The organism is Microbispora sp. NPDC046933, assembly GCF_040644635.1.
Taxonomy (GTDB): Bacteria; Actinomycetota; Actinomycetes; order Streptosporangiales; family Streptosporangiaceae; genus Microbispora.
The window spans coordinates 1-55,265 of sequence record NZ_JBEYWW010000021.1 but is presented as its reverse complement, the minus strand read 5'-3'; the positions used below and the strand labels follow the sequence as shown (position 1 = coordinate 55,265).

The 55,265-nt window shown below is 70.5% G+C and carries 53 protein-coding genes and 3 pseudogenes (1 of these 56 running past the window's edge); 27 read left to right on the top strand and 29 right to left on the bottom strand.

Annotation, left to right across the window (positions count from 1 at the left end):
- From gvpJ to ABZ857_RS26345, 3 genes are all read right to left on the bottom strand, one after another.
- On the bottom strand, positions 1-203 hold the 5' portion of the coding sequence (gene gvpJ, locus ABZ857_RS26355) for a gas vesicle protein GvpJ (protein ID WP_357047228.1). It extends 211 nt beyond the left edge of the window; the window shows 203 of its 414 coding nt (coding positions 1-203); the start codon lies at positions 201-203; its stop codon lies beyond the left edge, outside the window.
- Positions 204-344: 141 nt separating this feature from the next.
- Positions 345-1,757, bottom strand: a complete 1,413-nt coding sequence (locus ABZ857_RS26350) for an SRPBCC family protein (RefSeq protein ID WP_357047226.1) — start codon at positions 1,755-1,757, stop codon at positions 345-347.
- A gap of 6 nt (positions 1,758-1,763) precedes the next feature.
- Entirely contained in the window at positions 1,764-2,333 is a 570-nt protein-coding gene (locus tag ABZ857_RS26345; protein WP_357047224.1) for a hypothetical protein, read from the bottom strand.
- A gap of 334 nt (positions 2,334-2,667) precedes the next feature.
- Between ABZ857_RS26345 and ABZ857_RS26340 the strand changes: the two genes are divergently transcribed.
- Genes ABZ857_RS26340 through ABZ857_RS26315 form a run of 6 tightly spaced genes read left to right on the top strand, consistent with a single transcriptional unit; the run spans position 2,668 to position 5,283 of the window.
- Complete coding sequence (locus ABZ857_RS26340; protein WP_357047222.1) at positions 2,668-3,144, top strand: Asp23/Gls24 family envelope stress response protein; 477 nt, start codon at positions 2,668-2,670, stop codon at positions 3,142-3,144.
- The gene (locus ABZ857_RS26335) at positions 3,141-3,566 is read left to right on the top strand and encodes a hypothetical protein (protein WP_357047220.1); all 426 of its coding nucleotides are present in this window, start codon (positions 3,141-3,143) and stop codon (positions 3,564-3,566) included. Before ABZ857_RS26340 ends, ABZ857_RS26335 begins: the two co-directional genes overlap by 4 nt.
- Before the next feature lie 2 nt (positions 3,567-3,568).
- The gene (locus ABZ857_RS26330; RefSeq protein WP_357047218.1) at positions 3,569-3,754 is read left to right on the top strand and encodes a hypothetical protein; all 186 of its coding nucleotides are present in this window, start codon (positions 3,569-3,571) and stop codon (positions 3,752-3,754) included.
- Positions 3,751-4,110 carry an Asp23/Gls24 family envelope stress response protein gene (locus tag ABZ857_RS26325; protein WP_357047216.1) on the top strand — a complete coding sequence of 120 codons (360 nt, stop codon included), beginning with the start codon at positions 3,751-3,753 and terminating at the stop codon, positions 4,108-4,110. The genes ABZ857_RS26330 and ABZ857_RS26325 overlap by 4 nt, the downstream gene beginning before the upstream one ends.
- Positions 4,085-4,690 (top strand): DUF6286 domain-containing protein, encoded by a 606-nt coding sequence (locus ABZ857_RS26320; protein ID WP_357047214.1) that lies wholly within the window; start codon positions 4,085-4,087, stop codon positions 4,688-4,690. The genes ABZ857_RS26325 and ABZ857_RS26320 overlap by 26 nt, the downstream gene beginning before the upstream one ends.
- A 17-nt stretch (positions 4,691-4,707) precedes the next feature.
- Positions 4,708-5,283, top strand: coding sequence for an alkaline shock response membrane anchor protein AmaP (locus ABZ857_RS26315; RefSeq protein ID WP_357047212.1), 576 nt, complete (start codon positions 4,708-4,710; stop codon positions 5,281-5,283).
- 51 nt (positions 5,284-5,334) lie between these two features.
- Here the strand turns inward: ABZ857_RS26315 and ABZ857_RS26310 are convergent, their stop codons facing one another.
- Positions 5,335-6,156, bottom strand: a complete 822-nt coding sequence (locus ABZ857_RS26310) for a hypothetical protein (protein WP_357047210.1) — start codon at positions 6,154-6,156, stop codon at positions 5,335-5,337.
- A 67-nt stretch (positions 6,157-6,223) separates the two neighbouring features.
- Complete coding sequence (locus ABZ857_RS26305; RefSeq protein WP_357047208.1) at positions 6,224-6,586, bottom strand: DUF488 family protein; 363 nt, start codon at positions 6,584-6,586, stop codon at positions 6,224-6,226.
- Positions 6,587-6,771: 185 nt separating this feature from the next.
- On the opposite strand from ABZ857_RS26305, the gene ABZ857_RS26300 reads away from it, so the two are divergent.
- On the top strand, positions 6,772-7,902 hold the full coding sequence (locus ABZ857_RS26300; RefSeq protein WP_357047206.1) for a cellulose binding domain-containing protein: 1,131 nt from the start codon (positions 6,772-6,774) through the stop codon (positions 7,900-7,902).
- A gap of 68 nt (positions 7,903-7,970) precedes the next feature.
- On the opposite strand, the gene ABZ857_RS26295 is transcribed toward ABZ857_RS26300, so the two are convergent.
- Positions 7,971-12,227 carry a discoidin domain-containing protein gene (locus ABZ857_RS26295; RefSeq protein ID WP_357047506.1) on the bottom strand — a complete coding sequence of 1,419 codons (4,257 nt, stop codon included), beginning with the start codon at positions 12,225-12,227 and terminating at the stop codon, positions 7,971-7,973.
- Between the two features lie 479 nt (positions 12,228-12,706).
- Between ABZ857_RS26295 and ABZ857_RS26290 the strand changes: the two genes are divergently transcribed.
- Complete coding sequence (locus ABZ857_RS26290) at positions 12,707-13,654, top strand: GerMN domain-containing protein (protein ID WP_357047204.1); 948 nt, start codon at positions 12,707-12,709, stop codon at positions 13,652-13,654.
- 13 nt (positions 13,655-13,667) lie between these two features.
- Here the strand turns inward: ABZ857_RS26290 and ABZ857_RS26285 are convergent.
- Together ABZ857_RS26285 and ABZ857_RS26280 are read right to left on the bottom strand one after the other, a co-directional pair.
- Positions 13,668-13,808 (bottom strand): annotated as a pseudogene (locus tag ABZ857_RS26285) (RNA-guided endonuclease TnpB family protein); the annotation flags it as partial.
- A gap of 283 nt (positions 13,809-14,091) precedes the next feature.
- Positions 14,092-14,193, bottom strand: a pseudogene (locus tag ABZ857_RS26280) (hypothetical protein); the annotation flags it as partial.
- A gap of 562 nt (positions 14,194-14,755) precedes the next feature.
- Here ABZ857_RS26280 and ABZ857_RS26275 point away from each other — a divergent pair.
- Positions 14,756-15,811, top strand: a complete 1,056-nt coding sequence (locus tag ABZ857_RS26275; RefSeq protein WP_357047202.1) for an endo-1,4-beta-xylanase — start codon at positions 14,756-14,758, stop codon at positions 15,809-15,811.
- A gap of 142 nt (positions 15,812-15,953) precedes the next feature.
- Here the strand turns inward: ABZ857_RS26275 and ABZ857_RS26270 are convergent, their stop codons facing one another.
- Positions 15,954-17,180, bottom strand: coding sequence for an XRE family transcriptional regulator (locus ABZ857_RS26270; protein WP_357047200.1), 1,227 nt, complete (start codon positions 17,178-17,180; stop codon positions 15,954-15,956).
- 424 nt (positions 17,181-17,604) lie between these two features.
- On the opposite strand from ABZ857_RS26270, the gene ABZ857_RS26265 reads away from it, so the two are divergent.
- Complete coding sequence (locus tag ABZ857_RS26265) at positions 17,605-17,739, top strand: hypothetical protein (RefSeq protein ID WP_357047198.1); 135 nt, start codon at positions 17,605-17,607, stop codon at positions 17,737-17,739.
- Between the two features lie 237 nt (positions 17,740-17,976).
- Positions 17,977-18,543, top strand: coding sequence for a hypothetical protein (locus tag ABZ857_RS26260; protein ID WP_357047196.1), 567 nt, complete (start codon positions 17,977-17,979; stop codon positions 18,541-18,543).
- Positions 18,544-18,548: 5 nt separating this feature from the next.
- Here ABZ857_RS26260 and ABZ857_RS26255 read toward each other — a convergent pair whose 3' ends face one another.
- From ABZ857_RS26255 to ABZ857_RS26245, 3 genes are read right to left on the bottom strand one after another with little or no spacing between them, the layout of a single operon-like run.
- Entirely contained in the window at positions 18,549-18,821 is a 273-nt protein-coding gene (locus tag ABZ857_RS26255; protein WP_357047194.1) for a hypothetical protein, read from the bottom strand.
- A complete protein-coding gene (locus tag ABZ857_RS26250) occupies positions 18,811-20,508 on the bottom strand; it encodes a hypothetical protein (protein ID WP_357047192.1) in 1,698 nt (565 codons plus the stop codon). Before ABZ857_RS26250 ends, ABZ857_RS26255 begins: the two co-directional genes overlap by 11 nt.
- Before the next feature lie 34 nt (positions 20,509-20,542).
- Positions 20,543-20,851, bottom strand: a complete 309-nt coding sequence (locus ABZ857_RS26245) for a hypothetical protein (protein ID WP_357047190.1) — start codon at positions 20,849-20,851, stop codon at positions 20,543-20,545.
- 378 nt (positions 20,852-21,229) lie between these two features.
- On the opposite strand from ABZ857_RS26245, the gene ABZ857_RS26240 reads away from it, so the two are divergent.
- Positions 21,230-21,598 (top strand): group 1 truncated hemoglobin, encoded by a 369-nt coding sequence (locus ABZ857_RS26240; RefSeq protein WP_357047188.1) that lies wholly within the window; start codon positions 21,230-21,232, stop codon positions 21,596-21,598.
- Positions 21,599-21,735: 137 nt separating this feature from the next.
- Here ABZ857_RS26240 and ABZ857_RS26235 read toward each other — a convergent pair whose 3' ends face one another.
- Both ABZ857_RS26235 and ABZ857_RS26230 read right to left on the bottom strand, forming a co-directional pair.
- Positions 21,736-22,926 carry an XRE family transcriptional regulator gene (locus tag ABZ857_RS26235; protein WP_357047186.1) on the bottom strand — a complete coding sequence of 397 codons (1,191 nt, stop codon included), beginning with the start codon at positions 22,924-22,926 and terminating at the stop codon, positions 21,736-21,738.
- Complete coding sequence (locus ABZ857_RS26230) at positions 22,913-23,746, bottom strand: hypothetical protein (RefSeq protein WP_357047184.1); 834 nt, start codon at positions 23,744-23,746, stop codon at positions 22,913-22,915. Before ABZ857_RS26230 ends, ABZ857_RS26235 begins: the two co-directional genes overlap by 14 nt.
- Before the next feature lie 168 nt (positions 23,747-23,914).
- On the opposite strand from ABZ857_RS26230, the gene ABZ857_RS26225 reads away from it, so the two are divergent.
- The 5 genes from ABZ857_RS26225 (at position 23,915) to ABZ857_RS26205 (ending at position 27,513) form a co-directional block, all read left to right on the top strand.
- Positions 23,915-24,844: a DUF72 domain-containing protein gene (locus ABZ857_RS26225; protein WP_357047182.1), complete on the top strand. Its 930-nt coding sequence runs from the start codon at positions 23,915-23,917 to the stop codon at positions 24,842-24,844.
- Positions 24,844-25,032: a DNA-binding protein gene (locus ABZ857_RS26220; RefSeq protein ID WP_357047180.1), complete on the top strand. Its 189-nt coding sequence runs from the start codon at positions 24,844-24,846 to the stop codon at positions 25,030-25,032. Before ABZ857_RS26225 ends, ABZ857_RS26220 begins: the two co-directional genes overlap by 1 nt.
- A 501-nt stretch (positions 25,033-25,533) precedes the next feature.
- Positions 25,534-26,667, top strand: coding sequence for an acyltransferase family protein (locus tag ABZ857_RS26215; protein WP_357047178.1), 1,134 nt, complete (start codon positions 25,534-25,536; stop codon positions 26,665-26,667).
- A gap of 424 nt (positions 26,668-27,091) precedes the next feature.
- A complete protein-coding gene (locus ABZ857_RS26210; protein WP_357047176.1) occupies positions 27,092-27,238 on the top strand; it encodes a hypothetical protein in 147 nt (48 codons plus the stop codon).
- Between the two features lie 110 nt (positions 27,239-27,348).
- Positions 27,349-27,513: a hypothetical protein gene (locus tag ABZ857_RS26205; protein WP_357047174.1), complete on the top strand. Its 165-nt coding sequence runs from the start codon at positions 27,349-27,351 to the stop codon at positions 27,511-27,513.
- Between the two features lie 101 nt (positions 27,514-27,614).
- Here the strand turns inward: ABZ857_RS26205 and ABZ857_RS26200 are convergent, their stop codons facing one another.
- The 8 genes from ABZ857_RS26200 to ABZ857_RS26165 all read right to left on the bottom strand — a co-directional run bounded on the left by ABZ857_RS26200 (position 27,615) and on the right by ABZ857_RS26165 (position 34,568).
- Positions 27,615-28,511, bottom strand: a complete 897-nt coding sequence (locus tag ABZ857_RS26200) for an aldo/keto reductase (protein WP_357047172.1) — start codon at positions 28,509-28,511, stop codon at positions 27,615-27,617.
- 16 nt (positions 28,512-28,527) lie between these two features.
- Positions 28,528-29,208, bottom strand: coding sequence for a TetR/AcrR family transcriptional regulator (locus ABZ857_RS26195; protein WP_357047170.1), 681 nt, complete (start codon positions 29,206-29,208; stop codon positions 28,528-28,530).
- Positions 29,209-29,275: 67 nt separating this feature from the next.
- On the bottom strand, positions 29,276-29,719 hold the full coding sequence (locus ABZ857_RS26190) for an SRPBCC family protein (protein ID WP_357047168.1): 444 nt from the start codon (positions 29,717-29,719) through the stop codon (positions 29,276-29,278).
- A 23-nt stretch (positions 29,720-29,742) separates the two neighbouring features.
- On the bottom strand, positions 29,743-31,086 hold the full coding sequence (locus ABZ857_RS26185; RefSeq protein WP_357047166.1) for a carotenoid oxygenase family protein: 1,344 nt from the start codon (positions 31,084-31,086) through the stop codon (positions 29,743-29,745).
- Positions 31,083-32,444, bottom strand: a complete 1,362-nt coding sequence (locus tag ABZ857_RS26180; protein WP_357047165.1) for an MFS transporter — start codon at positions 32,442-32,444, stop codon at positions 31,083-31,085. The genes ABZ857_RS26185 and ABZ857_RS26180 overlap by 4 nt, the downstream gene beginning before the upstream one ends.
- Positions 32,445-32,785: 341 nt before the next feature.
- Entirely contained in the window at positions 32,786-33,325 is a 540-nt protein-coding gene (locus ABZ857_RS26175) for a hypothetical protein (protein WP_357047163.1), read from the bottom strand.
- A gap of 233 nt (positions 33,326-33,558) precedes the next feature.
- Positions 33,559-33,858 (bottom strand): Sec-independent protein translocase subunit TatA, encoded by a 300-nt coding sequence (gene tatA, locus ABZ857_RS26170; protein ID WP_357047162.1) that lies wholly within the window; start codon positions 33,856-33,858, stop codon positions 33,559-33,561.
- An 80-nt stretch (positions 33,859-33,938) separates the two neighbouring features.
- Positions 33,939-34,568 carry a hypothetical protein gene (locus ABZ857_RS26165; RefSeq protein ID WP_357047160.1) on the bottom strand — a complete coding sequence of 210 codons (630 nt, stop codon included), beginning with the start codon at positions 34,566-34,568 and terminating at the stop codon, positions 33,939-33,941.
- Between the two features lie 320 nt (positions 34,569-34,888).
- On the opposite strand from ABZ857_RS26165, the gene ABZ857_RS26160 reads away from it, so the two are divergent.
- The 5 genes from ABZ857_RS26160 (at position 34,889) to ABZ857_RS26140 (ending at position 41,468) form a co-directional block, all read left to right on the top strand.
- Positions 34,889-36,922 carry a sensor histidine kinase gene (locus tag ABZ857_RS26160; protein ID WP_357047158.1) on the top strand — a complete coding sequence of 678 codons (2,034 nt, stop codon included), beginning with the start codon at positions 34,889-34,891 and terminating at the stop codon, positions 36,920-36,922.
- Positions 36,919-37,599 carry a response regulator transcription factor gene (locus tag ABZ857_RS26155; protein WP_357047156.1) on the top strand — a complete coding sequence of 227 codons (681 nt, stop codon included), beginning with the start codon at positions 36,919-36,921 and terminating at the stop codon, positions 37,597-37,599. Before ABZ857_RS26160 ends, ABZ857_RS26155 begins: the two co-directional genes overlap by 4 nt.
- A gap of 459 nt (positions 37,600-38,058) precedes the next feature.
- Positions 38,059-38,952 carry a class I SAM-dependent methyltransferase gene (locus ABZ857_RS26150; RefSeq protein ID WP_357047154.1) on the top strand — a complete coding sequence of 298 codons (894 nt, stop codon included), beginning with the start codon at positions 38,059-38,061 and terminating at the stop codon, positions 38,950-38,952.
- A gap of 73 nt (positions 38,953-39,025) precedes the next feature.
- The gene (locus ABZ857_RS26145; protein ID WP_357047152.1) at positions 39,026-39,271 is read left to right on the top strand and encodes a hypothetical protein; all 246 of its coding nucleotides are present in this window, start codon (positions 39,026-39,028) and stop codon (positions 39,269-39,271) included.
- A gap of 448 nt (positions 39,272-39,719) precedes the next feature.
- Positions 39,720-41,468 carry a cellulose binding domain-containing protein gene (locus tag ABZ857_RS26140; protein ID WP_357047150.1) on the top strand — a complete coding sequence of 583 codons (1,749 nt, stop codon included), beginning with the start codon at positions 39,720-39,722 and terminating at the stop codon, positions 41,466-41,468.
- A gap of 176 nt (positions 41,469-41,644) precedes the next feature.
- Here the strand turns inward: ABZ857_RS26140 and ABZ857_RS26135 are convergent, their stop codons facing one another.
- A complete protein-coding gene (locus ABZ857_RS26135) occupies positions 41,645-41,824 on the bottom strand; it encodes a hypothetical protein (protein WP_357047148.1) in 180 nt (59 codons plus the stop codon).
- Between the two features lie 80 nt (positions 41,825-41,904).
- Here ABZ857_RS26135 and ABZ857_RS26130 point away from each other — a divergent pair, with 80 nt between their 5' ends.
- Positions 41,905-42,390 carry a MarR family transcriptional regulator gene (locus ABZ857_RS26130; RefSeq protein ID WP_357047146.1) on the top strand — a complete coding sequence of 162 codons (486 nt, stop codon included), beginning with the start codon at positions 41,905-41,907 and terminating at the stop codon, positions 42,388-42,390.
- Between the two features lie 360 nt (positions 42,391-42,750).
- Here ABZ857_RS26130 and ABZ857_RS26125 read toward each other — a convergent pair whose 3' ends face one another.
- Complete coding sequence (locus ABZ857_RS26125) at positions 42,751-43,629, bottom strand: polysaccharide deacetylase (protein ID WP_357047144.1); 879 nt, start codon at positions 43,627-43,629, stop codon at positions 42,751-42,753.
- Between the two features lie 34 nt (positions 43,630-43,663).
- Positions 43,664-43,918, bottom strand: a pseudogene (locus ABZ857_RS26120) (hypothetical protein); the annotation flags it as partial.
- 59 nt (positions 43,919-43,977) lie between these two features.
- On the opposite strand from ABZ857_RS26120, the gene ABZ857_RS26115 reads away from it, so the two are divergent.
- From ABZ857_RS26115 to ABZ857_RS26105, 3 genes are all read left to right on the top strand, one after another.
- A complete protein-coding gene (locus ABZ857_RS26115) occupies positions 43,978-44,256 on the top strand; it encodes a hypothetical protein (protein WP_357047142.1) in 279 nt (92 codons plus the stop codon).
- 249 nt (positions 44,257-44,505) lie between these two features.
- Entirely contained in the window at positions 44,506-46,335 is a 1,830-nt protein-coding gene (locus ABZ857_RS26110) for an ABC transporter ATP-binding protein (protein WP_357047140.1), read from the top strand.
- A gap of 151 nt (positions 46,336-46,486) precedes the next feature.
- A complete protein-coding gene (locus tag ABZ857_RS26105) occupies positions 46,487-46,951 on the top strand; it encodes a hypothetical protein (protein WP_357047139.1) in 465 nt (154 codons plus the stop codon).
- A 68-nt stretch (positions 46,952-47,019) separates the two neighbouring features.
- Here ABZ857_RS26105 and ABZ857_RS26100 read toward each other — a convergent pair whose 3' ends face one another.
- The 4 genes from ABZ857_RS26100 to ABZ857_RS26085 all read right to left on the bottom strand — a co-directional run bounded on the left by ABZ857_RS26100 (position 47,020) and on the right by ABZ857_RS26085 (position 52,321).
- Complete coding sequence (locus ABZ857_RS26100; protein WP_357047137.1) at positions 47,020-48,279, bottom strand: alpha/beta fold hydrolase; 1,260 nt, start codon at positions 48,277-48,279, stop codon at positions 47,020-47,022.
- A gap of 76 nt (positions 48,280-48,355) precedes the next feature.
- Entirely contained in the window at positions 48,356-49,009 is a 654-nt protein-coding gene (locus ABZ857_RS26095; protein WP_357047135.1) for a response regulator transcription factor, read from the bottom strand.
- Positions 49,006-50,994, bottom strand: a complete 1,989-nt coding sequence (locus tag ABZ857_RS26090) for a histidine kinase (RefSeq protein ID WP_357047133.1) — start codon at positions 50,992-50,994, stop codon at positions 49,006-49,008. The genes ABZ857_RS26095 and ABZ857_RS26090 overlap by 4 nt, the downstream gene beginning before the upstream one ends.
- Before the next feature lie 238 nt (positions 50,995-51,232).
- Positions 51,233-52,321, bottom strand: a complete 1,089-nt coding sequence (locus ABZ857_RS26085) for a cellulose binding domain-containing protein (RefSeq protein ID WP_357047131.1) — start codon at positions 52,319-52,321, stop codon at positions 51,233-51,235.
- 1,386 nt (positions 52,322-53,707) lie between these two features.
- On the opposite strand from ABZ857_RS26085, the gene ABZ857_RS26080 reads away from it, so the two are divergent.
- Positions 53,708-55,265, top strand: a 1,558-nt coding sequence (locus tag ABZ857_RS26080) for a non-reducing end alpha-L-arabinofuranosidase family hydrolase (RefSeq protein WP_357047129.1), incomplete at its 3' end; no start/stop codon positions are given.

The following is a 55,265-nucleotide window of genomic DNA, read 5'->3' as shown; positions in this document are numbered from 1 at the left end:
GCGAATCGGAGATAGGTGTCGACGCTCGCGACGACGACACGCACGTCGATGGTCAGAATCTCGATGCCGACCAGTGAGACCCGTACGTAGGCGTCGATCACGAGGCCCTTGTCCAGGATCGTGTCAATGACGTCGGCCAGGCCCGATCCCGACGACCGGCCCGGCAATCCGCCGCCACCCGCCGGTGGAACGGCTACCGTCATACGCTTCCCCTCCTCGGTTCCCTGTCGTGGTGTTTCCGATCCCTCGCCCCGCCCGCCGTCGTCGCGGCGTACGGGCGGCCGCTCCACTGGTTGCCTGCAATTGCGTGCCTGCTATTGCGGGGCCGGCTGTTGCGGGGCTGGCTATTGCGGGGGACGGCGGCGCCGGACGAGGGGACGGCGGCGCACCGGCTGCTCCTCCCCTGCGTGGGCCTCGCCCGTCTCCTCGGGCTCCTCGCCCCTGCGGCCCTGCTCGCCCCTCCGAAGTGGCTGTTCGCCTTCGCCCCGCTCGGCCTCCGCCCCACGCCGCCGGACCGGCGCCCGCGTGCCACGCCCCTCGGGTTCGGCCGCGCGCCTCCCGGCGACCGGCGGCCCGGCCCGCCCGCCCGGCGCGGCGCCCGCGTAGGCGGGCCTGCGCGCCCGCTCGGGCTCCTCTTCCTCTTCCTCTTCCTCTTCCTCCTCGTACGGCTCCTCCTCTTCGGCTCCCTCTTCTGCAGCGCCCTCTTCTTCGGGGGCCTCTTCTTCGGGGGCCTCCTCCTCGAACTCCTCGGCTTCCTCGCGCTCCTCGCGCAGCGCCGTCTCGTGGTCCTTGACGACCTCGCTGTCGCGGATCTCGCCCCGCCAGCCCTCGATCTCGTCGGGACGCAGCAGGGCGTTGGTCATGACGTGCCGTTTGAAGTGCTTGAACTCCAGCCGGACCCGGCGGCCCTGGGCCCGCCACAGGTTGCCGACACGCTCGAAGAAGCCCTGCGGGTGATACTCGACGACGAGCAGGACCCGGGTCAGTTCGGGAGTGATCTCGTGGAAGGTCACCGAGCCGTCCGGGAAGCCCTTCGGTCCCTGCGACCGCCAGATGATCCTGCTGTCGGGGACCTGCTCGACGATCGTCGACTCCCACGTGCGGTGAGACCAGAAGACCTGCGCCTTCCACCCGAGCTTCTCGTCGGACTTCTGCTCGACGGTCTCGACCTTCTTCATGAAGCTCGGGAAGTCCTCGAACTGCGTCCACTGGTTGTAGACCAGGCGGATCGGCGCGCCGATGTCGAGCGACTCGACGATGTTGGTGACCTTGAGCTTCTTGCCCTTGCCGGCCTTGCCCCCGCCGCCGCCTCTGCCGAACAGGCCCTTGATCTTCTCCTTGCCGTACGCCATGAGGGCCGCGCGTACGGGGTGGCCGCCCCCGCCGTCCTCGGTGAGAGCGTGGGTGAGAGCGCCGAGCAGGCCGCCTCCGCCCGTCGCGCCGAGCCGGTCGGCCGCCGCCCTGAGCAGTTCCCGGGCGTCCCGCCCGCGGGTGAGACCGCCGAGCAGCCCGCCGAGGGCCTCCCGTCCGCCGCCCTCTTTCCCGGTGAGCGCGGTGAACAGCCCGGAGCCGCCGTGCTCCACGTAGTCCGTGAGACGGCCGGCCAGACCGTCTATCCTCTCGGCGACCCGGGACAACGCGCGCTCGGCCACGGCCGTGGCGAGGTTCTGGAACTCCTGCCCGAGCCGTTGGGTGGGCAACGCCCCCTCCTCCGGCGGCCGAGTGCCCTGAACTCGTTCCCGCGTCTGTTCGGTCATCGGGTCTCACCTCCTCCGCAGCACGGGACGGGTGGGACGGATCCGGGGCCGGCGCCGCTCCTCGGGTTCGGGCTCCTCTGCCTCCTCCTCGTACGGCTCCTCCTCGTACTCCTCTTCCTCTTCGTAGGCCTCTTCTGGCTCGCGCTCGGGCTCGCGCTGCGGCGGGCGGCGGCGGGGCACCCGGCGGCGGCCCTCCTCCGGACGCTCCTTCTCCTTCTGCTCTTCCTCTTCCTCCTCCGCGGCCCGGCTCCGGCCCTTGGGCTGCCGGAGCGCCTCGGCGCGTTCGTGCAGCTTGTCGCTCAGGTTGTCGATCTGGCGGCTGGTGGCGCGCATGGCCGCCGCCTTCCCGATGTCCAGCAGGTCGCCGCGCACGCGTTCGGTGATCTTGCCGAGGTCGGGGGCGGCGCCGCCCAGGATCTTGGGGACCTGTTCGAGGAGGGCGCCGGCGGCTCCCTCTCCCTTGAGGCGGGCGGCGAGGATGGCCAGCGCGAGCACCAGCGCCAGGCGCAGCTTGTGGTGCCGGCCGAGGTAGTAGCCCGCGATGACAGCCAGGGCCACCTTCAGTCCGTCTTTCATGATTGCGCCTCCTACTGGCCGCCCCCGAAGCGCCGTTCCGAACAGCCGCCGGTCTCGCCGTCCGGCGCTGCGATCCGACTGAACGGTATGAATGCCCTAGACGGGCACATAAAAACTTGATCTCGTACATACCGGGCAGTTTTGGTCGGACTTGATCCCCGCCTTAGGGCTGTCCGTCCTGACCCTCGCCGGGCTCGCCGCTCTTGGTGTGCCGGAGGGGGTCCGATGACCCAACCTCGCCCCACCTCGGATGATTACTGTGGGCAAACCGGGTATCACGGGCGTGTATCGACGGTAAGCGGTATGTACCGCGCGCTCGAAGCGGGGGAGTCACATGACCGAGACCAGAACGTCGACCGCGACCGTCGAGCAGGCACCCGGGCGGTCCCTCGGGACGCAGGGCGGCTCCAGCCTGGTCACGGAGCGGGGCCGCACCACGATCGCCGACGAGGTGGTCGCGAAGATCGCCGGCATGGCGGCTCGCGAGATCGACGGAGTCCACGACTTCGGCACCGGCACGGCCCGCGCGTTCGGCGCGATCAGGGGGGCGCTCGGCGGGGAGGACGGCGTCACCCGGGGCATGTCGGTCGAGGTCGGCGAGCGGCAGGCCGCCGTGGACATCCACCTCATCGTCGAGTACGGCGTCGCGATCCCCGACCTCGCGCAGGCGGTGCGGAGTCACGTGATCCGCGCGGTGGAGCGCATGTGCGGGCTGGAGGTCACCGAGGTCAACATCGCGGTCGACGACGTCCACCTGCCGAGGCAGCAGGAGCCACAGGCACCCGCGGACGGGGAGCCGCGGGTCCAATGAGCGCCGTTCCGGAGAGTGCGGGGGCGGAACGCGGGCACCGGCGGGTCCCGGTGCCCGAGCACGCAGGGCACGGCTCCCCGGAAGGCCCGCCGCCACAGCGGCACGCGGGAGCGGGGCGGGAGGGCGAGGAACGTGCGGTCTCCGCCCGCCGGATCGCGGACCGCGTGCTGTCGTGTCCCGACGTCGCCGACCTGTCGCGGGGGCCGTTCGGCGTGGTCGCGACGCACCTGCCCGGTGGTCTCGTCCCCGGCGTCGCCGTACGGGACGACGCCATCGAGGTCGACATCGTCGCCCGGTACGGCAGGCCCTTCCCGGAGATCGCCGACCTGGTGCGCGACGCGATCGGCGACCTGGCGGCCGGCCGCAGGGTGGACGTGACGATCGCCGACGTGGTCACAGACGACGGCGGAAGGAAGGAATGATCATGGAAGGCTATCCGCTCTGGGGTCTCGCGGGGCTGCTGTTCGGCACGGTGCTGGGGGTGGTCGGTGCCTTCGGCGGTCTCGCCGCGTTCATCATCGTCCTGGTCCTCGGCATCGTCGGGTTCCTCGTCGGCCTGGTGCTCGAAGGCGGCGTACACCTGCCGCAGATGCACCCGAGACGGCAGTGAGCGCGCCCGCGGCGCGCGGGACGACGATCTCGGACCGCGCCTTCAGCAGGATCGCCGAGGAGCTGGCGAGCGAGGACGAGCACGTGACCGGCCGGCCCCACGTGTCGGCGTCGGTGTGCGGGGCGGTCGCGGCGGTCCACTGCGACCTGGCCGTGCGTTATCCGGCGCCGGTGCCGCGGCTGGCCGCGAGGATCCGCGACCACGTCCGGCGGCGCCTGCGCGAGCTCACCGGCATCGCCGTGGAGAACGTGGACATCGAGGTCGTGGAGCTGGTGCCCGAGCGGAAGCCCGGGCGCAAGCCCGTGTCAAGGCCTGAGCGGAGGGGTGGCGATGAGCGAAGGCCGAGGCCCGTCTGAGAAGCTGCCGCGCTTCGTCCCGATGCGGGGGTTCGGGGGCGGAGCCGGCCGCGCCTTCCGGCCGAGCCGGGGGCTGCCGGCCGTGGTCGCCGCCCTCGCGTTGCTGGCGGTCGGCGGGCTGACCGCCGTCCACGTGGTCTCCGAGCTGCTGGGGCTCCCCGTGAGGCTCGTGCCGTACGACCAGTGGGCCCGCTGGGCGAGCACCACGGCCTGGGACGATGCCCGGGTCCTCGCGGTGGCCTCCGCGCTGGCCCTGATCGGCCTGGTGCTGATACTGATCGCGGCCGTCCCCGGCCGTGGGCGGATGGTCGCGCTGCGCACCGGGGACCCCGACCTGGTGGTCGGCCTGCCGCGCCGCGCGCTGGCGCGGGCGCTGAGAGTCAGGGCGAACCAGGTGGACGGCGTGCGCTCGGCCGGGGCGCGGATGCGCGGCTGGCACGCGGACGTGTCGGTCCGAACGGACCTGCGCGACACGACTGCGCTCGGGGAGCGCGTGCGTGCGGCCGTCGAGGACGAGCTGGCCCGGCTCGCCCCCGCCCACCGCGTCTCGCTGAACCTGCGCGTCCACGGCCCGTCCTAGGCGAAGGAGGCAGGACCGTGAAGACGAGATCGGGCAAGGGCAACCGAGCGGGCCTGGCGTTGTTCGGCCTGGTCCTGCTGGCCGCGGGCGGCCTCGCGCTCGCGCGGGCGCTGGGCGCGTTCGGCGGCGCCGCGGTGCGGGGGCCGGTGGTGGACGCCGGGGCCAGGAACCTGGCGGCGACGGCGCCGTGGTTCTGGCCGGTCGTGGCCGCCATCGCATTCGTGATCGGGCTCATCGGATTGGCCTGGCTGCTGGCGCTGCTGCGGGTCGACCGGCCGCGTCGGCTGCGCCTGGAGTCGGACACGTCCGGGGTGACCGAGGTCGACGCGCATCCCGCGAGCGAGGCCCTGGCCGAGCAGGTCAGCGCTTATCCGGAGGTGCGCAGGGCGCACGCCGTGCTGCGCGGCCCGTCCGACGACCCGCACCTCGACCTCGGCATTTCCGCCGTGGAACCGGCCGACCTCGGGGCACTGGTCACGCGGTTGCACGACGAGGCCGTCCCGGACCTGCGCACCACACTCGGCCTGCGCCGCCTCCCGGCGATGGTCCGGCTCGACCTCACCGGCGGCCGCCGGACCCGCGAGGTCCACTGAGCGAGCCCGCGGTGGAGGGCGGTCCACCTGGTGTGCCGCCCTCCGCGGTCGTCACAGGTCGTTCTTGGTGCTACAGGTAACGATGAAGGTGCCCTGGCCGAGGCCCTGGTAGGGGGAGGAGAGCTCCACCTTGAAGTAGCCGCTCTCCGACACGCCCGTGCTGTATCGGGTGCTGATGGTCTTCTCCTGTGCCCCGGTCGAGGTGAAGGTGGTGCTCCCGGCGCCGAGGTACACCCACTGGTTGCGGGTCAGGTTGCTCCGGCGGTACCAGCGGTAGCCGACGGTGGAGGGGCCGTCGGTCACGGTGAGCTTCGCGCTGAGCGTGAGCTCGGCGAGCCGGCCAGCGCCGCACACCTCGTTCTCGTCGGTGCGCTGCTTGCTGATGTCGGACACCGTCGGCTTGACGCAGACCGTGTCGAACACCGCGTTCTGGGTCTCGGGAACGCCGGCCGGCTCGACGACTCTGAGGCGCATGTAGCCCCTGAGACTCGTCGCTCGGACGAAGCCGTTGACGACCGTCTTGGTTCCTGGCGCGTCGAACGTCACGGAGACGGGCTCGGGACCGGGCCAGGGCATCTCCTGCTGGTTGACCCAGACGTACTTCACGGTCATCGGCGCGGAGACGGTGATATTCGCTGAAACCTGGTGACTCAGGCCGAACTCCGTCTCGTCGCACGGGCCGGTGTAGGCGGACGGGGTGACCTGCATCTGCGACGCGATCACCCCCGGGTTCGCCGCCGGAGTGGGGCTGGGCTCCGTGGTCGCCGTGACCGCCGCCTGTGCGGCCGTCTGCTGCACGGGTACGGCGAGGAGCAGCCCCGCCAGCAGCACACCGGCGGTCCCGAGCCTTCGGAGGAACGCTGGACGTCTCACATGACACCTCGTTGTGTGATCGGAAGGCGCCCATGGTCTCCGGCCCGAATGGGAGCCAGCTTGCGGATCACTGCAACGAGTGGCCGGACAGGACCTCGGCGAGGACGGCGGCCTGGCTGTGCTCGACGTCCCTGGTCGCGGTGAGCAGGGTCAGCGGCCCGCTCTCCATGAGACGCCGCAGCCGGTCGAGGGCGGCGTGCCGCTCCGGATCGTCCAGCTCCGCCAGGTAGCGGCTGCGGAACTCGCCGAACCTCTCGGGGACGTGGCCATACCAGGAGCGCAGGGCGCCGGACGGCGCCACGTCCTTGAGCCATTCGTCCAGATGGGCGGCCTCCTTGGTGAGGCCGCGCGGCCACACCCGGTCGACCAGCACCCGTGTCCCGTCCCCGGGCGCGGGGTCCTCGTACACGCGGCGAACCGTGACGGACATCGCCCCCACCTCCTCCTGCAGCCATACTCCCCAGCGAGTGGTCGCGTACGCCGGCGGCCGGACAGCGCGTGTAACTGAAAGTTTCACTTTCCGTAAGGGCGTTGTCGCTGGTCGGGGTTTCGTCCATGTTGTCGATCAAATCGGCCCATGTCGCCCGCCTTGGCCCCATGTCTATGGTCCGGGACATGAAGATGCGAATGATCACGGCGGGCCTCGTCATGCTCGGCTCGGTCGCCGCGTCGCTCGTCGTCGGTCAGGCGGCGCACGCGGACACGACGATCTGCGAGAAGTACGGCTCCACCACGATTCAGGGCGGCAAGTACGTCGTCATCAACAACAACTGGGGCGATGACACGCAGCAGTGCATCAACGTCACCAGCACCGGCTTCTCGGTGACGCAGGCCTCGCACAACAAGCCGCAGAACGGCGCCCCGGGGTCGTACCCCGCTGTGTACGCCGGCTGCCACTACGCCAACTGCTCCAGCGGCAGCGGCCTGCCCCTGCAGGTGAGCAACAGCCAGTTCAACTCCGTGCAGACCAGCGTCAGCATGACCTACCCGGGCTCGGGGGTCTACGACGCCGCGTACGACATCTGGTTCGACCCGACGCCTCGCAAGGACGGCCAGAACACCGGCGCCGAGCTCATGGTCTGGCTGAACCACACCGGCTCGATCCAGCCGGTCGGCTCGAAGGTCGGCACGGTCAACCTCGCCGGCGCCACCTGGGACGTCTGGTACGGCAACAGCGGATGGAACGTCGTCTCCTACGTCCGCACCTCGCCGACGAACTCGATCAGCTTCGCCGTACGGACCTTCTTCGACGACATGGTGAACCGGGGCTACGGCCAGCGGTCGTGGTACCTGACCAGCGTCCAGGCCGGGTTCGAGCCCTGGGTGGGCGGCACCGGCCTCGCGGTCAACAACTTCTCCTACAGCATCGGCGGCACGGTTCCCACCGACCCGTCGCCGTCGCCCACCGTCAGCCCGACCCCCGGCAACGGCGGCGGCGCCTGCCGGGTGAGCTACAGCAAGAACGAGTGGCAGGGCGGCTTCACCGGCAACGTGACGGTCACCAACACGTCCTCCAGCCCGGTGAACGGCTGGACCGTCGGCTTCTCCTTCCCGAACGACCAGAAGATCACCGGCTACTGGAGCGCCGACGTGACCCAGAGCGGGTCGTCGGTGACCGCGAAGAACCTGTCCTACAACGGGTCGATCCCGGCCGGCGGCAACGTCTCGTTCGGCTTCCAGGGCACCTGGAGCGGCTCGAACGGCAACCCGACCGGCTTCACGCTGAACGGCACCCGCTGCTCCTGACACCCTGACACCCCCCAAAAAAACACGCGCCGCCGGAGGGACGTCCCTCCGGCGGCGCGGTCACATCGTCAGGGGTTGATGTTGATCGTGAAGGTGGACGTGGTGTTCTTGATGTCCTGGTAGTTGTCGCTCAGTTTCAGGTTGTTGAAGGTCACCGATCCGACCGCCGGTCCCTGGTCGGGCTCGGGCAGCTCGTTCGCCCAGAGGGCGAAGCCCGACTTCGCGTCGAACGCGTCGCCGCTCTTGCGCGCCCCTGAGATCGAGATGTTGGTCAGGACGGTGTCCTTGATCGGGTTGACCGGCTGCCCGCCGAGGTACTGGGTCTGGAACATGATCCCCGAGTACGTCGGGTCGACGATGTCGACGTTGCTGATCCGGATGCCCTGGAACACCTTCGAGGCGGAGAACAGCCAGATCGCCGGGAAGGTCTGCTGGCCCCAGAAGTGGCCGCCCGCACGGACGATCGAGATGTTGTCGAACACCGTGGGCGGGCTCGCGCCGAAGCCGTTCATCGGGTAGCCGAAGTCGAGCGAGCTGATCGTGATGCCGGAGTAGGTCAGCGTGTCCGCGATGTAGATGTTCTTGAACGTGTTCGCGTACCCGCCGTAGACGGCGATGCCGGCCGCGCGCCACGGCAGGATCGCGGTCAGGTTCTCGTAGACGTTGTTCTTCTCGTCGGCGCCTCCCGCGTCGATGGCCGAGAACAGCGCGAAGCTGTCGTCGCCGGTCGTCCTCGCCTCGTTGTTCGAGACCAGGTTGTCGGTGCTGCCGTTGGTCATGTTGACGCCGTCGGCGAAGGTGTCACGGATCCGCGAGTTCTTGATCGTGATGTTGTCGGTGTTGGCGCCCCAGTACATGCAGACCTGGTGCTCGACCCAGATGTCGTCGATCGTCATGTTGGCGACGTTCTGCCAGTCGAACACCTTGCCCGGCCCGTCGATGCGGGTGGTGTAGTTGCCGAAGTAGGCGAACCCGGAGAACGTCGAGCCGTTGGCCGACGCCTCCGCCCGGAAGCCGATGTCGGTGTTCTCCTGGTTGGAGGGCGCGTAGAACCGGGTGAACCACGGCCCTGCGCCGACCACCTTGACCGCCTTGCCGTACACCTGGAACTTGCCCGACGTCTGGTAGTCGCCCGGCGGCAGGTAGACGCCCACGAGCTTGCCGGTGGTGTCCATCCGCACCTTGTCGAGCGCGTTCTGCACGTCCTGGTGGGTGAACCCGGTCGGCACGGCGTACGTCGCGGGGTCGGGGTTGGAGATGGCCGACGCCTGCTCCAGGTTCACGAAGTCGATCGCGTACGTGGAGGTGTTGGCGGCGTCCTTCTGCAGCCGGATCTTGCTCCCCTTCGGGACGGTCGTCCCGAGCAGGACGTTGGCCTCGTCGTAGATGTGCCGCGGGGCGCCCGCGCCCGGCGAGTTGCCCGGGCCCGCCTCCGGGCCGTACAGCCACGCGTACTTCGAGGTCAGGTTGATCGCCTTGAGGAAGGTGCCGTCGACGTAGACGTTCAGCGTGGCGTCGGTGCCGCCGCCGCCCGCCGCGTCGGGGATGGAGAAGCGGGTGACCAGGGTGTTCGTGTCGGCCCTGGTCGTCCACTCGACGTAGCTGCCGGTGGTGGTGAGCCGCACGGCCTTACGGCCGGACGCCTCGCCGGCCAGGTCGCCGATGGTCCGGTTCGGGCCGACGACCGTCGCCCCGCCGCCGGTCACGCCGTCCTCGGCCTCGTACATGTCGTACGGCATGTTCGCGCCGCGGCCGACGAAGAACGGCAGTGTGGAGGTGTTGTTGGCCTGCTTGACGGCCAGCTCGTTGGCGTCGGCGGCGAGCACGGTCTTCACCGTGTACCTGCCGTTGGCGGCCGTCCATGTGCCCAGGTTCACCGGGCTGGTGGTGGCCCCGGCCGCGATCGTGCCGCTGTAGGACCCGGTCAGCGTCTTGACCACGGTGCCCGAGTCGTTGGCGATCGTGAGCGTGATGCCGTGGGCGCCGCTGGCCGAGGCGACCGTGCCCTGGTTCTTGATCGCGACGGTGAACGTCACCGTGCTGCCGCCCGCCGGGTTGCCGGGCGACCAGCTCACCGGCGAGGCCACCAGGTCGGAGCTGTCCACCGGCTTCACGACCAGTGGGGAGGAGGCGGTGAAGGCGTTGTTGGTCTCGTTCTGCTCGATCACCGCGTTCGACTCGTCGACCTTGGCGCTCAGCGGGTAGCTGCCCGCGTCGCGCTGGCCGATGTTCGCCGTCACGGTGGCCGAGGCGCCGGCCGCGAGCGCGCCGACCGAGGCGGTGCCTGCCTTGGTCCCGCCCAGGTAGAAGTTCACGGTGGTGGCGCCGGAGCCGAGGTCGCCCGCGTTGCGCACCGTCGCCGACAGCGTGACGGCGTCGGTCTCGACCGGGGAGGCGGGGGAGGCGGACAGGGAGGTGATGGTCAGGTCGGGGTTGGGCGCCGGGGAGCCGATCACCTGGAACTCGGCCACCTGCCCGGCCGGGGCGCCGGAGTTGGCGGTGAACCTGAGCTGCACGTCGGCGACCGTGCCGGAGACCGGGATCGTCACCGTGTTGCCGCTCGCGGGGTTGAAGGTGTAGGTCGCCGCGCTGGTCAGATTGGTGAATCCCGACGCGCTCTGCTCGCGGCCCAGCACCTGGATCGTCTGCGTACGCGTCGACCAGGCGGCGTCGGGGTTGAGCTTGAGCACGACCGAGCTCACGACCGCGTTGGCCCCGAGCTGGACGGTCAGCGTCTGCGGGTAGGAGCCGCCCGCGCCCTCCCAGTAGGTCGCCACGTCGTTGTCGTTGGCGTTGGTCGCAACGTACGTGAAGGTGGAGGAGGAGGCGGTGATCGGCTTGCCGACGGCCATGTTCGAGCCGCCGCCCGAGCCGTTGCGGGTGACGGTGTTGCTGTCGATCGACTCGTTGCCCGCCGCGTCCCTGGCCCGCACGTAGTACGAGACGGTGGCGCTGGTGGGCTGGGTGTCGGTGTAGGTCGTGACGTTTCCGGCCACGCTGCCGCGCAGCACGTTGTTCGCGTAGACGTCGTAGCCGGTCACGCCGACGTTGTCGGTGGAGGCGGTCCAGGTGAGCTTGATCTGCCCCGGCGTTGTCTCGGTGTAGGCGAGGTTGCCGGGAGCGGTCGGGGCCTGGGTGTCACCGGTCGCGCCCTTGCGGGTGACGGTGTTGCTGTTGGCCGACTCGTTGCCGGCCGCGTCCTTGGCCCGCACGTAGTAGGACACGGTGGCGTCGGCCGGCTGGGTGTCGGTGTAGGTCAGGACGTTCCCGGCGACGCTGGTGCGCAGCACCCCGTTGGCGTAGACGTCGTAGCCGGTGACGCCGACGTCGTCGGTGGAGGCCGACCAGGTGAGCCTGATCTGGTTGGCGCCGGGCTCGGTGTAGGCCAGGTTCGAGGGCGCGGTCGGGGGCTGGGTGTCACCGGTGGGTGCCGGGCCGTACACCTCGAACTCGGAGACCTGCCCGGCCGGCCAGGCGGTGTTGGCGGTGACGTTGATCCGGACGTACCGGACGTTCGCGGTCGAGAAGCCGATCGTGACCGTGTTGCCGCTCGCGGGGTCGAAGGCGCGGCCCGCGGAGGCGGCGAGGGTGGAGAAGTTCGTGCCGTCGGTGCCGCCCTGCACGGCCAGCGTCTGGGTGCGGGCCTCCCAGGTGGGCGGGAGCTTCAGCACCACCTTGTTCACCGCGGTGGACGCGCCGAGGTCCACCTGGAGCCATTGGGGGAAGGCGTTGTTGGCGCTCTCCCAGTAGGTGGCCTGGTTGCCGTCGTTGGCGTTGCCCGCGCCGTACACGTCGGCGTGCGCGCTCTCCTTCATGGTCTTGCCGAGCGCGAGGTTGCCGGAGGCGGTGGCCGCGCCGTACACCTCGATCTCGGACAGCTGCGCCGCGGGCCAGCCCGTGTTGGCGGTGACGTTGATCCGGACGTACCGGGTCGTGGTCGCGGTGAAGCCGATCGTCACCGCGTTCCCCGAGCCGGGGGCGAAGGAGCGGCCCGCCGAGCTCGCGATCGTGGTGAAGGAGGACCCGTCGGTGCTGCCCTGCACCGACAGCGTCTGGGTGCGGGCCTCCCACGTCGCGGGCAGCTTGAGCACGACCTGGTCGATGCTCGTCGCGCCGCCGAGGTCGACCTGTGCCCATTGGGGGAAGGCGTTGTTGGCGCTCTCCCAGTAGGTGGCCTGGTTGCCGTCGTTGAGGTTGCCCGCGACGTACGGGCTGTTGCTGCTGCTCGCGGTCACCGTACGGCCGGCGGCGAGGTTGGGGCCTCCGGCGGCGGAGGCGGGGGAGAGGGGCGCGGCCACGGCGAGCAGGCAGGCCGCGGTCACCACAGCGATCAAGCGCAATAACGGGACACGTGTTTTCGGCATTTGCGTTCCTCTGTCCGGCAGGAACCGACCGGCGGGTCATCCGATCCGCGGTCGTGGGGGGATTTCGGAGATCGGGGCTCGACGGGGTCGCGGCGGCGACCGGTTGCCCACTGCCGTGGCCGACATCACCTCAGGTCCTTTCCTGCGAAAGGTGACGGTGGCGGGGCGCACGGACGCAGTGCTTCCTGCCGGAACTTGCGGAGGACCGCAAACTCTCGATTTAGAGCTGCAAATTTCTTACATTAGGTTGCCCAGATGTTACATAGGGCCCACCGTGCCGTCAATGGGTCGGAGAAGCCGGATGGAAGGTGACAGGTGTGTCCCGTCCCCGAGTCGTGCCTACCTGGAGATACTTCAGGTGGGCGCCGGTCCGTAACCATGGTCCTGCGCCCGCCCGCGGGTCCCCCAACTCGCGAAAGGAACCCGGCAGAGGAGCCCTCATGTTTCTGCCCCCCAGGCGCTCGCTCGCGGCGTCGGCCGTGCCGCTGGTGAGCCTGACCGCGGCGTTGGCCGTGCCGCTGGTGAGCCTGATCGCGGCCCCGGCCGCCGCGACACCCGCGCCGTCGAACGCGGCCGCTCACGCGGCCCCGCGCGTGGCGACCCTGGTCGACGTGCGCGCCTCGCACCAGCCCGGACTCGACCGGGTCGTCTTCGAGTTCCGCGGGCCGCTCCCGGCGCGGCGCGATGCCGGCTACGTGCCCCGGCTGGTCGCCGACGGCTCGGGCAACACGGTCCCGGTGGCCGGTGACGCGATCCTCGGGCTGCGTTTCGGCGGCGCGACCGGCCACGACCAGAACGGGCGCGCCACCTACGGGCCCGCCCGCGAGACCTTCGCGCTGCCCGGCGTGATCCAGGTCGTCAACGCGGGCGACTTCGAGGCGGAACTCACGTTCGGCATCGGCCTGAGCAGGAAGTCGTCGTACCGCGTCTACACCCTCACCCACCCGAGCCGGGTGGTCGTGGACATCACGACGCCCTACCGGACCGTGCCGGCGCGGACGTACTTCCTCGACTCCCGGGCGTACGCGGCGGGGCGGCGGCCGTACACCGCGGCGGTGTCACGGCCGGTCGCGCCGCCGTCCACCGCGCGCGGCGCGCTCCAGCGGCTGTTCGCCGGGCCGACGCAGGCGGAGTACGCCAAGGGGCTGCGCTTCGTCGCCTCGGGAGCCACCGGCGTCCGTTCGGTCGTCGTCCGTGACGGGGTCGCCCACGTGCGGCTCACCGGTTCCCTCGGCAGCGGTGGGTCGGCGTTCACCGTCGCCGACGAGATCACGCCCACGCTCAAGCGGCTTCCCGGCATCCGCTGGGTGAAGATCTACGACGCCGACGGCCGCACCGAGCGCCCGAACGGGCACTCCGACTCCGTCCCGGAGAGCCTGGAACCTTGACTTTCTCCCGGCCCTAAAGGGCTGGGATTCCCGCCCTCACGGGCTGGGCTTCCTGCTTCACCGCCGACCGCCGAAAGGAGGACCCTTGCGGACTCACGTCAGCTCCACAGGCGGACACCGCTCGACCAGCGGCCAGGATGTTCTTGGCGGCGTGGCCTTGGCCCGGTTGTTCGACCCGCGCTGCTTGCGGGCCATCCTGCGCTGGTAGCGGGCCAAATTGCGGGCCTTGCGCTCCAGATGGCGCGGGTTGGGGATCGTGGTTCGGCGGCGGCCAGCTCGGCTCGGTGACCGCGGCGAGCGGCAGCTCGGCGTACACCGTGACTCCGTCGCCGGGGGGCGGGCCGCGCGGCGACGGCGGGTCCGTGCGGCAGGTAGATCACCTGGGTCTCGTCGGCCGTGGCGAAGAACAGCAGCGTGCCGGTCTCGGGCAGGGCGATGTCCACCTCGTGGCGTGCCAGCTCTCCGCAGTCGAGCTCGGCCAGGAACGACATCGGCCGGCCCCCGTCGGCGAGGGACGGCCACGCCGTGTCGTCCGGCAGCTTCGGGAGACCTCCGAGCCGCCCGACCGCGATCTCCCGTCCTCGGCGGCAGACAGCCGGATAGCGGGCCGTAACAGCCCGATCAGTCGCTCCGCGCTGTCCGTCGGCAACTCCTCGCGTACGAACTCCGCGAAGTCGATCACCCAGTCCTTCATGCCGCCCTCATGCTTTCCGAGTGCGACAAGCCCCGCCGCCGTTGCCCGGTGCCTCCGGCTGACCGAATACGAGGAGCGGACGACGTACGTCGCCACCCTGTCCGTGCGCCGCGACCTGTTCCTCGGGCGGGAGCGATACGACGCGGAGGTCGACGGCCGGGTGTCCCTTTACGGCCTCTCCCGCTGAAACTTTCCGGCCTTGACTATGTTGTTGTCGACTTCCCGCTGGCGTTTTAGCTGGTTATTCCTGGATTTATCGTCTGGTATTGACCGGCGACGGGCCGGTTCGTAGGGTACATCAACAGAAAAGTTAGGGGATTGTTTCGAAAAGTTTCGGCTTGCGGAGCATTCCCGGCTCGTGCATCTGGACGTCCGACCACGTACCCCCCGACCGGAGGACCTTCCTCATGCTGCACAGACTCGCCGCGGGCCTCGCCGCGGCCGGGCTCGTCACCGCGCTCGCCGCGGCCCCCGCCTCCGCCCATCCCGACCGGCACCACGACAAGACCCTGGGCCGGCTCGCCGGCGCCTCGCATCGCTACCTGGGCTCGGCCACCGACAACCCCGAGTTCTCCGACGCGGCGTACCTCAAGATCCTCGGCAGCGAGTTCAACTCCACCACGGCGGGCAACGCGCTCAAGTGGTACGCCACCGAGCCGCAGCAGGGAGTGTTCGACTTCGCCCAGGGCGACCAGGTGCTCGACTTCGCCCGCAAGCACCACATGTCCTTCCGGGCGCACACGCTGGTGTGGCACAGCCAGCTCCCCGACTGGCTGAACAACGGCACCTTCACCGCCGACCAGCTCCGGGCCATCCTCAAGAACCACATCTTGACCGAGGCGCGCCACTACCGGGGCAAGGTCTACTCGTGGGACGTCGTCAACGAGGCGTTCAACGAGGACGGCACCTACCGGGACACGATCTTCTACCGGACGCTCGGCCCCGGCTACATCGCCGACGCGCTGCGCTGGGCGCGCCAGGCCGACCCGCACGCCAAGCTCTACCTGAACGACTACAACATCGAGGCCGTCGGGCCCAAGAGCGACGCGTACTACAACCTCGTGAAGCAGCTCAAGGCACAGGGCGTGCCGATCGACGGCGTCGGCTTCCAGGGGCACCTCGCGCTGCAGTACGGCTATCCGGACACGCTCCAGCAGAACCTGCAGCGCTTCGCCGACCTCGGCGTGGACGTGGCCATCACCGAGCTGGACATCCGCATGTACGTCCCGGCCGACGAGGCCAAGCTCGCGACCCAGGCCGACTGGTACGCGAGGGTGACCGAGGCGTGCCTCGCCGTCCGCCGCTGCGTCGGCATCACGATCTGGGACTACACCGACAAGTACTCCTGGATCCCCGCCTTCTTCGAGGGCGAGGGCGCGGCCCTGCCGTACGACGAGAACCTTCAGCCCAAGCCGGCCTACTACGCGATCCGCGACGCCCTGCGCGGCGCCGGAAGGCACTGACCCTCCCCTGATGGAAGGTGCCCCCTGACTGAACGGTGCCCGTGTCCGCCGGGAGAGCGGGCACCGTTCGCCTTTCTACGAGACCGAGCAGCGTCGGTCCACGCCGTGCTCTCCGAACGCCTTCACCCGGCCCGGGCTTCGGCTATCGCTCTGCCGCTCTCAGTGCCTCCTCGATGCGCTGCCCGCTCTGGAAGCGGATGGGGCGCAGGGCGGCGGACAGCTTACGCAGGTCCTGAACGGCGTAACGGTTGACGGCCAGGGCGTCGGGCACCGCGGCCACCGCGAGTCGCTCGGCGGCCTCCATGTCACCCGCCAGGGCGTGGGCGCGCGCCAGGCATGTCCCGAACCAGGCACGATCACGCCGGTACGCCTCGGGCAGGGTCGCCAGGCCGCGGCCGAGGAACCGCACCGCGCGGGGGCCGTCGCCGAGGGCCAGTTCGGCCATCCCGCGTTGCATGTCGAACCACCCGTCGTCGTAGAAGTACATCCACGGCGGTTCGTCTTCGGGGTGTTCGCCCGCTGCCCGGATCAATTCCTCGGCCTCTCCGAGTAGTCGCCGCGAGGTCCCGGCTTCCCCCATTTCCGCATGGCCGCGGGCCGCCATCTGGGCCGCCATGCCCTGCACGCCGAGGGTCGTCCGCCCGTCGTGCCAGCGCGCGGCCTCGGCCAGCCGTACGGACCGGAGGGGGTCGCCGATGCTCCAGGCCAGATGGGCGCGCATGCTGAGCGTGGTGGCGGCCAGAGCCGCGTCGCCCGCCTCCAGCGCCCAGCCATGCGAGCGGTCGTACCAGGCGAGCGCGGCGGCATGGTCGCCGGAGTCCTGGCACATCCAGGCGATGAACTGGGCGTACTGTCCGAGCATGGCGACCACGCGGTCGGCGAGCGGGCCCGGAGCACCTTGCGCGAGCACAGTGATCGCGTCGAGCTGGGCACGTACGACCGGCAGCAGCGGGGCGCTCCCCAAGGTGTCCTCGACGTGGCGATGTTCGCTCAGGCAGCGTTCAAGCCACTCGATCGTGGTGGCATCCACGCGCTGCGGACGTTCGATGGCCTTCGTGATGCGCTCGTACAGGTCCGGGTCTGGCGGGTTTGTGAGGGAGGGGAAAGGCCGCCGTCCCGAGCCGAACAGGTCGGTTTCGGTGGTGCCGAAGGCTCGGGCATACAGCATGCGGTAGGGGTCGTGGGGCTCGTTGTGCCCGGCCTCGTACGCCTTGATGCGGCGCACGATGGTCTCGCGGGCGGGCAGGCGGTTGCGGGTCTCCTCGTCGGCGGCCTCGACGAGCCTGCGGGCCATCTCCTTCTGGCTCCACAGGCGGTCGCGCCGCTCGGCGCGGAGCCGTACGGCCCATGGGGGAAGTTCGGCGATCATCGCGTGCACCTCTTCGTCAGACGTGGGGGCGTCCTGACCACCCCCAGTGTCCCCCGATCACATCTGTGATAGCGGGGTTACTCACTGTCGTCATTGGAGGTAGACGAGGTGAACAGGTGGGGTCCGCGGGCGCGGGAACGCCGTACGGACCCCTTGGCCAGGAATCGAGGTCCTGACCTGTGACACACCGTAGAGCCGTTGCCCCCGTTCCGGGGTGCGATGGATGGAGGATCCTGCGCAGCGATGCCGGGCGCCTGTGGGCATCCCGGGAGCGACGGCCGCGCGGGAAAGGCCGCTGAGGTTCACCGGTGAGGAGCTCCGTGCGGCCGGCACCACGGCTCTGTAGTCCCTCCGCTGAACGTGCGGGTCCCTGCCGGGTGCACGCAGGCAGGGGCCGCACCACCCCACTGTCCGGAGCGCTCCGATGCACCTCCACTGCTACGCCTGGACCAGCGTCGGCGACGACCGCCGCCGCGAGGCCGAACGCCGCCCGTCCCCGTCGTTCGCCGTCCCCGGGCCGTTCCTGGCGGTCACCACTGCCGCCGATGCGGACATGTGACTCGCTACTCAATCCGGCCCGCCGCATCGACCCCACGCACGAGAGCGCGGAAGGGGGCCGTGGCCTGGCTGATCGAGCGCTATCGGGCCGCCGAGCCGGGACGCGGACCACCGCTGCCCGGCCACCTGAGCCGCCCGCCTGCCGGAAGCCCCCGTAACGGCAGGCGGGCACCCATGCCGGCCCCAAGGAGTTGAGGCGCGCACCTCGGCGCTGTCGACCTTCACAGAATCCGAATGAGTGACCGACTTAATCGATGGGATGACGAGGGGCGAGGATTTGGGTCAAGATTGCTTTGTCTGTCTGTCGGCTGGTGGAGGTAGAGACATGCGCGTTGCACGGATGGCGGTGGCGTCTCTCCTGGTGGCCGGGATGGTTTCCGGGTGCGGTTCCGGTCCTACGCTACAGGCCGCCACAATGGAACTCCAGAAAGACATGCAACGCCTGGAGACTGACGACGTATTCAAGAGCCCTATTAAGAAGTTGCGAATTGTGGAGCGCCCGGACAAGGATCTGCCGTGCGATAAGGGCAAGTTTCAGCGGGTGCTACGCGCGACGGCTGACGAGGATCGCAAAACTCCAGACGTAGATGGTCACCTTGACCTTGCCCAGACGTTGATGGAGAACACATTGTCCCAGGCTCTCCACTACAAGATGGCCTATGACTTGTCCCAGATGGACTGGAAGGACGCAAGGTTGATCGAGGGCAGGAAGGATGTCCCCGGTATCACGGTCAGGGTGATCGTAGTTCCGGAATCACCTACCTGGCGTTTAGTCGCGGAGACTGATTGCCTCCCGCGTTCATAGGTTCATCATCCCCAAACGCGGATGAGTTCCTTGGCATGGTCGTTGACGACGGTACGTGAGGCGTTCTCTACCTTGTCGTCGAATGCCTTGTTGGAGTCCATCCATCGCTCGTATGGAGCCAGCTTCGTTCGGAGGACACTCTCCCAGCTCTTTTTAGTGCGGATCCCCTCCTGCTTGGCCTCGGCTATAAGCTCATCGAATGTTTTGAGATGATCGGTCTTCGCGCTGATCAGCTCGGCCGGTGGCTTGCTCGCCGGAAAACCAGCGTCATGCAGCAAGTAGGCTATGTCGTACTTCTGACGTAAGGTCAAGTTCGCCCGGGCCTCGGTCAGCGCCTGAACGCGGGTCTCGAAACTGGCCGCCCAGTTGTCGAGCAACTTGCTCACACCGTAGGTTTTCGTCAGCGTCCAGCCGGTCTCGATGAGGGGTGCCCGCTATCGGAATCTGGTCGATTCCCAGGCCTATGGTGTTCTTGGTTAGGTCCCGGATCAGACTGTCCGTGGCGTCCTTCTCGCCTCGCACCTCCAGGGCCGCTTTGAACTCGAGACCGCCGAGGTCGCCGAACATCTGCGCTGCACGTCGAAACCAATCTTCGTCCCTCTTAATATCCAGCTGGACGGCCGCCTTGAGGATGTCATAGCGGAATTTGGCTGCGGTCTTGTCGAAGTCGTCGGTGAGCCGCTCCTCTCCTGCGAACGTCTGGAGGAAGCGGTAGGTGTCGCCGGGGCTCAGATAGAAGCCAGGGGTGACGCCGGGGATTGGCAGCCACTCGTCAGGTTGGGCCATGCCGGATGTCCGGTAGGCGGCTTTGTCGAAGCGGGCGCCGGAGGCGAGTTCGTGGATGTACGACTTGGCGATCGAGGCCATGGAGTCCCGGGCGGAGTTCGGCAGGTCCTTGCCGAAGGAGCCGGCCGCCAGGATCGCGTCCAAAGCGAACGTGGCGGCTGCCGTCGAATGCTTGCCCGGCTTCTCCATCGTCGCTTCGCTGCCCGCCTCCATCACTCGGCCGAAGGCGTCGGCGACGTGATCGCCCGTGCCGACGGACTTGCTGTAGTCGAGGAACCGCTTCATCTTCTCGACCTGGCTGAGCTTGACCTCGTCGCCGCCCATCTGGGCAAAGGCGGCGCGGGCGGCTTTGCCGTCCCCGGCGAGCACCTCCAGTGCGAGGGCGATCGTGTCGGGGGTGTAGCCGTATGCCCGAGACAGGCTCGGGCTGCCGCCGCGCCACTCCTGCCGCGGGTTCTTCACGAAGTCGTCCAAAGCAAGCGCGCGGGCGGCGGCCACGCGGACGTCCGTCGGGGCCTTCGCCCCGGCCAGCAGCGCCAGCCGGTTCCACGCCACACCCCGGTCGGCCGGTTTGCTGACCAGCTCGGCCTTCACCTTCTCCATCGCCGGGATGCGGCCGGGGGCGCGTAGCGCGGCGCCCAGGGCGGCGCTGAACGCGGCCAGGTCCTCCTTGGCGGTGGGGCTGCCCGTGGAGGCAAGGAGGCTGGGCAACGCTTCGCGCACCTCTTTCGGCAGCGTGGCAAAGAACGCCGCCGCGGCGGCGGGGTCTTTGGCCAGTCCGGCGATCTCCTTGATGTGCTGGTGGGCGAGTTCGCCCTTGGTCTCCACGCTGATGTCAGGGTTGGTGAGGATGCCGGTGCCGAACATGAGGCCAAGGCCGTGGCCGGCCGCGAAGCTGTCCAGCGCGTCGGGCAGGCGGGTGAAGGTGTGGTCGCCGGTGCCGTTCAGTGCTTTGATCAGCTCGGCCCGCTCCGAGAGTTTGGGCACCTGGCTTCTGCCCCAGTCGGCGATGGCGGTGATCTGTGCGAGGGGCGTGGTGCTTAATCCGTTCGCCCGGAAGAGCCCCTCGAAGTCGGTGGCGAAAGTGGTGAGCCGGTCGGCGGCCTGGCGGAGGTCGGCCGCCATGCCGTTCATCGCCGCCGGATCGATGCCGCAGAAGTCGCCGCTTGGGGATGTCATCGCGTCCTTCCTCGCGGGGCGCCGCCTCCGGTGGTCAGGGGCGTCCGGTCAGTTGGCGACGGATGAGCTCGGCCTGGGAACGGGTCACCATCGCCGGATGACGGTGCAGCTCGTCCTCGATCGCGTTGGTCATCTGCCGTACGAGCTGCGCCAGGCGGTGGTGCCGGTCGGCGACCTCGGTAGTCCATTTCGCGGCGGTCGGTCCCGTCCAGACCTTGCCGGACTGCATCGACGCGTAGACGCGCTGGTATGCCTGCCCAACCTCGTGAGAACGGTTGTGTACCTCTTTGAGAAGTTCCACCAGTTGTGCGTGGCGAGGGTTGGGCACCATCTCTTCCGCCACGCCGCCCCCTGCTGCCGTCCAGCCGCTCGCCCCCGAGTCGCATTTGATGTCAAAGGTAGACATCACCCTCAAGCGTCGGCAACCCCGAAATAGCCTGGTATATCGAGAGTGAATTCGCTGACGCTTTCTTGTCGTGAAGGAGAAAAAGGTCCTCCCAAGTGGGACCGTATCCCCGCCTTGCGCACGTCGCCAGTAGGAACAATCAACTACTTGGAGCAACAACCGGCACCCGCCCCGCCCCCCGCCTGCGGCCTTTTCGGTCGTGTCGACCGCGTGAGCGCCCGGCTACGTATGTATTTCCGCTTGGTAATCGAGCCGTAACGAAGAGTGGCGATCGTCGTGGGCAGCGAGGTCACGAAGACGCGGGAGGAAAGCGCTATGGCGTCCATCTTCGATCAGATCGGCGGTTCAGCCGCGGTCGCGGCCGTGGTCGACGAGTTCTACACGCGGGTCGTCGCCGACCCGATGCTGCGGGGCTACTTCGCGGACGTCGACATGGCCAAGCTCAAGGCGCACCAGCGAAGCTTCGTCGCCGCCGCGCTCGGCGGCCCGCAGGAATACCGGGGCAAGTCGATGGACGAGGCGCACGCCGGGCTCGGCATCACCGCGGAGGAGTTCGACCAGGTGGTCTTCCACCTGGCCGGGGCGCTCGAGTCGTGTGGCGTCGACGCCGAGACGATCGGCTCCATCGCGGGAGCTCTGGCGCCGCTTAAGGAGCAGGTCGTGCAGAGCACCGTCGCGGCCTGAACAATCGCCGCCCTCCGGTGGACGGCCACGCGGCGGACGGCCGCCGGCGCCGGCGCGCTCGCACGTCCCCGGCGACGGTCCCGTCAGGCGGTCCCGTCAGGTGGGCCTCATGGGCCGCTGCCTCATGGGCCGCTGCATCAGGGGACGAGTCTCAGCTCGGGGCGGTGGGCGGGCAGGCCGATCAGCTCGCGTACGCGCGCCATGGGCCAGGCGAGCTCCCGGGCCAGCGCGGGCACGGTCAGCCCGATTTCGGCCGCCGCCATCTCGAAGGCCTGGGCGAGCAGGACCGGCTGCTCGCCGGCGTAGCCCGACACCGGCTCGGTGGCGAAGCCCGGCTGCCCGCGCAGCGCGGCGAGCCGCTGGTAGGCGCGTCCCGCCGCGGAGTCGGACAGCAGGCCGACCTCGCGGCACCGGTACAGCAGGGAGTCGACCGACACGCCCCAGACGCGGCGCAGCTCGGCCAGCCGCCGCAGGTCCGCACGGGCGGGCAGGCTGGGCAGGATGCTGTCGCGCGGCGTGAGGAACTCCGCGGCGAAGGAGTCGGCCTCGCGCTCCTGCTGGCTGTCTCCGGCCGCCGCGTCCCCGTGCAACACCAGGTGCCCCAGCTCGTGGGCGGCGGTGAAGCGGTGCCGGTAGACGTCGTCGAAGCGGTTGGGCGTCAGGACGACGATGGGCCGCGGCAGGCTGGAGGTGGAGAAGGCGTCCACCGTGACCGCGTCCTCGTCGGCCTGGGGGAAGACGACGACGATCCCCCGGGACTCCATGTGCCGCACCAGGTGGCTGATCGGCCCGGTGCCGAGCCCCCAGTGGGCCCGCAGCGCGCGGGCCGCGCCCATGGGGTCGCGGGGCAGGGCGCTGCCCGAGTGCACCTCGCCCCCGGCGAAGCCGGGCAGGTCCACGAAGGGGAGCCGCACCCGCTTCTCCAGCGCGTACGTCAGCTCCCACACCTGCTCGACGAAGGCCACGGCCTTGGCGCGCTGGTAGGCCCGGGTGGAGCGCAGGCTGCGGAAGTGCGCCATCGACCCGTCCAGCTTGCCGTGCGGGCGGCCCGGCAGGAAGAAGGCCGAGGGGACCGCGAGCACCTCGGCGAGGAGCGGGACCAGATCGGGACGCGGCCGGGTGACCCCGGCCTCGTACTGGCCGACCGCGGCGGGTGACACGCCGATGCGCTCGGCCACCTCCTTCTTCGTCAGCGCCGCCAGCCGCCGCGCCTGGGTGAGGCGGGTTCCGTCGAAGGCGTCCGCCACGGCCTGCGGGCTGGGTGCCGGGTTGCCGGATTCGGGGGGGACGGTCTCCTCGACCAGGCGCAGCCGGTCATCGTCCTTCATCGGCGGCGGCGTCCGGTGCGTACGGCGCCTCGCTCATCGGAGGCAGGGCGGCCGCGCGCTCGTACAGCGGGCGGGGGTTCAGCGCCGGAGCCGGCAGCGCGCCCCGGGCGAACGCGGACGCCTCGCCGACGGAGGCCACCACCCCGGGCAGCTCGGCCGCGGGCGCCTGCCCGGCGAGCGGGATCGGCTCACAGTGGTGCCAGCGCAGGCTGCCGGTGCGGTCGAGCAGCTCGGCCTCGCCCCACCACACGTCGAGCAGGCCGGCCTTGGCGTTGCACGCGTACGCGATGAGCACGAGGCGGGTGCCCTCGGGCAGCCGGGTGAGCGCGCGGGCGGCCGGAGTCGCGGGCTCCGGCAGGGCGGCCTCGACGCCGCCGAGCGTGAGCTGCTCGGCCCAGGGCTGCGGGCCGAACCGGGTGAACAGCGCCTGCACCAGCCCGGACGGCCTGCCGTCGCCGATCCTGGCGTTGACCACGCTGACCGAGCGGTCCTTGGCGTAGCGGAAGGGGAACAGCAGGTTGCCGCCGAGCACGACGAGCTCGTGCTGGGAGCCCGGCGGCTTGACGGTCTCGACGTCGGGCATGTCCCCGAACGCCCTGGCCAGGGCCTCGAACTTGCGGGACATGAGCGTGAAACCGAACGGATGGAGGTGCTCGGTCTGCGCCGTCTTCTGGGCGTCCTGGGCGTTCTCCAGCGCGAGCGCCAGCGCCTCGGCCACCCCCTGGCGGATCTGCCCGGCGCGCGGGCCGAACGTCTCCAGGGCCCAGGTCGACAGCATCGCCACCTCCGGTTGCTGCTTTGTCAGTGGCCCACCGGACACCGGGAGCACTTTACTTTCCAACATCATAGTCCCGCGGGTGCTTCACAGGTCGCGTAGGTCGCCACCCTCTTTTGGTGCCCCGGCGGCGATGGCGCCGACCCGGGGGCGCGTGAGCGGCGGACGAGACCCGGCGGCGGCCGGGCCGGACCGGGCTCCTTATGGTGAGGTATGGGGGAGATCCTGGTCGGCACGGCGTCGTGGACCGACAAGACGCTGCTGGAGTCGGGGTGGTACCCGCCCGGCGTCACCACGCCCGAGGAACGCCTGCGCCACTACGCGAGCCTGTTCCCGCTGGTCGAGGTCGACTCGACCTACTACGCGCCGCCCGCCGAGGCCACCGTACGGCTGTGGGCCGGGCGCACGCCTCCCGGATTCGTCTTCGACGTCAAGGCGTTCTCGCTGCTCACGCGGCATCCGACCCGGCCGGCCGCGCTGCCGAAGGACCTGCGGCCGAGCGGCGGTGACAAGAACGTGTACGCCCGCGACCTGGACCCGAAGGTCGTGGACCAGGTCTGGGAGCGGTTCATCGGCGCCCTGCTGCCGCTGCGGGATTCGGGCAAGCTCGGGGCGGTGCTCTTCCAGTTCCCCCGGTGGTTCCCGATCGGCAGGGCGAACAAGCACTACATCCTGGAGTGCAAGCGGCGCTGTGAGCCGTTGCGAATCTCCGTGGAGTTTCGCAACCATACCTGGATGAGCGAGGAGAACCAGGCCGAGACCCTCGATTTCCTCCGCTCGTACGCCGTTCCGTACGTGTGCGTGGACATGCCGCAGGGCTATCCGGACTCGATCCCGCCGGTCGTCGCGGCCACGTCCGACCTGGAAGTCGTGCGGTTCCACGGGCACAGCGACAAGTGGACCAGCCGCGACATCCACGAGCGCTTCGGCTACCGCTACTCCCTTGAGGAGCTGGAGCGGTGGGCGCCGAGGCTGCGCGAACTCGGCGGTCAGGCGTCCACGACCCACGTGCTGATGAACAACTGCTACCGCGACTACGCGCAGACCAACGCCCGCCAGCTCGCCGGCGTGCTCGCGGGCCTGCCCGACTGCGACGTACGCCCCCGGCCGGACGGGGACCGGACACATGAGGAGAGGACCTGATGACGGACCTGCCGAAGATCAGCGCTCCGGCCATGCGGGCGCTCGCGAGCGCCGGCTACACCGACCTGGAGAACCTCACGCAGGCGACCGAGGTCGAGCTCCTCGCGCTGCACGGCATGGGGCCGAAGGCGATGTCCGTGCTCCGCCGGGCGCTGGAGGAGCGCGGCCTGTCCTTCCGTGACCAATGAGGCGCTTAATAGGAGTCCACAGCCGGCTGGCCGTGTTTCCCCCTTCACCGTCGGGGCGCTCATTCCCGCACGGTCGTGTCGTAGGCGCGCCGTGGGCACTTCCCTCGTCGCGCTTGGTCGCTTCGCTCCCGCGCGCTCCTCGGTCCAGACCGGCGGCGCGCCCCTCCAGCTCGCTTGTTGTGTGATTGGGGCCCGCGCGGTCGTCGGCGCCGAGATGTGACCGTGCCGCAGCACAGGTCGAGCCACCGGACGACCCGATCGGCGCCGCGCAGAAGGGCGAGAACGTCGACGCCGAGTTCGCGCCGGTAGGCGGGCAGGCGGCGTTCGCGGTTCATGTCGCTGTTGGCCATGACCGAGGATCGCTCCAGAGCGTCGTCGTCCATGAGCCGTGGATCGCGATGCCCCATCCCCATTTCCTAGCATCCCTACGCCAAGCGCGACGACTCCGGCGCCGCCAGGCGTGATACAGCCGAACCCGCACTTTCGCCTAAAGTCACCTGAATGGCGACAAACCTCTCCCGGCTGGCATGGCTGGACGCCTTACGCGGGGTCGCCGCTCCGGCCGTCGCGCTGCACCACTCGGCCTGGACCTTCGTCCCGGCCGTCTGGGGGGAGGTGGACCGCAGGGTCGACGTCGGCACCTGGGGCGTCTTCGTGTTCTTCCTGGTCAGCGGGTACATCATCCCGGCCTCCCTGGAACGGCGGGGCGACCTGCGGGCGTTCTGGGCCGGCCGGGCCTTCCGGCTCCTCCCGCTGTTGCTCGCCGCGCTCGCCCTCGCGCTGCTCCTCGCGTACGCCGGGGTGTTCGCGACGTCGCCGGGCCTCGACCGCCGGCCGCCACCGCTCGTCGCGCTGGCGAACCTCACGATGCTGCAGGAACTCCTCGGCGTTCCCTCGGTGATCAACGTGATGTGGACGCTCTCCTACGAGATGGCGTTCTACCTGATGACGGCGGGGCTGTTCGCCGTACGGCAGGCGCACAGGTCGGCGCCGATCGCCGTGGTACTGGCGGTGGCGGCCGTGCCCCTCGGGCTGCTCATGCCGGGCGCGACGATAAACGGCGGGGCCGACCTGGCCGCCGCGCTCCTGGGCGTCGCGGTGGTCCTGGTCGTCGTCGTGACCGTGGCCGCGAACGGGCGTCTGAGGACGGCCGCCGCGGTGACGGGCGGCCTGCTCGGCCTGACGCTGGTGATCCTGGGCAGCAGGATCGGGGCGGGACAGGGTCTGATCATCGCGGCCACGATGTTCGCCGGGACGGCCGTGTACCGCGCCGAGCAAGGCACGCTCCGGCCGGTCTGGGCCGTCGCCGCGCTGCTGACGGTCCTCGTCTGCGGCGTCCTGGTGGCCGACGAGCCCGCCTGGGCCGCGGCGGTCCTGCTGGCGGCGGGCTTCTTCGCGCTCGCGTTCCGGCTGCGGCACCGGACGTTCCCCCGGTGGCTCGCCCACCTCGGAGTGATCAGCTTCTCCCTGTACCTGCTGCACCCGCTCCTGCTGCGGGTCGTCCCGAACCTCCCGCTGTTCTTCCTGGTCCTGGTGGTGCTCGGCCACGTGGCGTACCGGCTCGTGGAGGCCCCCGGCCAGCGGCTCGGCCGCCGCCTCAGCGCGTACCTCCACCGGTCCTCTGCCGAAACGTGACGATTTCGAGGACTCACAAACCCCGCTTGAGGTTATTTATTAAAAGTGAAATCGTACCCTGATCAGTGAATTGTCCGCGTCGTCGGAAGGAATTCGACTGTGCCGGGTACGCCCGAGGGTTATGTGAAGCGGAGACCGTCAGGAACGCGCATCGCGGGAATTCTGCTGGGATCACTCGCGGACTGGATAACGCGGCGTCCCGTTTCGGCGCACCCGGCGGAGTCCGGCTGCCGCACTCCCGGCGGCGGCGACCGCCCGCCATCCGCATCTGGTCTCGTCCTCGCAGCTGATCCTGCGCACGGGATTTCTGGGCGAACTCGCGGTCCCGCGGGATTCGGTCCTTTCCGTGTCCCCGGTCCTGCAGACGATCAAGGGGCGGGGACCTCGTGCCGTTCCGGGGGATCCTCACGCGGTGGCGTGCTCCGTGGCGAGCACGGTCAACGTACGCGTCGAACTCGATCCCGCCGTCGACGTAGACCTCCCGGGGGTCGGGAAAAAGACGGTGCGGAGGATCTACCTCTCGACCGACTCTCCGGACGTCGTTCGTGACGTTCTGAAGAGGAACGGCTGAACCTTCTCGCCTGCGGCGGAAAAATCGCGCCAACTTCGACCGATGGCCGTGTGGACGGCGGGTCCGGGGGGACCAGCGGCTCTGTGCCGGTACGCAGGAGGAGAAAGGTCATGAGTGAGGACCGGGAACTCCACGACCTGCGCCGTCAGGGCCACGAGGCGGGCAACGAGGGCAGCTCCAAGATGACCGCCGAGCAGCTTCGTGAGGCGCTGGCCAAGGTGGGCAAGGACGAGGACACGCAGACGGCCAAGGCCGAGTCCAAGAGCGACAAGTGACCGCCGCTCGGGAGCGTCTGACCCGACCAGGGCCGCCGGATCTCCGCGGGAAGCCGGCGGCCTTCCCGCTTTCCTGCGCGTCCCGAACCGGAGGCGGCCGGTCAGCCGGCGTCGGAGAGCGCGTCCAGGCGGGTCATCTCCTCGCCGGTGAGGCGCAGCGCGGCGGCGGCCACGTTCTCGGTCAGGTGATCGGGGTTGCCGGTGCCCGGGATGGCCAGCACGTGCGGCCCCTGCCGGAGCGTCCAGGCCAGCCGCACCTGCGCGGAAGTGGCTCCGTGCGCGCGGGCCACGGCGCGCACCTCCTCCTGGTCGGTGCCGCTCGCCCCCGACTCGCGGCCCTCGCCGGCGATCGCGAAGAACGGCACGAAGGCGATCCCCTGCTCGCCGCAGGTGCGCAGAAGCCCTCGGCTGCGCGTGGCGCCGACGCCATACCGGTTCTGCACGCTCACCACCGGCGCGATCGCCTGGGCCTGCGCGAGATGCCCGGGCCGGATGTTGGAGATCCCGAGGTGCCGGATGAGACCGGCCTCGCGCAGCTCGGCGAGCGCCCCGAAGTGCTCGGCGATCGAGTCGAGCCCCGGCTGGCGCAGGTAGACCAGGTCGAGGTGGTCGCGGCCGAGCTGGCGCAGGTTCTCCTCGACCTGGCCGCGCAGCCGGTCGGGCCGGGCGAACGGCAGCCACTCGCCGGACGGGTCCCGCCCCGGGCCCACTTTGGTGGCGATGACCAGGTCGTCCGGGTAGGGCGCGAGCGCCCGGTTGATCAGCTCGTTGGCGGAGCGCAGCCGCGAGAAGTAGAACGCCGCCGTGTCGATGTGGTTGACGCCGAGGTCGACGGCGCGCCGCAGCACCGCGATGGACCGTTCGCGGTCGCTCGGCGTGCCGAGGTCGAAGGCGGCGCTGCCCGTCAGGCGCATCGCGCCGAACCCCATCCGGTTGACCGTGAGGTCGCCGAGCCGCCAGGTCCCCGCCGCCGCCGCGCTGATCGTTTCGATACGCATCGTTCCAGGATGCCCGTTACAGGCCCATGCTGTCGGCGAGGGCGTCCATGACGGCGTCGAGCAGGGTGGCCCCGCTGTGACCCATGTCCGCGAACTGCCCCTGCACCTCCAGGCTCACCACGCCCTGGAGCTGGGACCAGGCCATCACGGTTCCGGCGAGAGCGGTCGCCGGATCCCCCTCCGGGGCGAAGGCCCGCACCCACTCGGCGACCGCCGGGGTCTCCTCCACCCATCGCCGCATCTGCTCCCGCAGCGGTTCGCCGCCCGGTCGGCAGTGCCCCCCGGCGAACACCGGAAGGAAGGGCCCGAGCACGTTCCGGGCCCGCAGCACGCTCTCCGGGGGAGCCTGGTAGCCGGGCGAGGGCGTCCCGGCCAGCAACTGGAACAGGTGCGGATTGGCCACCGCCCATCCGTGGAAGGCCCCGGCCAGCGCGTGCAGCCGCTCCCGCGGCGCGCCCTCGCGTACGGCGCCGCGTACGGCCGCGGCGACCTCGTCGAAGCCCTCCAGGATCAGCTCGGTCAGCAGGTCGTCGCGGCTGCGGAAGTACTTGTAGAGCGCCGGGCCCGTGACGCCGAGCTGTTTCGCCACCGCGTTCAGGCTCAGCGCCGCCGCCCCGCCCTCGCCGATCTGCACGAGGGCGATCTGCTTGATCTCCGAACGGACCTGGTCCCGGTAGCGCTGCCGCGGCGTTGACATCCCCTCATTATGGTGAGTGCCTCTCATCGCCGTCTCCCGGCTCATCGCGTCTCCCGGGTCCGAGGGATCATTCGGCCGTCTGCTTGAGCGCCGTCTGACCGAGTGCGGCGAGCCAGGACCGGAGCGAGCCCTCCAGCGCCGCCCGCATCTCCTCGGGGTCGGCCTCGACGGGCGCGCCCGCCCACGACTCCCGGGTCCGTACGAGCACCCCGCCGTCGATCTCCTCGAAGGTCCAGACGTGCACGCCGTCGATGCCGTGGGCCGGGCCGCCCCAGACGACGCGGCGCCCGGGGACGAGCTCGGCGACCGTCGAGGCGATGACCAGCCCGTGCGTCTCCCAGTCGAAGGTCGCGCCGACGGCGAGGCCGCCACGCAGGCGCGCGGAGGAGATGTCGGGGTTCCAGCTCGGCCAGGCGTCGATGTCGGTGTGCAGCTGCCAGACCTTCTCGATCGGGGCGTGCACGGTGGTCTCCAGTTCGACGACGACGGGGGCGTTCCGGTCGATGTCCATGACGATGTCCCTTCCTGTAGAGATCACTTGTCGGAGATCCACGAGCCGTGGATGCCGGCCACCACCCGGCGGGGCAGGTGCACGGTCGCGACCGGGGGCCGGCCCAGGTCGGCGGCGTCCAGGACCAGCAGCTGGGAGGCGTCGGCGTGCAGGTCGCTCACGACCGTCAGCAGGTAGCCGTCGTCCTCGTCCACCGCGCCCGCGGCGGGCACGAAGACGGCCTCGCTCGGCAGCCGCCCGTCGCCGACAGGCAGCACCTGCCTGCCTCCGGAGACCCGGTCGTACTTGACCACGCCGTAGCCGCCCACGCCCCGGTCGTCCGGGAAGGAAATCGCGTACTGGTAGCGGTGCTCGCGGCCGAGCAGGTCGTCGTTGATCGTGGGGAACTCGACCACCAGGTCGTCCACGAGGTCCTCGGCGACCTTGCCCGCCCGCGGGTCGACGACCCACCGCCGGGTGAAGGAGCGCGAGTTCGGCACGACGCCGTGCCCGGGCAGCCCCGCCCACCACTTCCACGAGCGCCGGAACCCGTCGCGGTCCATGGCCGGACCTTCGAGCACGATCCGGCCCTCCGCGTCCTCGTACGCGTTGGCGACGTGCAGCAGGCTGCCGGGCTCGATGCCGAACCACCGGATCTTCGCCGCGCCGCCCCGGCCGCGCGGCATCACGCCGATGCGGGTGACCTGGTCGTCGCTCCAGGAGTACGGGATGCCGGAGGTCTCGGTGTGGTCGAAGGTCACGGAACCCTCGACGAACACCACGAAGTGCTCGGTGATCCCGAAGTCGTGCTTGAGCGAGGCGGTCGCACCCGGCACCTCCTCGCTGAACTCGATCTCGCCCGTCTCGGAGGCCACGTGGTAGACGAGGTAGGGCGGGAACGGCGAGGAGCCGAAGAAGTGCAGCTCACCGGTGACCGGGTCGCTCTTGGGGTGGGCGGTCATCATCGTCGTGAGCTTCCCGCCGAAGTCGTACGCCCCGACGGTCTCCAGCTCGGGGGTCAGCTCGAAGGGGTAGTTGGCCTCGCACAACGCCAGCAGCCTGCCCGCGTGCTCGATCACGTGGGTTCCCGCGGTGCTGGCGGTCAGGTCGGGCCCCTTCTCGGTCATGTACGGCGCGCCGTCGAGGGCGGGGGTGCGCACCCAGCGGTTGCGGTACCACTCGGCCCGGCCGTCCCGCAGCCGGATGCCGTGGACCATGCCGCTGCCCTTCCACCAGTGCGCAGGCGTGACGCCGGGGAGGGGGTTGTGGCTGTTTCGCACCAGCCGGCCCGTCAGCTCGGCGGGCAGCGTGCCCTCCACCACCAGGTCGCGGGCGGTCACCTCGTCCACGTGCGGGGTGAAGTACCCGGTCAGGTACGGCTTGTTCATCGGATGCGTCCTTTCAGGAAAGCGGCGGTCGCCGCGACGAGGGAGATGGCCGCCGCCGCCAGGAAGGCGTAGCGGTAGCCGGTGACACCGGCCGGGGCGAGACCCGCGACCGAGGTGAGAACGGCGAGGCCGAGCGCGCCGCCGACCTGCCGCGTGGTGGTGATGAGGCCGCTCGCGACGCCCGCCCGCTCGCCGGGCACCCCGGTGACGCCGAGCGCGGTCAGCGGCACGAACGCGAGCCCCAGCCCCGCGCCCACCAGGACCGTCGGCCCCAGCAGGTCGACGAGGAAGGTCCCGTGCTCGGGCGCCCGGGCCAGCCAGGCCAGCCCGGCGGCCAGCGTCAGCAGGCCCGGGACGAGCGTGCGGCGCAGCCGGCCCGCCGCCAGCGGCGCCAGGACGAGCGCCAGCGCGAGGGGAAGCTGGGTGAGCCCCGCCTCCAGCGGCGAGTAGCCGAGCACCCGCTGCTGGTAGAGCGGCAGGAAGAAGAACGTGCCGACCCAGACCATCCCAAGCAGCAGCATGAGCACGTTCCCGATGCCCACGTCGGCCGTGCGCAGCAGGCTCGGCGGGATCAACGGCACGGCCGCACCCTGCTTGATTCCCTGCTTGATTCCCTGCTCGGCCCCCTGCTCGACCCGCCGCTCCCACAGGGCGAACACGCCGAGCAGGGCCACGCCCGCGGCGATCGTCGGCCATCCGCCGCCGCCCAGGCCGTACGCGACGCCGAGCAGGCCCAGCGTGACCGACAGCGTTCCCGGCAGGTCGAGCCCGCCGCCGCGCGGTGGCCGGTCGTCGCCCGGGACCAGCCGCGGCACGGCGGCCAGGACGAACGCCGCGACGGGCACGCCCACGGCGAAGACCGACCACCAGCCGAGCGCGTCGGTGAGCAGCCCGCCCAGCAGGACCCCGGCCGCGCCGCCCGCCGCCGAGACCGACCCCCACACGCCGAGCGCCCGGCCGCGTGCGGCGCCGGCGGGATACAACGCGAGCAGGACGGCCAGCGCGGCCGGGGAGAGCACGGCGGCCCCGACGCCCTGGACGGCCCGCGCCGCGATCAGCGCCCCGGCGCCCGGGGAGAGCGCGGCCCCGGCAGAGCCTGCCGTGAACAGGGCCAGGCCCGCGGCGAGGGCCCGCCGCCCGCCGTACAGGTCGGCGATCCTGCCGCCCGCGGGCAGCAGCGCCCCGAAGGCGATCAGGTACGCGTTGACGACCCACGACAACCCGGCGGCCGACAGTCTCAGGTCGTCGCCGATGGCGGGCAGCGCCACGTTGACGATCGAGGTGTTCAGCACCACCAGGAACTGCGACGACGCCAGCAGTGCGAGCGAGGCACCGCGGGCGCGGACCGACACGAGCATGACACCTCGTTCCGTTGGTTAGAATATATAACCGGAGTATGGTGCCCTAACTCAATCGGCGTCAAGCCGGGGGAGTCCGCGTTCGCCGAGTGCGGCCGGACCGCTCGCAGAGCCGGTGCGGCGAGCAGGGGTGTGTGCATGGCAAAAAGGGCCGGACTTCCGGGGAACGGAAGTCCGGCCCTTGCGGGATGGTCGCGATGTGCCGAGCCGCCGGTCGACCGGCGGCTTCCTCAGCGCCGGTGGCTCAGTGCTGCTGTTCGGTGCTGGTTGTTCAGTGTTGGTCGTTCAGTGTTGGTCGTCCGGTGTTGGTCGTCCGGTGTTGGTCGTCCGGTGTTGGTCGTTCAGGGGGTGTAGATCTCCTGGACCTTGACGATCGCGCCGCGGTAGACGGTGATGAGCGCCGGACGGTGGCCGGCCTTCATCCGGGAGATAAGCACATTCCGGGAGCACCGCTTCGACCCGAGGCTGTCGTTCTTCGCGGTCACCACCGTGCCCTTGCACCCGGTGGCGCTGTAGAACACGACGTTCTTCGCCACGGGCGAGGCGTAGGCCGTCACGTCACCCTCGGGCGGGCCCTCGAAGTATCCCTCCGTGTGGCCGGTCTTGTCCTTCACCCACCTGATCGGCTCGTACTCCGCCACCCCGGACCGGTAGTGCGTGACCCAGCCTCGCAGGATGCCGTCGTGCCGCGGCGAAATGTGCTTCGTGAAGTCGTGCCGGGGGTCGCTCTGGAACGACGTGCCGAAGACCTTGGGCTTGGTGAACTTCGGCATTGCGGCGGCATCGGCGGGGAGCGCCGCGGCGGAGATCAACGCGGTGGAGATCAACGCGGCGGCCGCGGTGGTGGGGAGAAGAACGCGGAGCGAGGGCGTCAGCTGCATGTCCTGTTGGAGTCCGGGCCCCGCGGAAAGGTTCGCGTGGTCCGCGTGGTCCGCGTGGTCCGCATGGATCTCAGTACGGACCACACGTGGTCCGCATGGATCTCAGCACGGACCGCCCCGCGACGGTGGCGTCCGGCCCCCTCCGGCGCGCCACACGGCGCTCACCGGCCTTCGCTCCCGGTACGAAGCGCGTGCCCGCCGTCCGCGGCCACCGGTAGGGAGCCGAGAACGCCTCAGCGGACCTCGGGCTCGTCCCGCCGTGCGGCGTCCGCCGCGGCCCTGAGCCGGGCGTTCTCCTCTTCGAGCGCACGCAGCCGCTCCTCGACGCGCTCCTCGACGTCCCGAGAGACGGGTGCCGTACCGGCCCGGACGGCCGGGGCGTCGTCCTCGTCGCCGAGCTTGCCGGTCTCCCTCTTGAAGATCCGCAGCGACTGCCCGAGCGCCTTCGCGGTGTCCGGCAACTTCTTCGCGCCGAAGAGCAGCACGAGCACCACGAACACGATCATCCAGTGAACAGGGCTGAGCGAACCCATGGCGGGGTTCTCCTCTGGTCGTCGTTTTGCCTGCTCACAGGCTATGTCATCGGGCGTAAGGGTCGGTGTGCGGCGTCCGGTCAGACGGCGGGCCGCAGCGCGAGCCGGACACCGATGTGGGCGTGGGTGGCCAGCAGCCACGCGGCGCTCACCCACATCGAGGCGGCGGACCCGGCGAAGATCTGCGCCGCCATCGTGACCGGGAACCACAGCCCGGCGAGCAGCGGCAGCCAGCGCAGGGCGCCGCGGTAGCGGCCGGTGACCGCCACGGCGATGCCCAGGACCAGCATGCCGAGCATGCTGAGCGGCCAGCAGGCGTCGAGGATCATCAGCGGGAGCGGGAAGTCGTCGTGGGTGGCGTAGCCGAACGAGAGCGCGTTCAGCAGGAACGCGCCGGGAAGCGACACGAGCAGCCCTGCCGGGATGATCCGGCCCCACCTCGCGCCGGTGGCCCGGGTGGCCAGCACGAGCGCGACGAAGCCGAACACCCCGGCGACGAACAGCATCCCGGTCAGGGTGTCGAGCGTCTGGATGCCCTTCTGGATGTCGTCGCCGACGATGACCGTGCCGGCCGCCCACGCCGCCGCCCCCGCGGCGAGGAGCACTCCGGCCTGCCGGGTCCAGCGCGGTGCGGCGGCGGCCGGCGCCGCAGCGGCCGTCGAGGCCGGTTCCTGCGGGTTGACGTTGCTGGGCGTGATGTGAACGGACATGCTCGTCCCCTCCTGGCGGAAGCCTTCGTCGCGCGGCCCTCCCGTTGGTGCCGCGACTGTTGGTGCCGCGACTGTTGGTGCCGCGACTGTTGGTGCCGCGACTGTTGGTGCCGTGACCGGTGGTGCCGTGACCGGTGGTGCCGTGACCGGTTGGTGGTGTCGTGGCTGTTGGTGCCGTGACCACGGTCTCCGCGTCGCGTCCCGGGCCGACAGAGAGCGAGGCCACCAACGCGCCCGTACCGGTCCGGGGCACGCGTCCCGGGCGGAGACGGGACACCGGTCCCTGCCGGGAAGGGCGGCCCTGTGGCACGCTGGGCCGCGTGCCCGGCCCTTCTGACGTGTCTCGCCGTCTCGGGGCCGCCGCGACCGTGCTCGCGGCCCTGTGCGTCGTCGCCGCCGCGGCCGCCATCTGGATCGAGATCGCGACCGGGCCGGTGCTCCGGCCCGAGCCACTGGACTGGCCCGCGTGGTCGTCCAGCGTTCCGGGCGTGGCCCTCGCCGTCGCGGGCGGCGTGCTGGCCGCCCGCCTGCCCGCGCACCCGATGACCTGGCTGCTGATCGGCGGCGGCGTGGTGTCCTGCCTCAACGGCCTCGCCGGTGGCTACGCTGTGCTGTCCCTAACCCAGCACGCGGGTGCGCTGCCGCTGACCGCCGTGGCCGTGTACGCGGGGGCGCGGCTCGGGCCGCTGCTCAACCTGCTGCCGCTGCTCGTGCTGCTGTTCTTCCCCGACGGCCGGCTGCCGTCGCCGCGCTGGCGGTGGGCCGCGTCGCTGTCGCTGGGCGCCACCGGGCTCGCGGTCCTCGTCTTCCTCACCGTTCCGTGGCGGGCGCAGTCGCCGGGGGAGCCGTGGCGGGGCCCCGGGCTCGACCTGCCGCTGCCGCCTGTGCCGGACGCCTTCTGGCGGGCCGCGATGGCCCTCACCCCGGCGGCGCTCGTGCTGAGCCTTCTGGTGTCGCTCGCGGCCTTCGTCCGGCGCTTCCGGGGGTCGTCCGGCGCGCGCCGCGCGCAGTTGCGCTGGATGCTGCTGGCGGCCCTGCTCAACGGCGTACTGATCTTCGTGCCCGCCGTGGTCGAGGGGGTGCCGCAGGACCTCGCGTTCGTCGTCTCCCTGGTCGCGATCGCCGCCGCCGTCCTGGTGGCCGTGGGCCGTTATCGGCTGTACGACGTGGACCCCGTGCTCGGCTGGACCCTCCTCTACGGCGGCCTGGCGGTCGCCGTCGTCGTGATCGACGTGCCCGTCTTCGTGGGGCTGGGCGCGGTCATCGACGAGCCGGTCGCCGCCGTGCTCGCCGCCGCCGCGGTCGCGGTCGTCTACGCGCCACTGCGCGAGCGGGTCCGCCGCTGGGTGGACCGCGTCCTCGCCGGGCGGGCGGAGCCGTACGACGTGGTGTCGGCCCTGGCCCGGCGGCTGGAGGAGTCGGTGAGCCCGGAGGACCTGCTGCTCACCGTGGCCAGGGCGGTGTCCACGGCGCTGCGCTCGCCGTACGTGCGGGTGGAACTCGACCGCGCCGACGGCCGCACCCTCGTGGTCGAGCACGGCGCCCGGCGCGACGACGTCCTCGTCCTTCCCTTCGCCTACCGCGCGGCCCCGATCGGCCGCCTCGTCCTCGTCCCGCGCGCGGGCGCGCCGCTCGCCGACGCCGACCAGCGGCTGCTCGCCGACGTCGTACGGCAGGCCGCGGCGGCCGTACGGGCCACGGCCCTGGCAGAGGAGCTCCAGCACAGCAGGGAACGCCTGGTGACGGGCATCGAGGAGGAGCGCCGCAGGCTGCGCAGAGACCTCCACGACGGGCTGGGGCCCACGCTCGCCGCCGCCGCGCTGAAGGTCGAGGCCGCAGGCAACCTGGTGGCCCGGGACCTCGGCGCCGCCCGAGAGGCGCTGCACGAGGTGCGGGCCGACCTGTCGTCCGTGCTCGGCGACGTACGCCGGCTCGTCCACAACCTGCGCCCGCCGGCCCTCGACCAGTTCGGCCTGGCGGGAGCGCTCCGGCAGGAGGCCACCCGGTTCCGGGAGGGCGGGCTGACCGTACGCGTGGAGGCCGCGGGCGACCTGGCCGGCCTGCCCGCCGCGACCGAGGTGGCGGCCTACCGGATCGTCTGCGAGGCTCTGGTCAACGTCGCGCGGCACGCGGACGCCGGCACCTGCGAGGTCCGCCTGACGGCGACCGGAAGCGAACTGGAGGTCGAGGTGCTCGACGACGGGAGCGGGGTGCGGCCGGGAGCCCTGGTCGGCGTGGGCCTGATCGGCATGCGCGAGCGCGCGGAGGAACTCGGCGGCCGATGCGTAGTCACTCCGCGCGCGGGCGGCGGCACCCGCGTCCACGCCGTCCTCCCCGCGGAGGCGTCGCGATGACCGCCGGCCCGTCCCCCGACGGCGCCGGGATGCCCACTGTGCTGCTCGCCGACGACCATCCCGTCTACCGCGACGGCCTGCGGATGATGCTGGCCTCCACGGGTGAGGTCGACGTGGTCGGCACGGCGGCCGACGGCGAGGAGGCCGTCGCGCGGGCGGTCGAGCTGCGTCCCCGCGTCGTGGTCATGGACCTGCAGATGCCGCGGCTGGACGGCGTCACCGCCACCCAGCGCATCGTGGAGGCCTGCCCGGAGACCCACGTCCTCGTGCTGACCATGCACGAGGACGACGAGAGCGTCTTCGCCGCCATGCTGGCCGGTGCCCGCGGCTACCTGTTGAAGGGCGCGGACCAGACGGAGATCCTGCGCGCCATCGCGGCCGTGGCCGGGGGCGAGGTCATCTTCGGGCCCGCGCTGGCCGGGCGGGTGACCCGCTACTTCAGCCGGCTCGCCGCCGTCCGGCCCCGGGAGCGGGAGCCGTTCCCCCAGCTCACCGCGCGGGAACGGGAGATCCTCGACCTCATCGCGGCCGGTCTGTCCAATACGCGCATCGCCGAGCGCCTGTCGCTGTCGCCCAAGACGGTGCGCAACAACGTGTCCAACGTCTTCGCGAAGCTCCAGGTCGCCGACCGGGCCCAGGCGATCGTCCGCGCCCGCGAGGCCGGCTTCGGCCGCTGATCCGCGTCGCCTGCGTCATGCCGGGCAGTGGAGATCGCCATCGGCATGCAGCGGAGAGGCGAAACTGGTATCCGCCCGAGGCGTCCACGCCCGAGGCCAGGCTCGGCTACCACGCCGGCCGGTTCCCCCTGGTGGAGGTGGACGCCGGCGGAGCTCCGGCACTGGGCCGGCTGGATCGCGGACCTGGCCGCCCGTACGGCGACCACACACGTGCTGACCAACACCCACGTGCTGACCAACAACTGCTGCGCCGACAACTCCCAGCGCAACGCGGCACGCCTGGCCGCTGCTCGAAGAGCGAGGCGCCGACGTCGTCAGGCCGTCCGCTGCTCAGGGGCCTGTGCGGACGGCGCCACGGCGAGGCGCCGCGGCAGCAGCGACGGAACCGCGGCCGAGGCGCGCGGAGAGCGGCGCTTATTTCGATGGCGCCGCGGGAACGCGCGTCGTTAGCCTCTTTTGGTGATCTACGAGCACCCTCTGGCATACCTGCTCGGTCTTGAGGGCGTCGCCTTGCTGCGTTCCTTCACGGGCCGGTTCGACCGCGGCTTCGTGGATTCGCGCATCGCCGAGATCCGCAGGCTGCTCGACGACGAGGCGCTGGCGGAGGCGGCCGTGGAGGTCGCGCGGGTGGACACGGCGGAGGGATACCGCATCTGGTCCGGCTCCTATGACGGCCCCAACGGCCTGTTCGACATCGACGAGCCCGTCATCGGCGGGATCGTCGACACCCTGCCCGCGGGCGTCGCCCTGGACGCCGCCTGCGGGACCGGCCGGGTCGCGGCGTCGCTGGCCGAACGGGGTCATCGGGTGCTGGGCGTGGACAGCTCGCCGGACATGCTGGCGCGGGCCCGTGCCCGGGCACCGCTCGGCCGGTTCCTGCTCGGGGATCTGCATGACCTGCCGGTGCCGGACGACGCCGTGGATCTCGTGGTGTGCTGTCTGGCGCTGACCCATGTCCCTGAGCTGCGGCCGGTGCTGACCGAGTTCGCCAGAGTCCTGCGTCCGGGCGGGCACCTGGTTGTTTCAGACATGCACCCCGAAGGGGTCAGACGTGGCTTCGTCCCGCCCGTACGGCGAGCGGACGGCAAGCCGGGACGGATCGCGACTTACCATCACTCGATCGGCGATTACCTGCGCGCCGCGCTGTCGGCCGGATTGCAGGTGCGGCGCTGCGAGGAACCCAGGGCGGAGCGTCCCCGGCGAAGCGGTGTGCCGTCCACGGCAGAGGCGGTAGGCGTGTGGGAGCTCTGGCCCTGGTGCCTCACCGACCTGGTGCCCGAGGCGGCGGAAGCCGCCAACGGCGACGTGCCGACGATGGTCGTCTGGCACTTCCAGCTGCCCGCGGGGCGCTGACCGACCTCTGCCGGGTTGCCGTCGTACGGCGAATCGCCGGTGACGAACCAGGAAAACCTGGGAGACTCGGGCCATGAACACTGCCGCCGGGAGGGCTCTCGCGTTCGTGGGCACGGGGTTGGGACTTCTCGCCGGTTTCGGCGCGATGATCCGGGGGCTGTTCGGCGACGAGTCCATCTGGGTACGCGTCGGGTTCTTCGCCTTCGGCGCGCTGCTCTTCCTCCACCTCGTACGCGGCCTGATGCGCGAATGGCGACGGCCGCGGCCGGCGGCTTCCGCTTCGGGGGAGACAGCTTCGAAGGAGACAGGCGAAGAGTGAGGTTGTCCACGCCCGGCTGCCCGGATGCGGTCAGTCCGGCAGGGTGAGTCGGGCAGGGTGAGTCGGGCGGGGTGAGTCCCGGGCGCCGGTCGGTCGCCGGCTGATGCTCGGGCCCCAATGAAAGTTTCTTTATCTGACCAAAAATTTCTGTGCGTCTACGGCTATCGGCCAGCCGCAAACAGCCGTGTCGTCGTCCCCTCGGATCCGGTGAGCACCCTCGCCGATTTGGGCCTTGCGGCCTCTGGAATTTTTCACTGAAGCTTCGAAAACATTCGCATCCCACTCGGTCTTGGTTCCCGCCCGACCTGTGACAGGTCCGGGACCCTCAGGAGGAAGGACGCACTGTCTTGCAAGGTCTCAAGCTTCTGGCGGCACCAACGGCGAGCCTGGTGCCGGCCGGGCCCGCGCGCTCCATCGATGCCGGTCGGCCCTCCCGTGGGGGCGCCCGATGATCGGCAACGTCACTTCCGGCGGCAGGAGCCGAACGCCGGGCGTCCGCCGCGCGCTCGTCATCGGCGCCGTCGCGGCGCTTTCGCTGGGCCTCGCGGTGACCGAGATCCCCGGCGCGAACGCCGGTGTCGGCACGTTCGTCGCGACCGGGGCGGTCAAGGCTGCGGCTGCGGCCGCCGGCGGCGTCGAGGACGACGGCGCCGACTGCGCGGTGCCCGACCTGGGAACTCTGACGTCCAACTCCCGGCTCCCCGATCCCTTCAAGAAGATCAACGGCCAGCGCATCACCTCGAAGTCGGAGTGGGGGTGCCGCCGCGAAGAGATCAGGAAACTGGCCGAACGGTATGTCTACGGCGAGAAGCACGGCAAGCCGGCCGGCGTCACCGGGACGGTCTCGAGAACCGGCATCACCGTGAACGTGTCGGACAGCGGCAGGAGCGCGAGCTTCTCCGCGAGCGTCGACCTGCCCAGCGGCACCGGGCCGTTCCCGGCCGTCATCGTGTACGGAGGATTCGGCGCCGACACGGCCACCATCAAGGCGAGCGGCGCCGCCGTCATCAGCTACGACCCGTACACGGTCGGCAAGGAAGGCACGGCCCGCACCAACAAGCAGGGCGCCTACTACAGCATCTACGGCTCTTCGAGCAGCACCGGCCTGCTCGCCGCCTGGGCCTGGGGCGTGAGCCGCATCATCGACGTCATCGAGCAGTCGGGCGGCAGCCTTCTCAAGGCGGACGCCACCGGCGTCACGGGTTGCTCGCGCTTCGGCAAGGGCGCCTTCGCGGCCGGGGTGTTCGATCAGCGCATCGCGTTGACCATGCCGATCGAGTCCGGCAGCGCCGGCGTTCCCATCCTGCGCGGCGTCGCCCAGGAAAGCGGCGCCCAGCCGCTGAGCAGCGCCTACTCCGAGCAGCCGTGGCTGGGTGACGCGTTCGGCTCCTTCACCGGCAACCCGAACCAACTGCCGGTCGACACCCACGAGATGGTGGGCATGGTCGCCCCGCGCGGGCTGTTCATCATGGAGAACCCCCACGTCGACTGGCTGGGTGCGCAGTCGGGCAGCGTGGCCGCGCTGGCCGGGGCCGAGATCTACAAGGCGCTCGGCGCGGGAGACAACATCAGCTACTGGTCCGACGTGCAGGACGGCACCCACTGCGCAACCCGGTCCGAATGGCGCACCCCGCTGCAGCAGAACATCCAGAAGTTCCTGCTGAAGACGGGCAACGCCCCCGCCGTGTTCCGGATCTCGTCCAAGAAGTCCGGCAACCTGTCGCAGTGGAGAGACTGGACGACCCCGGTCCTGACCGACTCCAGCCCGTCCCCGAGTCCGAGCTCCTCGCCGAGCCCGTCTCCTAGCCCGTCTCTGAGCCCGTCGCCCAGCGGAAGCCCGAACACCAGCCCGAGCCCCCCGGTGAGCCCCAGCCCGAGTCCGTCGCCGTCCGGCGGGGTGTCCGGCGCGTGCTCGGCGTCGATGCGGGTGGTCAACTCCTGGTCCGGCGGCTGGCAGGGTGAGGTCACGGTGCGCGCGGGCAACGCGGCCGTCAACGGCTGGACCGTGAACTGGACCTGGCCCGGTTCGCAGACCGTCACCCAGATGTGGGGAGGCGTACGGTCGGGCTCCGGCTCGAACGTGACGGTGCGCAACGAGGCGTGGAACGGCGTGCTGGCCGCCAACGCGACCACGACCTTCGGCTTCATCGGCGGAGGGCCTTCGGCCACCCCGGCGGTCACCTGCACCAGCCCGTGACCGTCCTGGTCGCGACCGGCTGACCCGTAATCGACGGACCCGCGGCGCCGTGGCCGCGCCGCGGGCCCTTCACGCGTCCGCACGCGCACAAGGGGCTCGACGGTCTCCGTCCGGATCGTCGTCGGACTCGTCCTCGCGGTCGCCGGCGCGGTGCCGGTGGCCGGGTGCCGGCTCGGTCAGTGACCCAGAAGCATGACGATGCCGACGATGACGAAGTGGACGAGCACCGCGAACACCAGCACGCTGGCGAATATCCACTTGGCGGGGCCGTGCTCGAAGTGCTTGCTCTCCTTCATCGGCGGGCGCTTGGCGACGCGGTCGGCGATGCGCTCTTCGAGGCTCTTCCTACGGGCCATGACACTTCCTGTGTTCTCGGCGCTGCTTAGTGCACTAACAGTTAGTGTACTAATCAAGTAGTATGGCGGCGGAGGTGCGTATGAGTGACATTGGCGACAGCGTCGACCCGCTGGCTCTGGAGAACCAGGTCTGCTTCGCCCTGGCGGTCGCCTCACGGTCGGTCATCGGCCTCTACCGGCCCCTGCTCGAACCGATGGGACTGACCCACCCGCAATATCTGGTGATGCTGGCCCTGTGGCAGCACGCGCCCTTGTCGGTCAAGGACCTCAGCCGGCTGCTGCAGTTGGAGCCGGCCACGCTGTCGCCGTTGCTGAAGCGCCTGGAAGCCGCCGGTCTCGTCGAGCGCCGCCGCGCCAGCGACGACGAGCGCTCCCTGGCGGTCGTGCTGACCGGCGAGGGACGCGCGCTGCGTCAGCAGGCCGAGAAGGTCCCCGTGGCGATCGTCGAGCGGCTGGGGATGGAGCTGTCCGAACTGCAGAGTCTGCACCAGGCGCTGACCCGGGTGATCGCCGCCGCGAACGGCGCTCACCTCGCCGGGCAGCGGCAAAGCCCACTGCCGGCCTGACGGCCGCCGGCGGGCAGGGCGCCGGCGGGCGGTAGCCGGGATAGTCGTCCTCGTGGCCGGTCCCGTGCTCGCGGCCGCAGCGACGCTTCGAGCTCGTCCCATCCCGCCGGAACCGGAAAACGGGCCACGTGGTCCAGCAACCGGTCGAGGGTCGGCGCGACGCGGGCCCCTCCGGTGCTGCCTGACGCCAGCCACCCCTGCGGGACGGGGTGGACCTGTACGCCCCTGCGCACGGCGCGGGCGAACCGGGCGATGGCCCACCGGCGCCGGTGCCCGGAAACGAGGGGACCGGCCCGGCCGGCAGGCGGACCTCCACAGGCGCCGCACATCTGAACGCCTCCCTCACCCTCGCCGCGTCGGTTACGCCCGGGGGCTGCGGGCCTTGAAGTCGTCCGCGATGGCGTCGAACGTGGACCACCGGACGCCCTCGTGCTTGTTGATGTGCTCGATGAGGCGCTCCAGCATGAGCAGGACCTGCGGGCGGCCCGAGACGTCCGGGTGGATGGTCATGGTGAAGACGGCGTACTCCGACTCGCGGTAGACCCAGTCGAACTGGTCGCGCCACATCTCCTCGATGTCGCGCGGGTTGACGAAGCCGTGGCTGTTCGGGCTGGTCTTGACGAACATCATCGGCGGCAGGTCGTCGAGGTACCAGCTCGCCGGGATCTCGACGAGGTCGGTCTCCTGCCCGCGCACGAGCGGCTTCATCCACTCGCGGGCGTCCTTGTCGTAGTCGATCTTCGACCAGGTGTCGCCGACGCGCACGTAGTACGGCTCGAAGTCGCGGTGCATGAGCGAGTGGTCGTACTTGATGCCGCGTTCGAGCAGCAGCTCGTTGGTGACCGGAGAGAACTCCCACCACGGCGCGACGTACCCCGTGGGGCGCCGGCCGGTGCGCGTCTCGATGAGGTCGATGCAGTAGCCGAGGATGACGGACTCCTGCTCGCGGCTCATCGCGATCGGGTTCTCGTGGCTGTACCCGTGCACGCCGATCTCGTGTCCGGCGGCCACGACCTGGTCGAACTGCTCGGGAAAGGTCTCGATGGAGTGACCCGGCCAGAACCAGGTCGACGGCAGGTCGTACTTCTTCATCAGGGCGTTGAGCCGCGGGACGCCCACCTCGCCGGCGAACATGCCGCGCGAGATGTCGTCCGGGGAGTCCTCACCACCGTAGGAGCCGAGCCAGCCGCCGACGGCGTCGACGTCGATCCCGAACGCTACGAAGATTTCCTTGGCCACAGCGCATCCTCTCTTCAGGGTTGGTACGGACGGGTCAGACATAGGCGGCGAGGGTCTGCCGCGTGACGGAGACACCCTCGGAGAGCAGCAGCACCGGCAGCAGCCTCGCCTGGTAGAGCGGCAGCCCGCCGATGCTCAGCGCCCCGGCGCGTACGAGATCCACCCCGCCGCCGTTGCCGTACGTGGGCACGACCGGCCCCTCGGCCACCCGCGTGGACAGCCCCACTACCGTTCCCTCGGCCACCGCCTCGGTAATCCACTCCAGCAGGGCGTGGTTGGCGTTGCCGACGCCGGTCCCCGCGCTCCGGCGCGTACGGCGACCCGGGCGAGCGCGGCGTCGGCGCCGGGGTGGACCGCTACGACGTCCATCCGGGTGTCGTCGAAGCGGGGATCGGGCAGGCCCAGCGGCGCCGGGCGCAGCGGCCGCGCCGTGATGTGGACCCCCGACGCGTCCACCCGGCCGATGGGACCGAATACATCATCACCGGACCGCCGCCCACAGACAATCGCGATTCCTTTCCGGATTTCGTATTCATCACGGTCTTCTCCTGGCTTCTCCTGCTGGTCCTGGCGATATTTTCCAACATGTTGATGGCGAAGCGTTCTGCGATTTCGTCCAGGACCTAATGGCCGATCGCGATGATACTGATCATGGTGATTTCGGTGGTGTGGATGATGCCGATCATTCAGGTGTCGAGTGCCCGCTGGTGAATTAGCTGCCGTCGCCCATTGCCGCCAACAGCCCCGACGATCACGGTTTTGGGACTTTTTTCGCAAGTGGAGCACCAGGGAATCGAACCCTCTGGAAAATCGGTGGCTCTCCCGTACACGCTGCGGCAGCATGGCTACGGCGATGCCGGCGTTCGGGGAGGGCTGATGGCTGTGCTCGGGGCGGTCGAGGACGCTGAAGACGGCCCGTCCGTGCGAAAATCGGCGGTTCTGCTGGCGCTGCGTTACTACTGCGGTGAGCTGAGGCGCCAATGGCGGGTCGCGGTGCCCGCGCTGACGTTGCCGGCCATCGGGAACATCTGCCTGTTCTACCTGGCGCCGCTGGCGGTGGCCGGGCTCGTGGGACATCTGTCCGGGGGCGGGGACGGCACCATCGACGCGCTGCTGCCGTACGTGCTCGGCTTCGGCGCGTTGCTGTTGACGGGCGAGGCGCTGTGGCGCGTGGGGCTGCACTTCCTGAACCGCACCGACGCCCGGGGCATCGAGCGGCTCGGCGTGGTGGGCATGGAGGAGTTGCTGGCCAAGGACGCCGCGTTCTTCCACGACAACTTCGCCGGCTCGCTGACCAAGCGGGTGATCGGATTCTCCTCCAGGTTCGAGGAATTCGCCGACACGCTCACATTCTCGATCATCGCCAAGGTGGTGCCCCTGGCCTTCGCGTCGGTGGTGCTGTGGCGATATCACCCGCTGCTGGTCCTGGTTCTCGTGGGCCTCATCATCGTCACCGGCGTTCTCGTCGCCCCGCTCATCCGCCGCCGCCAGGCCCTGGTGGACGAACGCGAGGCCGCCAGGGTGCTGGTGTCGGGCCACGTCGCCGACGTGCTGTCCAACATGGATACGGTCCGCGCGTTCGCCGCCGAGGATCGCGAGGCCGCCGAATATCGGGTGAGGATCGCCGAGCAACGCAGGTTGTCTCTCCGTTCCTGGGATTACGGCAACCTCCGGGTGGACACCGTCGTGGCCCCGCTGTCGGTGCTCACCAGCGCCGTGGGCCTGCTCCTCGCCGTGGCGCTCCGTGGTGGTCTCGGCGTGGAGGCCATCGTGGTGACGTTCACCTACTACACGAACACGATCAGCATCATGTTCGAGTTCAACCAGATTTACCGGCGCATCGAGAGCGTGCTCACCGAAGCGGCCCAGTTCACCGAGCTGCTGCTCGTGCCGCCGACCGTGGTGGACCCCGTCGATCCGCAGCCCCTGCGCCCGGCCGACGCGAGCGTCCGCTTCGAGCGGGTGAGGTTCGGGTACGCCGACGGCTCACCCCTCTTCGAGGACCTGGACCTGGACATTCCCAGCGGCGCGAAGATCGGGCTCGTCGGCCAGTCCGGCGGTGGCAAGAGCACGCTCACCCGCCTGTTGCTGCGTCTCATGGACGTGGACGGAGGCAGGATCCTCATAGGCGGCCAGGACATCGCCCGAATGCGGCAGGCCGACCTGCGCAGCCTCATCGCGTACGTCCCTCAGGAACCCGCCATGTTCCACCGGTCGGTGCGTGACAACCTCGCGTTCGCCCGGCCGGGCGCCACCGATGCCGAAATCTTCCAGGCCGCGCGGGCGGCGCACGTCACGGAGTTCGTCGAGTCTTTGCCGGACGGCTTCGACACCCTGGTCGGCGAGCGTGGCGTCAAGCTGTCCGGTGGCCAGCGGCAGCGCATCGCACTCGCGCGAGCCATCCTGCGCGACGCCCCCATCCTGCTGCTGGACGAGGCGACCAGTGCCCTGGACTCCGAAAGCGAGATCCTCGTCCAGGAAGCCTTGTGGCAGTTGATGCAGGACCGTACCGCCCTCGTGGTCGCGCACCGCCTGAGCACCGTCGTCCGCATGGACCGGCTTGTCGTACTCAACCGGGGACGCGTCGTGGAGCAGGGCACTCACAGCGAGTTGCTCCAGGCCCAAGGCCCCTACGCCCGGCTGTGGCACCACCAATCCGGTGGCTTCCTCATCGAGGACGGCGCCCCCGACGCGCTCCACCGTTGACCAGAATCCTCGATCACGAGAATTTTGCCGGCGATCCGGGCGATGGAGAACGGTGCGCGATGAGCAGAGCGGTGGCGCTGCCGGCGATGTGCCGGGCTGCCGGGGCCGACCGGAACCGTCGGTGCGATATACGCGGCGTTATTGGTGACGTATGCTTCGCCTGTCCATCGCCGCCTATTCGATTCGGAAAGGAGTCGCCGCGGTGTTCCGCTCGGCCACGGGAAGGAATCCGGAGTCGTCTGCGGACGATGATCCGCGCAACGAGCCCGCTCCGTTCCTTTTCACCGTGGGGGCGATGACGGTTACGGCGGCCGCGATTGTGCTCTTCTATGCGCTCACCACCGAGCCGGGCCCGACCACCTCCCGGATTCCACCGTTGATAATCATCGGGCCGCTCGTCTGGGTGGGATACGAAATGGTGACCACTCTGTGGTGGAAACGCTGGTGGGCGCTCGCCCCCGCGGCGGTGGCCGGCCTGGGCGTCTTCTTCCTGCTGCGCTCGCTCATCACGGCGTCGTTCGCCACGTCGGTGGCCTGTGTCGCCGGCTGGGCGGCGTTCGCCGTGGTATTCGCGCTCGGCAGCCGCCTGCCGCGGACCCCGTCCCCGGAGCGGTGAGCGTGTGGCCGCACACACGGCACCCGGGCGGGAAGCAGGTGAGACCACTTCGGCCGGAGCCACGCGGGTCAGGCGGGTTCGTCCGCCGACGTGACCGGCGGGAGGGGCAGCGGGCGGTCGAGAAGGAACGTCATGAGCAGGTCGCGGTAGAGGTCAGGGCGGCCGTTGGCGATCGAATGCCCCGCGCCGCGCACGTAGACGAGGGTCGACTCGGGAAGCGTGCGCCGGTAGTCGTAGGTGACCGGCCATTTCAGGTAGTCGCACTCGCCGCGCACGATGAGCGTGGGCACATGGACGCTCCGCAGCTTCGGACGCGGGTCGGGGACGGCGGCGGCGTCGGCGGACGTCACCTGATTGGTGTAGAAGCCGGGCGGGTTGCCGTGGACGGGGGCGGGCGGGCTTCCCGGGCATCCGGTGGCGTCCTTGGCCGTGATCAGCAATTCGCGGAAGTACGCGTCGGCCTCGGCATCGGGCACGAGTGCGTGCGCGGCAGCCGGGTTGACCTGGAGCAGGAGCGCTTGGAGGAGGAACCGGGGATCGGAGGTCAGCTCGTCGGCGCGTTCGGCCTGGGCCGGGGGGAGACGGTCCCAGGGACTGCCCGGTCCGCTGGGGAAGGCCGGTTCCCAGATCGCGCCCGGTGAGGTGAGCACGGCTTTGGCGACGTGGCCGGGATGGGCGGCCATGTATGCCGCCGACAGGGTCCCGCCCCATGACCTGCCCACGAGGATGACCTTCTCGGCGTGTATCGCGCGGCGGATCGCCTCCAGATCGGCGACGTGCCGGGCGACGGTGTAGCCGGTCACGTCGGCCAGCCGGGTGGAGCGGCCGGCGCCGACCTGGTCATAGGCGTAAACGTCGAAACCGGCCGCGGCCAGCTCCCGCCCGGCCTCCGGGACGCCCTCTCCGGGGGTCCCGGGGCCGCCGTGCAGGAAGATCACGGGCGTTGGGCGCGGCTTACCGGACGCGGCGATCTTCACGTAGGCGATGCGGGATCCCGTGGGCAGGTCCCAGTGGGAGACGCCGGGCGGGGCCGCGGCCGCCGGCGGCACGGGGAAGGGGCGCATCACCGTGAGGGCCGCGGGTCCGGCCGTCACGAGCACGACGCCGGCGACGTACGGCCACAGCGCCCGCGGGCTGCCGAGCCGCCTTGTCGCGGCCCGCCCGAACACCCAGGCGGTTCCCGCCGCCGCAACGAGGCCGGCCGCGGAGAACACCGTCACCGACGGGACGGCGGCGGCCGCCCCGACGAAGGCCGCCGTCCCGGCCACGGCCGCCGCGATCAGCCCGGCGAGCGACAACGCGATGCCGGACAACAGGTTGGATCTCATGTGAGCAACGCTAGGAAGCCGAACCCGCGTCGACCTCCTCCCGCGGAACCGTCGTCACCCCCGCCGTACGGCGGGGTCAGGGCCTGCCCGGGAGGATCAATCCGGTCTCGTACGCCGTGATGGTCGCCTGGAGGCGGTCGCGGACGCCGAGCTTGGCGAGGATCACCGCGACGTGGTCCTTGACGGTCGAGGGGCTGATCCGGAGAACCTCGCCGATCTCGGCGTTGGTGAGACCGCGGGCGACGTGCGTCAGCACCTCGGTCTCGCGCCGGGTGAGCGTGCCGAGGACGGCGGCGTCACGAGGTTCCGGCCCGGACGCGAACCGATCGATGAGGCGGCGGGTGACCCCCGGATCGAGGAGGGCGTCTCCCGAGGCCACCACCCGGACCGCGTCGGCGACTCTCTCCGGTTCGGCATCCTTGAGCAGGAATCCGCTGGCGCCGGCCCTCAGCGCCGAGAACACGTACTCGTCGAGGCCGAACGTCGTCAGCACCACCACCCGCGTGCCCGGAGCTTCGGCGCCGATCCGGGCGGTCGCCCGCAACCCGTCCAGGCCCGGCATCCGGATGTCCATGAGGGCCACATCGGGCCGCAGCGACACCGCCAGCGCCACGGCGGCCTCCCCATCCGCGGCCTGGCCCACGACGCTCAGGTCGGGTTCGGCGTCCAGGACCGCCGCGATGCCCGCCCGCACCACCGCCTGGTCGTCGGCGACCGTCACCCTGATCAAGGGAGCACCTCCGGAAGCCACACCCTCACCGTCCCGTCCCCGGCGTCCGAGACGCTACCTCCGGCCGCGTCGGCCAGCGCGCGAACCCGCCGATCGCCGCTCGTGCCGGCGGCAGGCCCCGAGACCGCGACGCCGTCGGCGCGGCAGGCCACGGTGATCTCCCGCTCATCCCGCGTGCAGCCGCGCAGGAGCAACTCGGCCACCCTGAACGCGGCGACCTCCACGCTGGGGGACGCTTCGCGGCGGGCTCCGGCGTACCGGACGGTGCCCTGGTGCCGCACGGCGAGCAGGGCGATCCCGGCGATGGTCGGGGGCGGGTCGTCGCCGCTTTGGCTGCGCAGCTCGCCGAGCGACTCCCTGAGCGCGGCCAGCCCGGCCCTGGCCTCGGCCAGCACGGTGTCCAGCCGGCCCGCGTCCGCAGCGACCACGATGGCCCTGGCATGTCGCAGGGCCGTACGGCGCAGTCCGGCCGCCAGCCGGCTCCGCTCCGCCAGCACGAACGTCGCCGTCTCGCGGCCGAGCAGATCCCGCTCTCGGGCCACGGCCGCATGGCGCCGCGCCCGCCTCGACCCCACCGCCAGGCCGAGCGCCCACGCCAGCGCCGAGGGGACCGCGACGCCCAGGGCCAGCACGGCCCACGCGGCTGCCCGGTTTCCCACGATCCCCGGCCCGCACGCCAGAGCGAGCCCGCCTGTCGCCCCCACAGCCGCCGTGGCGAGAGCCCCCCACCGCCGGCGCGCACGAGGGCCGTACGCGCCCACCGCGTAGAGCAGCGCCAGCTCGACCCACAGGCACCACAGGAACACGTCGCCCGCCGGTTGCTCCGTCCAGCCCGCGAGTTCGGCGCCGAGCAGGACCGGATAGATCGACAGCGCCGCCGCCAGGCTCAGAAGCGGCGCCCGCCTGCGCAGGCCGAGCGGCAGGGCGTGCGCGAAGAAGAGCGGCACCAGCAGGGCGGCCTCTCCGGGGAGGCTCTCGGGCGTGTCGGTCGTCAGCAGGCTCGTCCCGATCGACAGCGCCACCGCGAGGATCGCGAGCGCGGCGTCGGACGCCTGCCGGCCGCGCCATTCGTACGACGTCGATGCCGGGCCCTCGTCAGGGGTGAGCGGGAGTTCGGCGCGCACGGCCCATCCCCGGTCATCCGGCCCGGCGGACAGGAACCCTCCGCAGGCGGCCACCGCCGTCCTGAGCCCGGCGAGCCCGTGTCCACCGCCCAGTCCACGTGCCACGTCCGCGTTGTCCGCGACCGGCTCGCCGGGATCGTTGACGATCGTGACGACCAGGCGGCCGGGTTCGCGGTCGACGCCGACCCGTACGGCGCCTCCCGGCGCGTACCGCAGGGCGTTGGTCAGCGCCTCGCGAACCACCCGGCACGCGACGGCGGCGATCTCGGGTGGGGCGCTTCCGGCTGTTCTGCGGTAGGTGACACGCGGCTCCGGCCATGTCGCGACCAGGGCGTCCACGTCGGCGAGATCGGGCAGGCCGGCGCCGGTGGCGCTGGTGGTCAGCCGCTCCAGTTCCCGGGTGGCCAGGCGGCCGGTCTCAGCGGCATACCGCGCCGCCTCCGCCACGAGAGCCGGGTCGGCCAGGCGCAAGGCGGAGGCGGCGCCGACCGCGATGCCGGTGAGTCTGTGGGCGGCGGTGTCGTGAAGTTCGGCGGCGAGCCGGTGCCGCTCGGCCTCGGCGGCCACGCCCGGCACATCGGGCGCCGCCGCGCGGAAGACGGCCACGGCCCGGCGTGCCGCCCGGCCGCGCCGCCGCGCCCTGCCCAGGGCCCAGACAACCGCGGCGAGTCCGGCGGCCAGCAGTGTCACGCCGGTGACGGACCTGGGTGACTCCCCGAGGACGCTCGCCGTCCCCGCGGTCAGCACCAACGCGACCACGACGCCCCCGGCGGCCACCCCTGCCGTCTGCCGCAGGGCCAGGCCGTACAGAGCCACGGTCACGATGAGCGGCACAACCCACCACAGCCAGCCCGACAGCACGCCAAGAAAGCCTAACGATTCCGCACGTGACAGCACAGACGGGGACCACCGGCCGCCGTCTTCGCCCCAGCCCGCCGGGTGGGTGATTCGGCGTGCTACATCGGTCACCCCGTGATCGCCGGCCCGATCGCCGGCACCTGCGGCGGCTCATGGCGAAGCGCGGCGGACCGTCCTCGGCGTCCGGCTTCGGGGTCCGCCGCGTCTCACCTGGTGACGGGCTACGGCGTGCCGGTAGGGATCACGGGCTGGTGCATGTGAGGGAGGGGGCCGACGGCGTACCGTTGCCGAGGAAGCCGAACGTGCTCGAGCCGGACGCGGGGATCGAGCCGTTGTACGAGGCGTTCGTCACCCTGACCGCGGAGCCGTTGGCGCTCAGCGTGCCGTTCCACACCTGGTTGATCGTCTGGCCGTTGCTCAGCGTCCAGCTGACGGTCCACCCGTTGATCGCCGAGGTGCCCGCCGTCACCGTGATCTCGCCCTGGTAGCCGCCGGGCCATGAGTTCACCGTCCGGTAGCCTGCCGTGCAGGCGCTCGACGGCGACGGGCTGGCGGACGGCGACGGGCTGGCGGACGGCGACGACCCGCCCGGCGGCGCGTACGGGCACTTGTCGCGGTACATCGAGATGCCAGTGGAGTCCATCAACGGGCACAGGAACTGGGTGTACCGCGTGTCGTTGTCAACGAAGATCTTCAACCAGGGAATCAGCACCCGCATCTCGGTCGTGTTCGCCCGCGTCGCGAACAGGTGGTCCACACCGGTTATCTCCACCCACGCGCTCGGCGTCGTGGCCGGCAGAGTGCTGTACAGCCCGTTGAGATAGGACTGTGTGACCGTCGTGTCCTTCTGCCCGGAGATGAACATCGTCGGTACCCGGTCGGTGGACAGGTCGTAGTTCCCCACTGGCGAGCCGGGCGCGAGCCCGACCGCGGCCTTCAGTGAGGGCCGCCGGAGCACTGCGGTGAGGACGCCGGCACCACCCGCGGAGTGTCCGATCACCGACAGCCGGTTGGGGTCGACCCGGTCGCGCACCGGGCTGCGCTGAGTGAGGTAGTCCAGCGCGGCGAGCAACTGGGTCGCCCGGGCGTCCGCGCTGTCGGTGCGGCTGTTGGTCTCGATCCCGATCACGACGAAGCCGAACGACGCCAGCCAGTGCCCCATCCAGGCCTCTTCGTCGGCGAACAGGGCGGAGTAGCCGGGCACGATCGCGACCCCGCCGAAAGTTCCCTGGCTGGTGTCCGTCGGGTAGTAGATGACTCCGCTGCCGAAGCCGTTCCCGGCCGGCACGCTGACCTGCGCGGTGGCGAACGTGCCCCGGGTGGCCGCCACGCTGGCCAAGGTCGGATTGGGACCCCGCTGATAGGGATTGTCAGCGGCCGATGCCGTGCGAGCCGCAATGGTCACGGAGAGCAGCCCAAGAACGACCACCGCCGCGGCCATCACGCGGTGGACCAACCGATGTCTCCGGTCGGGCCAGGATCCGAGTCCGGTGGCAGCACCGGATGCTGGAGATTCACTCACAGGTCTTCGCACCGTTGTGTTCCTCCTTGTCGAATCCGAACATGAAACGCCCTCATCCCATGGCGCGGGTGCGTCGAGGAACTCCAGCCCGGTAGTGCTGTTGGGTCGCGGTCCCGACTTCGCGCATCCCGGAGGAGCCGAGGGTCCGACCACCGCAGGACAGCTCGCCAGGAGACAGTGCAGGGGTTTCGTCGAGGGCGAATCGGGCGGGGTCCGGCGACCTGCCGATGTGGGGGTGGCTGGAACCCGACGGCGATGGCGCCGCCGAGGCGTGTAGAGCCTTGCAGTTGACGAAGGCCGCAGTGAGCCGCCCTCTGCTGGCGGTGGACGTGACGTGCCGGCCTGGAAGTGATGCTCACATCAGCGCTGGCATCGCCAGTCCGGCCTGGGGACTTCGACGTGTGGCAGGCGGCTCACGGGCCGTTCAGGACCTGTCGCGACGACCCGTGCACCGGCGGCTCGGCTTCCACCGCTGTACGCGCAGAACCTTTCGGCCAGGGATTCGCCGACCACGAGGATGGACAGCCCGGGACAGCCGGGACGTGGTGCCCGGTCCGGGCCGCACGGCAGTCCGATCGCCCCTGAGTAAGGCACCCTGTTAGTTGTTAACGTAACTGTTAGCGCTCACATTCTGGTCTGTCAGTCGAGCCCTTCTCCATCGGATGGGTGGAGGTGGTGTGGGGCGGAGCAAATACGAGAGGGAGCGCCACTGTCAAGGGCCCGGCGGGTGTCGGCGTCGACCACATGGGTGTGAGCGTGGCGAGCTGGGCGTTATCGCGACGACTCCTCGAATCGGCGAGCGCCCAGGGTGAAACTTTCATCCATACCTCGCGCTCAGCGCACGGGTGGCCGAAAGTTTCCGGTAGCCGGTTGCGTCCCTGGACCGAATTCGCACCCATGCCATCGGGCAACCGCGCCGAAACTTTCACAAACGGTATTGACAAGTTTCGGGGAGGTTTCCACACTGAGTCTCCGAGGCGGCCCCCGCTGTCAGATGGTGGTGCACGGGTGGGGGGTCGCATCCGCGACGCCTTGGTGGTGTGCGTCCCCTCGTGGCGGGGCGCGGCGTCGAGCCTGCGGGGGACACCCCCGCCTTCCCCCCTTTTTGGATTCAGTTACGGAGGCTCAGGCATGGGCGCACACGCCATACCCCCGCCTGCAACCCAGCGATCCTTACGTAATCTGCGCCGGGCCTTGGTCGCCGGCGCCGTGGGCGTACTCGGCGCGGCCACGGCACTGGTGGCGGTGACGGTTCCCGCTGACGCCGCGGCGAGCACGCTGGGTGCGGCGGCCGCGCAGAGCGGTCGCTACTTCGGCACCGCGATCAGTGCGAGCAAGCTCGGCGACTCGGCGTACACCACGATCGCGAACCGCGAATTCAATATGGTGACGGCCGAGAACGAGATGAAGATCGACGCCACCGAGCCCAACCAGAACCAGTTCAACTTCACCAACGCCGACCGGATCTACAACTGGGCGGTGCAGAACGGCAAGCAGGTGCGCGGCCACACCCTGGCCTGGCACTCCCAGCAGCCGGGCTGGATGCAGTCCCTCAGCGGCAGCGCGCTGCGCCAGGCCATGATCAACCACATCAACGGCGTGATGGCCCACTACAAGGGCAAGATCTACGCCTGGGACGTGGTCAACGAGGCCTTCGACGACGGCAGCGGCGGCCGGCGCGACTCCAACCTCCAGCGCACCGGCAACGACTGGATCGAGGTCGCCTTCCGCACCGCACGCGCCGCCGACCCGGCCGCGAAGCTGTGCTACAACGACTACAACATCGACAACTGGATCTGGGCCAAGACCCAGGGCGTCTACAACATGGTCAAGGACTTCAAGTCCCGCGGCGTGCCCATCGACTGCGTCGGCTTCCAGTCCCACTTCAACAGCGGCAGCCCCTACCCCAGCAACTACCGCACCACCCTGCAGAACTTCGCCGCCCTCGGCGTCGACGTGCAGATCACCGAGCTGGACATCCAGGGCGCTTCGGCCACCACCTACGCCAACGTCGTCAACGACTGCCTGGCCGTGCCCCGCTGCAACGGCATCACCACCTGGGGCGTGCGCGACAGCGACTCCTGGCGCTCGGGCGACACCCCGCTGCTGTTCGACGGCAACGGCAACAAGAAACCCGCCTACACCTCGGTGCTGAACGCCCTCAACGCCGCCGGTCCGGGCACCTCGCCCAGCCCGACCCCGCCGACCAGCCCGACGCCCGGTGGTGGCGGTAGCGGGCCGATCAGGGGTGTCGCCTCCGGGCGGTGCCTGGACGTGCCCAACGCGACCACCACCGACGGCACCCAGGTGCACATCTGGGACTGCAACGGTCAGAGCAACCAGACCTGGACCTACACCTCCGCCCAGGAACTGCGGGTCTACGGCAACAAGTGCCTCGACGCGGCCGGCACCGGCAACGGCGTCAAGGTGCAGATCTACTCCTGCTGGGGCGGGGACAACCAGAAGTGGCGCCTCAACTCCGACGGCACCATCGTGGGCGTGCAGTCGAACCTGTGCCTGGACGCCGTCGGCGCGGGCACGAGCAACGGCACCCAGATCCAGCTGTACTCCTGCTGGGGCGGCGACAACCAGAAATGGACCTGGAACGGCGGCGCCGCATCCCCCAGCCCCACCCCGACGCCGACCGGCACGTGCGATCTTCCGTCGACGTACCGCTGGACGTCGACGGGCCCGCTGGCGACCCCGAAGTCCGGGTGGGTCTCGCTCAAGGACTTCACCAACGTCGTCTACA

What these genes read in the sequence shown, in the direction of transcription:
- ABZ857_RS26350 (WP_357047226.1), bottom strand. Translation starts at nt 1,757, where the DNA reads ATGACCGAACAGACGCGGGAACGAGTTCAGGGCACTCGGCCGCCGGAG.
- ABZ857_RS26345 (WP_357047224.1), bottom strand. Translation starts at nt 2,333, where the DNA reads ATGAAAGACGGACTGAAGGTGGCCCTGGCTGTCATCGCGGGCTACTAC.
- ABZ857_RS26340 (WP_357047222.1), top strand. Translation starts at nt 2,668, where the DNA reads ATGACCGAGACCAGAACGTCGACCGCGACCGTCGAGCAGGCACCCGGG.
- ABZ857_RS26335 (WP_357047220.1), top strand. Translation starts at nt 3,141, where the DNA reads ATGAGCGCCGTTCCGGAGAGTGCGGGGGCGGAACGCGGGCACCGGCGG.
- ABZ857_RS26330 (WP_357047218.1), top strand. Translation starts at nt 3,569, where the DNA reads ATGGAAGGCTATCCGCTCTGGGGTCTCGCGGGGCTGCTGTTCGGCACG.
- ABZ857_RS26320 (WP_357047214.1), top strand. Translation starts at nt 4,085, where the DNA reads ATGAGCGAAGGCCGAGGCCCGTCTGAGAAGCTGCCGCGCTTCGTCCCG.
- ABZ857_RS26305 (WP_357047208.1), bottom strand. Translation starts at nt 6,586, where the DNA reads ATGTCCGTCACGGTTCGCCGCGTGTACGAGGACCCCGCGCCCGGGGAC.
- ABZ857_RS26300 (WP_357047206.1), top strand. Translation starts at nt 6,772, where the DNA reads ATGAAGATGCGAATGATCACGGCGGGCCTCGTCATGCTCGGCTCGGTC.
- ABZ857_RS26290 (WP_357047204.1), top strand. Translation starts at nt 12,707, where the DNA reads ATGTTTCTGCCCCCCAGGCGCTCGCTCGCGGCGTCGGCCGTGCCGCTG.
- ABZ857_RS26275 (WP_357047202.1), top strand. Translation starts at nt 14,756, where the DNA reads ATGCTGCACAGACTCGCCGCGGGCCTCGCCGCGGCCGGGCTCGTCACC.
- ABZ857_RS26270 (WP_357047200.1), bottom strand. Translation starts at nt 17,180, where the DNA reads ATGATCGCCGAACTTCCCCCATGGGCCGTACGGCTCCGCGCCGAGCGG.
- ABZ857_RS26265 (WP_357047198.1), top strand. Translation starts at nt 17,605, where the DNA reads ATGCACCTCCACTGCTACGCCTGGACCAGCGTCGGCGACGACCGCCGC.
- ABZ857_RS26250 (WP_357047192.1), bottom strand. Translation starts at nt 20,508, where the DNA reads ATGACATCCCCAAGCGGCGACTTCTGCGGCATCGATCCGGCGGCGATG.
- ABZ857_RS26240 (WP_357047188.1), top strand. Translation starts at nt 21,230, where the DNA reads ATGGCGTCCATCTTCGATCAGATCGGCGGTTCAGCCGCGGTCGCGGCC.
- ABZ857_RS26235 (WP_357047186.1), bottom strand. Translation starts at nt 22,926, where the DNA reads ATGAAGGACGATGACCGGCTGCGCCTGGTCGAGGAGACCGTCCCCCCC.
- ABZ857_RS26225 (WP_357047182.1), top strand. Translation starts at nt 23,915, where the DNA reads ATGGGGGAGATCCTGGTCGGCACGGCGTCGTGGACCGACAAGACGCTG.
- ABZ857_RS26220 (WP_357047180.1), top strand. Translation starts at nt 24,844, where the DNA reads ATGACGGACCTGCCGAAGATCAGCGCTCCGGCCATGCGGGCGCTCGCG.
- ABZ857_RS26215 (WP_357047178.1), top strand. Translation starts at nt 25,534, where the DNA reads ATGGCGACAAACCTCTCCCGGCTGGCATGGCTGGACGCCTTACGCGGG.
- ABZ857_RS26205 (WP_357047174.1), top strand. Translation starts at nt 27,349, where the DNA reads ATGAGTGAGGACCGGGAACTCCACGACCTGCGCCGTCAGGGCCACGAG.
- ABZ857_RS26200 (WP_357047172.1), bottom strand. Translation starts at nt 28,511, where the DNA reads ATGCGTATCGAAACGATCAGCGCGGCGGCGGCGGGGACCTGGCGGCTC.
- ABZ857_RS26195 (WP_357047170.1), bottom strand. Translation starts at nt 29,208, where the DNA reads ATGTCAACGCCGCGGCAGCGCTACCGGGACCAGGTCCGTTCGGAGATC.
- ABZ857_RS26190 (WP_357047168.1), bottom strand. Translation starts at nt 29,719, where the DNA reads ATGGACATCGACCGGAACGCCCCCGTCGTCGTCGAACTGGAGACCACC.
- ABZ857_RS26185 (WP_357047166.1), bottom strand. Translation starts at nt 31,086, where the DNA reads ATGAACAAGCCGTACCTGACCGGGTACTTCACCCCGCACGTGGACGAG.
- ABZ857_RS26180 (WP_357047165.1), bottom strand. Translation starts at nt 32,444, where the DNA reads ATGCTCGTGTCGGTCCGCGCCCGCGGTGCCTCGCTCGCACTGCTGGCG.
- ABZ857_RS26175 (WP_357047163.1), bottom strand. Translation starts at nt 33,325, where the DNA reads ATGCAGCTGACGCCCTCGCTCCGCGTTCTTCTCCCCACCACCGCGGCC.
- tatA (WP_357047162.1), bottom strand. Translation starts at nt 33,858, where the DNA reads ATGGGTTCGCTCAGCCCTGTTCACTGGATGATCGTGTTCGTGGTGCTC.
- ABZ857_RS26165 (WP_357047160.1), bottom strand. Translation starts at nt 34,568, where the DNA reads ATGTCCGTTCACATCACGCCCAGCAACGTCAACCCGCAGGAACCGGCC.
- ABZ857_RS26155 (WP_357047156.1), top strand. Translation starts at nt 36,919, where the DNA reads ATGACCGCCGGCCCGTCCCCCGACGGCGCCGGGATGCCCACTGTGCTG.
- ABZ857_RS26145 (WP_357047152.1), top strand. Translation starts at nt 39,026, where the DNA reads ATGAACACTGCCGCCGGGAGGGCTCTCGCGTTCGTGGGCACGGGGTTG.
- ABZ857_RS26140 (WP_357047150.1), top strand. Translation starts at nt 39,720, where the DNA reads ATGATCGGCAACGTCACTTCCGGCGGCAGGAGCCGAACGCCGGGCGTC.
- ABZ857_RS26135 (WP_357047148.1), bottom strand. Translation starts at nt 41,824, where the DNA reads ATGGCCCGTAGGAAGAGCCTCGAAGAGCGCATCGCCGACCGCGTCGCC.
- ABZ857_RS26130 (WP_357047146.1), top strand. Translation starts at nt 41,905, where the DNA reads ATGAGTGACATTGGCGACAGCGTCGACCCGCTGGCTCTGGAGAACCAG.
- ABZ857_RS26110 (WP_357047140.1), top strand. Translation starts at nt 44,506, where the DNA reads ATGGCTGTGCTCGGGGCGGTCGAGGACGCTGAAGACGGCCCGTCCGTG.
- ABZ857_RS26105 (WP_357047139.1), top strand. Translation starts at nt 46,487, where the DNA reads ATGCTTCGCCTGTCCATCGCCGCCTATTCGATTCGGAAAGGAGTCGCC.
- ABZ857_RS26100 (WP_357047137.1), bottom strand. Translation starts at nt 48,279, where the DNA reads ATGAGATCCAACCTGTTGTCCGGCATCGCGTTGTCGCTCGCCGGGCTG.